The sequence below is a fragment of the Longimicrobiaceae bacterium genome, from assembly GCA_035936415.1.
Classification (GTDB): domain Bacteria; phylum Gemmatimonadota; class Gemmatimonadetes; order Longimicrobiales; family Longimicrobiaceae; genus JAFAYN01.
The window spans coordinates 1-46,514 of sequence record DASYWD010000419.1 but is presented as its reverse complement, the minus strand read 5'-3'; the positions used below and the strand labels follow the sequence as shown (position 1 = coordinate 46,514).

General features: G+C 71.7%; 44 protein-coding genes. 22 read left to right on the top strand and 22 right to left on the bottom strand.

The genetic code is table 11. The features are described 5' to 3' along the window. On the bottom strand, positions 1-196 hold a 196-nt coding region (locus VGR37_17095), incomplete at its 3' end, for a hypothetical protein (GenBank protein HEV2149127.1). Between the two features lie 293 nt (positions 197-489). On the opposite strand from VGR37_17095, the gene VGR37_17090 reads away from it, so the two are divergent. Both VGR37_17090 and VGR37_17085 read left to right on the top strand, forming a co-directional pair. Then, positions 490-3,186, top strand: a complete 2,697-nt coding sequence (locus VGR37_17090) for a DUF5916 domain-containing protein (GenBank protein ID HEV2149126.1) — start codon at positions 490-492, stop codon at positions 3,184-3,186. A 202-nt stretch (positions 3,187-3,388) separates the two neighbouring features. Further along, positions 3,389-4,477 carry a DUF2156 domain-containing protein gene (locus VGR37_17085; GenBank protein ID HEV2149125.1) on the top strand — a complete coding sequence of 363 codons (1,089 nt, stop codon included), beginning with the start codon at positions 3,389-3,391 and terminating at the stop codon, positions 4,475-4,477. Between the two features lie 73 nt (positions 4,478-4,550). On the opposite strand, the gene VGR37_17080 is transcribed toward VGR37_17085, so the two are convergent. Next, positions 4,551-5,423: a DUF1206 domain-containing protein gene (locus VGR37_17080; protein ID HEV2149124.1), complete on the bottom strand. Its 873-nt coding sequence runs from the start codon at positions 5,421-5,423 to the stop codon at positions 4,551-4,553. Positions 5,424-5,621: 198 nt separating this feature from the next. Between VGR37_17080 and lpdA the strand changes: the two genes are divergently transcribed. Continuing rightward, entirely contained in the window at positions 5,622-7,025 is a 1,404-nt protein-coding gene (gene lpdA / locus VGR37_17075; GenBank protein ID HEV2149123.1) for a dihydrolipoyl dehydrogenase, read from the top strand. Positions 7,026-7,158: 133 nt separating this feature from the next. Here the strand turns inward: lpdA and VGR37_17070 are convergent, their stop codons facing one another. Together VGR37_17070 and VGR37_17065 are read right to left on the bottom strand one after the other, a co-directional pair. Further along, positions 7,159-7,584, bottom strand: a complete 426-nt coding sequence (locus VGR37_17070) for a hypothetical protein (protein ID HEV2149122.1) — start codon at positions 7,582-7,584, stop codon at positions 7,159-7,161. 35 nt (positions 7,585-7,619) lie between these two features. Beyond that, a complete protein-coding gene (locus VGR37_17065; protein HEV2149121.1) occupies positions 7,620-9,323 on the bottom strand; it encodes a S8/S53 family peptidase in 1,704 nt (567 codons plus the stop codon). Between the two features lie 358 nt (positions 9,324-9,681). On the opposite strand from VGR37_17065, the gene VGR37_17060 reads away from it, so the two are divergent. The 3 genes from VGR37_17060 to VGR37_17050 all read left to right on the top strand — a co-directional run bounded on the left by VGR37_17060 (position 9,682) and on the right by VGR37_17050 (position 13,378). Further along, complete coding sequence (locus VGR37_17060) at positions 9,682-11,490, top strand: M1 family metallopeptidase (GenBank protein ID HEV2149120.1); 1,809 nt, start codon at positions 9,682-9,684, stop codon at positions 11,488-11,490. Between the two features lie 83 nt (positions 11,491-11,573). Continuing rightward, a complete protein-coding gene (locus VGR37_17055; protein ID HEV2149119.1) occupies positions 11,574-12,701 on the top strand; it encodes an aminotransferase class I/II-fold pyridoxal phosphate-dependent enzyme in 1,128 nt (375 codons plus the stop codon). A gap of 107 nt (positions 12,702-12,808) precedes the next feature. Then, the gene (locus VGR37_17050) at positions 12,809-13,378 is read left to right on the top strand and encodes a hypothetical protein (GenBank protein HEV2149118.1); all 570 of its coding nucleotides are present in this window, start codon (positions 12,809-12,811) and stop codon (positions 13,376-13,378) included. A gap of 138 nt (positions 13,379-13,516) precedes the next feature. Here VGR37_17050 and VGR37_17045 read toward each other — a convergent pair whose 3' ends face one another. Then, on the bottom strand, positions 13,517-13,774 hold the full coding sequence (locus tag VGR37_17045) for a hypothetical protein (GenBank protein HEV2149117.1): 258 nt from the start codon (positions 13,772-13,774) through the stop codon (positions 13,517-13,519). 436 nt (positions 13,775-14,210) lie between these two features. Here VGR37_17045 and VGR37_17040 point away from each other — a divergent pair, with 436 nt between their 5' ends. Both VGR37_17040 and VGR37_17035 read left to right on the top strand, forming a co-directional pair. After that, positions 14,211-15,545: a DUF2254 domain-containing protein gene (locus VGR37_17040; protein ID HEV2149116.1), complete on the top strand. Its 1,335-nt coding sequence runs from the start codon at positions 14,211-14,213 to the stop codon at positions 15,543-15,545. An 8-nt stretch (positions 15,546-15,553) separates the two neighbouring features. Then, positions 15,554-16,342, top strand: coding sequence for a formate/nitrite transporter family protein (locus VGR37_17035; GenBank protein ID HEV2149115.1), 789 nt, complete (start codon positions 15,554-15,556; stop codon positions 16,340-16,342). 76 nt (positions 16,343-16,418) lie between these two features. Here the strand turns inward: VGR37_17035 and VGR37_17030 are convergent, their stop codons facing one another. Continuing rightward, positions 16,419-16,823, bottom strand: coding sequence for a hypothetical protein (locus VGR37_17030; protein HEV2149114.1), 405 nt, complete (start codon positions 16,821-16,823; stop codon positions 16,419-16,421). A 478-nt stretch (positions 16,824-17,301) separates the two neighbouring features. Between VGR37_17030 and VGR37_17025 the strand changes: the two genes are divergently transcribed. From VGR37_17025 to VGR37_17015, 3 genes are read left to right on the top strand one after another with little or no spacing between them, the layout of a single operon-like run. Next, entirely contained in the window at positions 17,302-19,497 is a 2,196-nt protein-coding gene (locus VGR37_17025) for a molybdopterin oxidoreductase family protein (GenBank protein HEV2149113.1), read from the top strand. A 41-nt stretch (positions 19,498-19,538) separates the two neighbouring features. Continuing rightward, entirely contained in the window at positions 19,539-20,711 is a 1,173-nt protein-coding gene (locus VGR37_17020; GenBank protein ID HEV2149112.1) for a glycosyltransferase family 4 protein, read from the top strand. Positions 20,712-20,749: 38 nt separating this feature from the next. Further along, positions 20,750-21,010, top strand: coding sequence for a hypothetical protein (locus tag VGR37_17015; protein ID HEV2149111.1), 261 nt, complete (start codon positions 20,750-20,752; stop codon positions 21,008-21,010). Positions 21,011-21,101: 91 nt separating this feature from the next. On the opposite strand, the gene VGR37_17010 is transcribed toward VGR37_17015, so the two are convergent. From VGR37_17010 to VGR37_16985, 6 genes are all read right to left on the bottom strand, one after another. Continuing rightward, entirely contained in the window at positions 21,102-22,001 is a 900-nt protein-coding gene (locus VGR37_17010; protein HEV2149110.1) for an MBL fold metallo-hydrolase, read from the bottom strand. A gap of 4 nt (positions 22,002-22,005) precedes the next feature. Then, entirely contained in the window at positions 22,006-22,701 is a 696-nt protein-coding gene (locus VGR37_17005; GenBank protein HEV2149109.1) for an HD domain-containing protein, read from the bottom strand. Between the two features lie 163 nt (positions 22,702-22,864). Continuing rightward, positions 22,865-23,260, bottom strand: coding sequence for a hypothetical protein (locus VGR37_17000; GenBank protein HEV2149108.1), 396 nt, complete (start codon positions 23,258-23,260; stop codon positions 22,865-22,867). Between the two features lie 412 nt (positions 23,261-23,672). Continuing rightward, complete coding sequence (locus tag VGR37_16995; protein ID HEV2149107.1) at positions 23,673-24,098, bottom strand: RidA family protein; 426 nt, start codon at positions 24,096-24,098, stop codon at positions 23,673-23,675. Beyond that, positions 24,098-24,886: a PhzF family phenazine biosynthesis protein gene (locus VGR37_16990; protein HEV2149106.1), complete on the bottom strand. Its 789-nt coding sequence runs from the start codon at positions 24,884-24,886 to the stop codon at positions 24,098-24,100. Before VGR37_16990 ends, VGR37_16995 begins: the two co-directional genes overlap by 1 nt. A gap of 144 nt (positions 24,887-25,030) precedes the next feature. Continuing rightward, positions 25,031-25,426: a DUF4383 domain-containing protein gene (locus VGR37_16985; GenBank protein HEV2149105.1), complete on the bottom strand. Its 396-nt coding sequence runs from the start codon at positions 25,424-25,426 to the stop codon at positions 25,031-25,033. A 173-nt stretch (positions 25,427-25,599) separates the two neighbouring features. Between VGR37_16985 and VGR37_16980 the strand changes: the two genes are divergently transcribed. Next, complete coding sequence (locus tag VGR37_16980) at positions 25,600-26,235, top strand: hypothetical protein (protein HEV2149104.1); 636 nt, start codon at positions 25,600-25,602, stop codon at positions 26,233-26,235. A 278-nt stretch (positions 26,236-26,513) separates the two neighbouring features. Here VGR37_16980 and VGR37_16975 read toward each other — a convergent pair whose 3' ends face one another. From VGR37_16975 to VGR37_16935, 9 genes are all read right to left on the bottom strand, one after another. Further along, positions 26,514-26,705 carry a hypothetical protein gene (locus VGR37_16975; GenBank protein ID HEV2149103.1) on the bottom strand — a complete coding sequence of 64 codons (192 nt, stop codon included), beginning with the start codon at positions 26,703-26,705 and terminating at the stop codon, positions 26,514-26,516. 104 nt (positions 26,706-26,809) lie between these two features. Next, positions 26,810-27,886 carry a glycosyltransferase gene (locus VGR37_16970; GenBank protein HEV2149102.1) on the bottom strand — a complete coding sequence of 359 codons (1,077 nt, stop codon included), beginning with the start codon at positions 27,884-27,886 and terminating at the stop codon, positions 26,810-26,812. Beyond that, complete coding sequence (locus VGR37_16965) at positions 27,883-28,971, bottom strand: glycosyltransferase (GenBank protein ID HEV2149101.1); 1,089 nt, start codon at positions 28,969-28,971, stop codon at positions 27,883-27,885. The genes VGR37_16970 and VGR37_16965 overlap by 4 nt, the downstream gene beginning before the upstream one ends. After that, a complete protein-coding gene (locus tag VGR37_16960; protein ID HEV2149100.1) occupies positions 28,962-30,104 on the bottom strand; it encodes a glycosyltransferase in 1,143 nt (380 codons plus the stop codon). Before VGR37_16960 ends, VGR37_16965 begins: the two co-directional genes overlap by 10 nt. After that, the gene (locus tag VGR37_16955; protein ID HEV2149099.1) at positions 30,101-31,228 is read right to left on the bottom strand and encodes a glycosyltransferase family 4 protein; all 1,128 of its coding nucleotides are present in this window, start codon (positions 31,226-31,228) and stop codon (positions 30,101-30,103) included. The genes VGR37_16960 and VGR37_16955 overlap by 4 nt, the downstream gene beginning before the upstream one ends. Positions 31,229-31,364: 136 nt before the next feature. Further along, a complete protein-coding gene (locus VGR37_16950; protein HEV2149098.1) occupies positions 31,365-32,393 on the bottom strand; it encodes a Gfo/Idh/MocA family oxidoreductase in 1,029 nt (342 codons plus the stop codon). Beyond that, complete coding sequence (locus VGR37_16945; protein HEV2149097.1) at positions 32,393-33,373, bottom strand: zinc-binding dehydrogenase; 981 nt, start codon at positions 33,371-33,373, stop codon at positions 32,393-32,395. The genes VGR37_16950 and VGR37_16945 overlap by 1 nt, the downstream gene beginning before the upstream one ends. Then, positions 33,370-34,461 carry a GDP-mannose 4,6-dehydratase gene (locus tag VGR37_16940; protein HEV2149096.1) on the bottom strand — a complete coding sequence of 364 codons (1,092 nt, stop codon included), beginning with the start codon at positions 34,459-34,461 and terminating at the stop codon, positions 33,370-33,372. Before VGR37_16940 ends, VGR37_16945 begins: the two co-directional genes overlap by 4 nt. A 14-nt stretch (positions 34,462-34,475) precedes the next feature. Further along, entirely contained in the window at positions 34,476-35,603 is a 1,128-nt protein-coding gene (locus VGR37_16935) for an NAD-dependent epimerase/dehydratase family protein (GenBank protein HEV2149095.1), read from the bottom strand. Between the two features lie 17 nt (positions 35,604-35,620). Between VGR37_16935 and VGR37_16930 the strand changes: the two genes are divergently transcribed. Next, a complete protein-coding gene (locus VGR37_16930; protein ID HEV2149094.1) occupies positions 35,621-36,526 on the top strand; it encodes a hypothetical protein in 906 nt (301 codons plus the stop codon). Positions 36,527-36,554: 28 nt separating this feature from the next. On the opposite strand, the gene VGR37_16925 is transcribed toward VGR37_16930, so the two are convergent. Further along, a complete protein-coding gene (locus tag VGR37_16925) occupies positions 36,555-36,833 on the bottom strand; it encodes a hypothetical protein (GenBank protein HEV2149093.1) in 279 nt (92 codons plus the stop codon). 381 nt (positions 36,834-37,214) lie between these two features. On the opposite strand from VGR37_16925, the gene VGR37_16920 reads away from it, so the two are divergent. From VGR37_16920 to VGR37_16880, 9 genes are all read left to right on the top strand, one after another. Then, positions 37,215-37,733 carry a (2Fe-2S)-binding protein gene (locus tag VGR37_16920; GenBank protein HEV2149092.1) on the top strand — a complete coding sequence of 173 codons (519 nt, stop codon included), beginning with the start codon at positions 37,215-37,217 and terminating at the stop codon, positions 37,731-37,733. After that, positions 37,730-40,270 carry a xanthine dehydrogenase family protein molybdopterin-binding subunit gene (locus VGR37_16915; protein HEV2149091.1) on the top strand — a complete coding sequence of 847 codons (2,541 nt, stop codon included), beginning with the start codon at positions 37,730-37,732 and terminating at the stop codon, positions 40,268-40,270. Before VGR37_16920 ends, VGR37_16915 begins: the two co-directional genes overlap by 4 nt. Positions 40,271-40,345: 75 nt before the next feature. Beyond that, complete coding sequence (locus VGR37_16910; GenBank protein HEV2149090.1) at positions 40,346-41,083, top strand: PIG-L family deacetylase; 738 nt, start codon at positions 40,346-40,348, stop codon at positions 41,081-41,083. 19 nt (positions 41,084-41,102) lie between these two features. Next, entirely contained in the window at positions 41,103-42,032 is a 930-nt protein-coding gene (locus tag VGR37_16905) for a hypothetical protein (protein ID HEV2149089.1), read from the top strand. Positions 42,033-42,322: 290 nt separating this feature from the next. Then, the gene (locus tag VGR37_16900) at positions 42,323-42,601 is read left to right on the top strand and encodes a hypothetical protein (GenBank protein HEV2149088.1); all 279 of its coding nucleotides are present in this window, start codon (positions 42,323-42,325) and stop codon (positions 42,599-42,601) included. Between the two features lie 135 nt (positions 42,602-42,736). Beyond that, a complete protein-coding gene (locus VGR37_16895; GenBank protein HEV2149087.1) occupies positions 42,737-43,537 on the top strand; it encodes a hypothetical protein in 801 nt (266 codons plus the stop codon). Further along, entirely contained in the window at positions 43,534-44,667 is a 1,134-nt protein-coding gene (locus VGR37_16890; GenBank protein ID HEV2149086.1) for a Gfo/Idh/MocA family oxidoreductase, read from the top strand. The genes VGR37_16895 and VGR37_16890 overlap by 4 nt, the downstream gene beginning before the upstream one ends. Then, positions 44,664-45,680: a carbohydrate kinase family protein gene (locus VGR37_16885; protein HEV2149085.1), complete on the top strand. Its 1,017-nt coding sequence runs from the start codon at positions 44,664-44,666 to the stop codon at positions 45,678-45,680. The genes VGR37_16890 and VGR37_16885 overlap by 4 nt, the downstream gene beginning before the upstream one ends. A gap of 121 nt (positions 45,681-45,801) precedes the next feature. Then, positions 45,802-46,413: an LON peptidase substrate-binding domain-containing protein gene (locus VGR37_16880; protein ID HEV2149084.1), complete on the top strand. Its 612-nt coding sequence runs from the start codon at positions 45,802-45,804 to the stop codon at positions 46,411-46,413. Positions 46,414-46,514: the final 101 nt, after the last annotated feature.

Sequence of the window (46,514 nt, the reverse complement as noted above, 5' to 3'; positions counted from 1 at the left end):
CAGCCAGGTCGCGCAGCGCCGGCTCGCCCTCCTCCTCCACCCCGGCCACGCAGAGCACCACCGCCAGCGCGTCCGGCGCCGGGCCGGCGTCCTCCGCCGCGGCGACCACGCGCACCTCGGCGCCGCCCTCCGCGGCCAGCTCCGGCCAGAGGGTGGAGAACGAATCCGAGCGGGCGACCACGTGCAGGATGCTCAAGAGCGGCGGCGCGGGACCGGGTGGACGGCGGCGAGTGTACCGTTTCACTACACGATAGCCGCCCCCGCAGATCCACACCAGCGCGGGGAGCATCCGTACCGCGTTTCGCGCGGTTCGCCCCCGGCCCCTTGAAACCTCCGGCCGCAGGGCCCGTACTTGTGCAGGTACGCAGCCGCGCCGCCGGGCGATCCAACCTTTTCCGCACTCGCGCCATCCAAGTCGAGGTGGCCGGGGCGGGGATCCGCACCCGGAGCACCATCCGCCCCAACGCCCCTTTTCCAGAGGTGGTCGCCATGTCCCCCCGCCGTATCGCGGCCTTCGCCGCACTCCTCGCCCTCCCCTGCCCCGCCCTGGCGCAGCAGGCCGCCGACTCCGCGGAGCGCGCCGAGCCCGGGCCCGCCGGCGTCCGCGCCGTCACGGGGGTCCGCCTGGCCGGGGCGTCGCCGGTGATCGACGGGCGGCTGGACGACGAGGCCTGGGCCGCCGCCGAGCCCGCCACCGGCTTCGTGCAGATGCGCCCCGCCCCGGGCAAGGCCGCCACCGAGCGCACCGAGGCGCGGGTGGTGTACGGCGACGACGCGGTGTACGTCGCCATGCGGATGTACGACTCCGCCCCGGACTCGGTGGCCGCACAGCTCGCCCGCCGGGACGCCAGCGGGGTGTACTCCGACTGGGCGCACGTGCTGATCGACTCCTACAACGACCGGCGCACCGGCTTCCGCTTCTCCGTGAACCCGCGGGGGGTGAAGAAGGACGTGCTGCACTACGACGACACGTCGGAGGACGTCAACTGGGATGCGGTGTGGGAGGTGGGGACGCGCGTGGACTCGCTGGGGTGGACGGCGGAGTTCCGCATCCCGCTCTCGCAGCTCCGCTACAGCGGGAGCGCGGACGGCGAGCGGGTGTGGGGGGTGAACTTCGCCCGCGAGATCGCGAGGCGCGGCGAGTGGGCCTGGTGGTCGCCGGTGCTCCCCAGCGTCGCCGGGATGGTGTCGCAGGCCGGCGAGCTGCACGGCCTGCGCGGCATCCGCACGGTGCGGCGGCTGGAGGTGCTCCCCTACAGCGTCGCCAGCGTCACCCGCGCCCCCGGCGACGCGGCCAACCCCTTCTACAGCCGCAACGATCCGGGCGTGAACGCGGGGGTGGACGTGCGCTACGGCCTCACCTCCAACCTGACGCTCTCGGCCACGCTGAACCCGGACTTCGGGCAGGTGGAGGCCGATCCCGCGCAGTTCAACCTCTCCGCCTACGAGAGCTACTTCTCCGAGAAGCGCCCCTTCTTCATGGAGGGGTCCAACATCTTCTCCTTCGGCGTGGGCACGGACGACAACTCCGGCGAGGCGCTCTTCTACTCGCGCCGCATCGGCCGGGTCCCGCAGCGCCGCGTGAACCCGGGCGACGGCTGGCTGGTGGCGCCGGACGCCACCACCATCCTGGGCGCGGCCAAGGTGACCGGGAAGACCGCCGGGGGGTGGACGCTGGGGCTGCTGGACGCGGTCACCGGCGAGGAGAGCGCCCGCCTGGCCGCCCGGGGGGGCGCGACCACCGCCGAGGCGGTGGAGCCGCTCACGAACTACCTGGTGGGGAGCCTTTCGCGCGACTTCCGCCGGGGCGGCAGCGCCATCGGGATGATGGCGACGGCCACGAACCGGAACCTCGACGGCCGGGACGAGTTCGCCTTCCTGCGCTCCTCCGCCTACTCCGCGGGAGTCCGGGGCCGGCACCGCTTCGCCAGCAACACCTGGGAGGCCAACGGCTACCTGGCCGGCAGCCACATCCGCGGCAGCGAGGAGTCCATCCTCCGCGTACAGCAGTCCTCCGCCCACTACTTCCAGCGCCCCGACGCGGACCACCTGGAGGTGGACCCCACCCGGACCTCCCTCACCGGCGCGGTCGCGAGCGTCTGGGTCGGGAAGAACGGCGGGAGCAAGCTGCGCGGGGGCTTCGGCGGGCACCTGCGCACCCCGGGGCTGGAGCTCAACGACCTGGGCTTCATGGGCGAGGCGGACCAGGTGCAGGCATTCGCCAGCTGGCGCTACGAGCAGTTCGAGCCGCAGGGGATCTTCCGGAACTGGAGCCTGGGGCTGAACCCCTTCTCCATGTGGACCACGGGCGGCGAGCGCATCTACACGCAGCTAGGCCACTGGGCCAACTTCCAGCTCAAGAACTTCTGGGGCGGCGGGTGGTGGACGGGACGGCGCTTCGATGCGCTGAGCAACGGCTCGCTCCGCGGCGGCCCCGCCATCGTGCGCCCCGGCGGACAGCGCTTCAACGTCTGGGTGAACTCGGACAGCCGCAAGCCGGTCCGCGGGAGCGTGAGCTTCTGGAGCGGCTACGAGAACGACGGGGGCGGGTGGGACTACGGGGTCGGGCCGAGCGTCTCCTACCGTCCCTCGTCGCAGCTCAACGTGTCCGTGGGTCCGTCGTTCAACCGGAACCACAGCACCTGGCAGTACGTGGCGCAGCGAGGCCCGGCGGAAGACCGGCGGTACGTCCTTTCGCAGATGGACCAGACCACCGTGAGCCTGTCCACCCGGCTGAACTACACCATCAGCCCCACGCTCTCGCTGGAGCTCTACGCGCAGCCCTTCGTCAGCGCCGGGACGTACGAGCGCTTCATGGAGGTGCAGGATCCGCGGGCGTCGCGCTTCCGCGACCGCTTCCACGTCCTGGGTGCGGATGAGATCCGGTTCAACGAGGAGAAGGGCGTCTTCGAGGTGAACCGGACCGGCGGCGAGAAGCCGGACTACGCCTTCTCGAAGCCCGACTTCAACTTCAAGCAGCTGCGCTCCAACGCGGTGGTCCGCTGGGAGTACCGCCCGGGATCCACGCTCTTCGTGGTGTGGAGCCAGGGCCGCACGGACTACCTGCAGGACGGCTCCTTCGGCTTCGGCCGCGACTTCGGACGGCTGATGGGGCTGGACAACGACTACTCGGTCCCGTCCACCAACGTGCTGATGGTGAAGTTCAGCTACTGGCTGAACCTGTAGCCGCCCGCCCGGCCGCCGGCACAGGCCCCTCCTCCGATCCGGGGGAGGGGCCTTTTCTTGCGGTTCGGGTGAGGTCGGCGTTTCAACAGCATGGGCTCACGCAGAGGAAGCAGAGGAAGCAGAGGAAAAGCGAGAGCACTCCTCCGTTTCCTCTGCTTCCTCTGCGTGCGTCCCGCCGTTTCGTACTTCGCACTCCTCCCCGATGACCGTCACCGCACTTCCGGCCCCGCTCCCCGCCGACCTGGCCCGCGCGCGGGCGCTGGTGATGGAGCACGGGTGGAACGCCGCCGCGTACCAGATCCTCAACCCGGGGATCCGCCTCTGGTTCTCCGCGGCGGGGGACGCGGTCGCGGGGTACGTGCGGAGGGACGGCGTTCGCGTGGTGGCGGGGGCGCCCGTGTGCGCCGGGGGACGGCTGCCGGGCGTAGCGGCCGAGCTGGAGAGGGAGGCGGAGCGCGCCGGGGAGCGGGTGTGCTACTTCGGGGCGGGGGCGCGCCTGGAGACGATCTTCGGGGATTCGCCCACCCACTCGCTGGTGCGGCTGGGGGCGCAGCCGGTGTGGGACCCGGCGGCCTGGCCGGGGATCATCGCTGGGCACGCGTCGCTCCGCGCGCAGGTCAGCCGGGCGCGCAACAAGGGCGTCGAGGTGCGCGAGTGGGCCGCGGCGCGGGCCACGGGGAGCCCCGTACTGCACCGCCTGCTGGAGGAGTGGCTCGCCACGCGCGGCCTCCCGCCGCTGCACTTCCTGGTGGAGTCGGAAACGCTGGAAAGCCTCTGGGACCGGCGGGTGTTCGTGGCGGAGCGGGCGGGGGAGCCGGTCGGCTTCCTGGTGGCCTCGCCGGTGCCGGTGCGGCGAGGCTGGCTGGTGGAGCAGTTCGTCCGCGGCCAGGGCGCGCCCAACGGCACCACGGAGCGGATGATCGACGCCGCCATGCACGCCCTGGCGGCGGACGGCGCCCGCTACGTCACCCTGGGCCTCGCCCCGCTCTCCCGGCACGGCCCCCGCCCCACGCACCGCACTCCCCCCTGGCTTCGCCTTCTCCTGGGGTGGGTGCGCGCGCACGGCCGCCGCTTCTACAACTTCGAGGGGCTCGACGCCTTCAAGGCCAAGCTGGACCCGCAGCGGTGGGAGCCCATCTACGCCATCGCAAACGAGCCGCGCTTCTCCCCGCGGATCCTGTACGCCATCGCGGCGGCGTTCAGCGCCGGCCCGCCGGTGGCGATGGTGGGGCGGGCGCTCGCCAGGGCGGCGACGCAGGAGGCGCGGTGGGCGGTGGAGCGGTGGGGGTGAGGGAGTGCGAAAGTGCGGGAGTGCGGTGCACGCGTCGGGAGGTCCCGGCGCGTGCACCCCGCCGAACGCAGGGTCAGGTGTGCGCGTCGATGCGGCGGTAGCGCGCCTTGACCAGGTAGAAGAGCCCGTAGGCCACCAGCCCCAGCGCCACGGCGCCCAGGAGCCAGGGGCCGTACGGCTGGTTCTCCAGGGTGCGGAGCGCGCCGCCCAGCCCCATGGCCTCGGTGGGCTCGTAGTGCAGCGCCGCCATGATGAGGAACCAGCCCACGATGCCGAACACCACGCCGCGCGCCGCCATGCCGAAGCGCCCGGTCCAGATCACCCTCCGCCGGTTTTCCGGCTCCAGGTCGGACAGGTCCAGCTCCTCGCTCAGCTTGGCGGCGTAGCCCTTGTACAGGTTGTAGATCCCGTAGGCGATGATCCCCACCCCCACCGCGGCGATCGCCCAGCGCCCCAGCGGCTTGTCCATGACCATCGTGACCCAGCGGTCCGGGCCGCTCCCGTCGCCCTCCGCCCCGGCGCCCCCCCCGCCCGAGCTCCCGGACAGCGCCAGCCGGGCCGCCGCGAGCGCGAGCCCGGCGTAGATCACCGCCGTGAGCGCGAAGGCGGCGCGCTTGAACCACCCCTTGGCGTCCGTCCCCAGGTGCTCCGGGTCCATGATCGCCTGCACCGCCTTCCAGACCACGTACCCTGCGAGCCCCACCGCCACCAGCCCCAGCATCACGCGTCCCAGGGGCTGCCCCAGCATGCTCTCCAGCGCACCCCGCGAGCCGGTGGCCCGCCCCGCCCCGATCGCCGCGTCGAACGCGATCCCCCCGACCACGGCGTACACCACCCCTTTCGCCGCATAGCCGAAGCGCGCCAGCCGCTCGATCCAGGGCGCGGCCTCCCCGGCGGCCGTCCGCGACCGCCCGAAGATGGCCCGCTCCACTTCGATGTTCGCCATTTCGCCTCCCTCCGCAGTGGATCCGTTCCCCACAGTTGAGCCGCCTGCTCCGCGCCTGTAGCAACTTCCGTGACGCGGCGGGCCGGTGGAGCGTTGCCCCCCCGCCACGCGTCCCGTACTTTGTGCCGCATTCGGTCGCGAACGCCGGGGGAGCCGGTCTCCCCCGCTCGCATGGCAATCCGCAACCCGAGGTGAAGATTGGCGGATACGAACTTCGACGTGGTGGTCGTCGGCGCGGGTCCGGGGGGCTACGTCGCCGCGATCAAGGCCGCGCAGCTCGGATACAAGACGGCGTGCGTGGAGGAGCAGTTCCTCGGCGGCGTCTGCCTCAACATCGGCTGCATCCCCACCAAGGCGCTGCTGGAGAGCGCCGCCATGATCACCCACCTGGGCCACGCGAAGGAGTTCGGCGTGGAGGTGGGGGTGATCAGGACGAACATGGCGCAGGCGGTGAAGCGCTCCCGCCAGGTCTCCGAGCGGCTGGTGAAGGGGATCGGCTTCCTCTTCAAGAAGAACAAGGTCACCCACGTCCCCGGCCGCGGGCGCCTGGCCGGCGCGGGGAAGGTGGAGGTCACGGCCCAGGACGGAGGGAAGCAGACGCTGACGGCGAAGCACGTCATCCTCGCCACCGGCTCGCGCCCGCGCGACCTCCCCTTCCTGAAGATCGACCACGATCGGGTGTGGGACTCCACGGACGCCATGATGGCGCAGGAGGCCCCGAAGACGCTCGCCGTGGTCGGCGCCGGCGCCATCGGGATGGAGTTCGCGGACGTGTACGCCGCCTTCGGGACAAAGGTCACCATCATCGAGGCGCTGGACCGGGTCCTCCCGCTGGAGGACCGGGACTGCTCCGCCGTGGTGGAGAAGAGCTACCGCAAGCGGGGGATGGAGGTCTACACCGGCGCCCGGCTGGAAAAGGCCGAGGTCGGCAAGCAGGGCGTGAAGCTCACGGTGAAGACCGCCAAGGGCGAGACGAAGACGATCCAGGCCGAGCGGGTGCTCTCCGCCATCGGCCGCGCGCCGAACACCGAGGACGTCGGGCTGGAGAAGGCGGGGGTGAAGCTCACCGACCGCGGCTTCATCCAGGTGGACCGGCAGATGCGCACGAACGTGGACGGGGTCTACGCCATCGGCGACGTGGCGGGGCCGCCGCTCCTGGCGCACAAGGGCTCGCACGAGGGCGTGGCCTGCGTGGAGGCCATCCACGGCGACCCGCACGCCGGGATCGACTACGGCAACATCCCCAACTGCACCTACTGCCACCCCGAGGTGGCCTCGGTGGGGCTCACGGAGGAGCAGGCGCGGGAGAAGGGGCTGGAGATCGAGGTGGGCGTCTTTCCCTGGACCGCCAACGGGCGCGCCCTCACCTCCGGCGACACGGACGGCTTCGTGAAGGTGATCCGCGAGAAGAAGTACTCGGAGGTGGTGGGGGCGCACATCGTCGGCCCGCACGCCACGGAGCTGATCGCGGAGTTCGTGGTGGGGCGCCACCTGGAGACCACGGTGGAGGAGATGGACCGGGCGATGCACCCGCACCCCACCCTCTCGGAGGCGGTGGCGGAGGCGGCGCTGGCGGCGCTGGGGCACGCGCTGCACGTCTGAGCTCGAAGGGACGACGGGACGACCGTGATAGTGCGAGGCCGGCTCTGGACGGGTTCCAGAGCCGGCCTTCACTATAGATGCCGCAGGCGGCAGGGCCCGGGCATCCTGCCGCCTCAGGGCTGAAGCAGCGTAGCTACGAGCCCCCGATCAGCCCGCCGACCACCGTTCCGACGACACCGAAGGTGACGAGGTTCGCGAACCACTCCGGCACGTATCCATCCCCCGCCCCCGCCGCACCATCCGCGTAGGAGATCAGCACGCCGGTCGCTCCGCCGACCACCGCTCCGATCCCCGCCCCATACACCACTCCACGCAGCCAACGCGGCACCCCCTCGCTGGGAGCGACGTCCAGCGAATACCGGGAGTCGGCCGCCACGGACAGCCACTCGCCAGTCCGAGAGGAATCGGCCTTCAGCAACTCGGCCGAAAGCGGAGATCTGCGCGACAGCAGAGATTCCTGCGCCCGCTCCAGAGTTGGAGCTTGCTGCGCGACCAACGGCGCGGAGCAGGTCACCAACCCGGCGAGCAGCGATACGACGGCGTACTTCAGCATCTTCACCTGCGTCTTCCTTCAACCTCAGGATTTTCCCGGGCCTACTGGGCACATGACGGACAGCCAGACGGGTCCGACGGCCACAACGTCACAGTTCCATTGGCACCCAGGGTTGCTCCGTCGTACGTATCCTCTACCGTCACATGGATTGAGTAATGCGCAACGTCCCTGACGGGATGGTACCTGTACGTCGTGTAGGGCACGGACGTCACGCTGCCGTTGCTCCAGTAGTAGCGGAACGGACCTGTTCCCCCGCTGTGGCTCACCTGAACCGTGATCTCAACCGGCTCATCGCCGGTCGCCATGCCGTAGTCGGGCAGTCTGGCGTGGTGAAGAATGCCCATGGCCCGCGCGACGTCGATCACACCCGAGCCGATCCCGTACGTTCCCCACGGATTTCTTGCAGTCTGCTTCAAGCGCTGGACGACACCCTGGCGCGTGCCCCCGTAGTACGACCACACCAGCGCCGCCGCTCCCGCGATTACTGCAGTCGCATTGGAGCTGGCGCGGATGCTCACGACGTCGCTGTACCTTCCGGTGGTGGGCTGGTTGATGTAGGAAACCAGCTCGACCGAGGGCCCATAGTGCGAATCGCAGGACACCTTCCCGTTGTCGTCGATCGCAGTCACCGCCATGACTTCCCCCATCTCGGCCGGAAAGAATGCGTTGTGGCGCCAGATGGCATTGGCGCAACCGGTATCAGTTCCGGCTGCACCGATGAAGAGCTTGTCGTGGTTGTAGTACCAGTGCTTGATCTCGGCTTCTATGCTGTTGAACCAGTAGTCAGGCGACCCCCATGCCATGGCGATGATGTCGCTCCCGTTCTCCGCCGCAATCCGAATCGCCTGACCCGCATAGTACGTGTCGAACACCCCCACGTCGTCGTTGTGGCGCACACCGACGAAGTTGGCTCCCCATGCAACGCCGACGGGCCCGCTGTCGTCCTTCGGCGCCGTGATCACACCCGCCATACGAGTTCCATGCGAGCAGCCATCGTCGCCGATGTAGGGGTCTTGATAATTCGTGCTGTTGGTGTACGTCACTCGGCGGCTTCCGCTCTGGCCCGCCCTGACGTTGCGCACCATCTGCTCGCTGCTGAAGTAGATCCCCGTATCCGTCAGGCCCACCGTTTTACCACTGCCACTGCTCCTGCGCCACGCGTTCGTGATTCCCATCATACCGTAGGTGACGGGCACCACGTCGCCACCCGGGTAGTACATGGTACGACCCGAGGCCAGGGTGTACGAACACCCCCAGCCCCCTGTAGAGTAAGAAACGCCGCTGCGCAGCCTGGCAGGCTCGGCATAATCCACGAAGGGGAGGGCTCGGAGCAGTGAGAACGACGCCGCGTCGGTCACCTTGACCCGGATGATCGGCAGCTCGCCATGCTCCTGTTCCACGGTTACACCGGGTAGCGCGAGTAGCGCCTGAACGCCCTGCCGCCGCTCACTACGGGTGAGGAGTACACGCCCCTGGAACTCGCCCCGGTTCGCACCTGGCGCTTTCAGACCGACCACCGCTGTGCCGTCGCCCTGCGCAACAAGGGTCCACAGGCTGTCATCGGACATGTGGACGAAGGTGTATTTCGGATCCGACTTTCGGGACGGAACCTCTCCGGCAGACATAGAAGAGGTGGGGGAGACCCAGTCTACGGATACCGGATCTTTTGCTCCGGGCCCATCTGCGCAGGCGGCCAGAATTACGATCGGCAGCGCACAGACAGCCTGTGTTGTTCGGGACAGCATGATACCTCAGAGGTGAGAGCGGGAGGGGAATCTTGCGAGTGAAGGCGGTAACTATGTGGCAGACCGCCGGTCGTGTCAATCCCCGAACGTTCGGAGAATCGCTGTGCGAGATGGGTTTCCACCGGTCGTCCTGCTTCACCGCTACCCCCGCGTCCGGCTCCGGGTGCTCCGCCCAGAAGAGGTCCGCCTCGCGCCGTGGCTCCGCCCCCAGCACGAAGCAGGCGTTGCCGAGCATGGTGTAGTTGGCGCCGATGCGGTTGGCCTGGAAGAGGGTGCGCGCCCCACCCCACGGCCCGGCGCTTGCCGCCCATCGAGCGGCTCCCCATGTTGGCGGGAACACACCCGAACCGGAGGTTCCATGATCGCTGCGCTGTTCGCTCTCTTCGCAATCGCGCCGTCGCAGGCCGTCGCGGCCCAGGACACCGCCCGCTTCCAGCAGGGGGTGGACTACCGCGTGGAGGCGCGGCTGGACGAGACCACGAACGTGCTCACCGGGCGGGGGCGCCTCCGCTACACCAACAACTCGCCGAGCACGCTCGACACCCTCTACTTCCAGCAGTACCTGAACGCCTTCCGCCCCAACAGCGCCTGGGCGCGCCGGGAGCTGGAGTTCGGGGTCCGGCGCTTCCAGGACCTGGGTCCGAACGACCACGCCTTCGAGCGGCTGCGGAGGGTGGAGGTGGACGGGCGCGCGGTCACCCCGGTGTACCCCGGCGCGCCGGACTCCACGGTGGTGGCGGTGCCGCTCCCTGCGCCGCTCGCGCCGGGAGGCACGGTCACGGTGCGGATGGACTGGGACGCGCGGCTCTCCACCACGCCGCGGCGGCAGGGGCGCCGGGGACGGCACCACGACTTCGCGCACTGGTACCCCCGCATCGCCGTGTTCGACCGCGAGGGGTGGAAGCAGCAGCCGCTCCTCCCGCAGGGCGAGTTCTTCGGCGAGTTCGGCTCGTACGACGTGACGCTGGACGTGGCGCGGGACCAGGTGATCGGCTCAACCGGCGTCCCGGTGGAGGGCGACCCGGGGTGGCGCCTGAACGGGGAGCTCCCGCCGCCCGAGGCGCTCCGCCGCGACGCCTACCCCGCGCGCCCCGCGGAGGCCCTCGGCCTCCTGGCCGGCGAGCCGGCAGAGGGGCGCAAGCGCGTCCGCTGGCGCGCGGAGGACGTGCACCACTTCGCCTGGAGCGCGTCGCCCGACTTCCTCTACGACGGCGTGATCCGCACGTCGCTGGACGAGGCGGGGCAGAGCACGCCGCTCCCCAGCATCCACGTCCTGTACCAGCCGGCCGACACCGGGTGGAGCGGGACCGTCGCGCGCCGCACCTACGGCGCGGTGAGCTGGCTGCAGGAGCTCTTCGGGCCGTACGCGTGGCCGCAGCTTACCGTGCTGAGCCGCGTGGAGCGGCGCGGGGGGACCGAGTTCCCCATGCTGATCATGAACGCCACCCCCTCCGAGGGACTCATCGTACACGAGGTCGCCCACCAGTGGCTGCACGGGATCCTGGCCAACGACGAGCGGCGCGCGGGGTGGCTGGACGAGGGCTTCACCGACTTCGTGACCAACTGGTACTGGGAGCGGAACGGGCGGCCGGACGTCTGGGACGCGGGCATGCGGAGCGTCTCGGAGCTGGAGCGGCGCGGCCAGACGCAGCCCATCGCCCTGCCGGGGGAGGCGTTCCGCGACCCGGCCACCTACAGCGCGATGACCTACTCCAAGACGTCGCTGGTCTTCCGCATGCTCCGGGAGCTGCTGGGCGAGGACACCTTCCGCCGGGTCCTGCGCGCCTACCATGACCGGTACAGGCTGCAGCACGTGGACGAGGCGGCCTTCCGCGGCGTCGCCGAGGAGGTGAGCGGGCGCGACCTCGACTGGTTCTTCCAGCAGTGGCTCCACACCACGGACACGCTGGACTACGGGATCCGCCGCGCGGCCGCCACGCGCCGCCCGGACGGGCAGTGGACCACCCGGGTGGAGGTGGTGCGGCTGGGGAACGCCTGGATGCCGGTGGAGCTCCGCGTGGGCGACGTGAGCCGCACCCTGGAGTCGCGCGAGCGGAGCCAGACGGTGGAGGTGGTGACCCGCACCCGGCCGCGCGAGGCGGTGCTGGATCCGCGCCAGGTGCTCCTGGACCTGGACCGGACCAACGACCGGGCGCCGGTGCGGTAGGGGGGGCGAGGGCCATGCGGCAGATCCACGGGCGTGCACGGCTCGCCGTGCGCGCGTAGCCCGAAACCCACCGGGAGCCCCCGATGTCGATCCCCGACTTCAAGCTGGAGCGCTACTTCGCGCGCTGGGAGTTCGACGCGCCGCACCTGCTCTGCACCTCGGACGTGGAGGCGCTGCCGATGTCCGAGCTGCTGGCCCTGGCCGACCCGGATACGCGGGAGCTGTGGGAGGGCCTCCGGCTGGGATACACCGAGGCGGCGGGGCACCCCCTGCTCCGCAGCGAGATCGCCGGGCTCTACGAGGGCGTGGCCCCCGAGGAGGTCCTGGTGTTCGCGGGGGCGGAGGAGGCGATCTACGTCTGGATGCGAACCGCGCTCGGCCCCGGCGACCGGGTGGTGGTCACCTGGCCGGGATACCAGTCGCTCTACGAGGTGGCGAGGAGCACCGGCGCGGAGGTGGACCTCCTCCCGCTGGACCCGGAGAACGGCTGGGCGCTGGACTTCGACCTGCTGCGGGCGACGCTCGGCCCCGCCACCCGCGCCATCGTGGTCAACTTCCCGCACAACCCCACCGGCTCTCTACCCTCGCGCGACGACTGGGGGCGCCTGGTGGACCTCGCGCGCGAGGCCGGGGTGCTCCTCTTCTCGGACGAGGTGTACCGCTTCCTGGAGCACGACCCCGCCGACCGCCTCCCACCCGCGGTGGAGAGCTACGAGCGGGCGTTCAGCCTGGGGGTCATGTCCAAGTCCTTCGCGCTGGCGGGGCTGCGCATCGGCTGGCTGGTCTCGCACGACGCGGAGCTGCTGCGGCGTGCGGCCTCGTACAAGGACTACACCTCCATCTGCTGCTCGGCGCCCGCGGAGCTGCTGGCGCTCATGGCGCTGCGCGCCCGCGGCGCCGTGCTGGAGCGGAGCCGCCGCATCGTCCGCGACAACCTGGCGCTCCTGGACCCCTTCTTCCGCCGGTGGGAGGGCGTGCTGGAGTGGGTTCGTCCCCGCGCCGGGAGCACCGCCTTCCCGCGCTTCGTCGGCGACGAGGACGTGGAGACCCTCGCGGAGGACCTGCGCGCCGAGGAGGGGGTGCTGGTGCTCCCCGGCACCCTGATGGACTATCCCGGGAGCCACTTCCGCATCGGCTACGGGCGCACGGACCTCCCCGCGGCGCTGGAGCGGTTCGACCGCTTCCTGGTCCGCCGCTTCGGGCCGGAGTGAGCACGCAACCCCTCTCCCCGCGAACCATTCGGCGCCGGGGGGTGTCCAACTCCCCGGGGAGCCGCGCGGAGGCGCCGCGCGCACCCGGACCCGAGGAGGAGGATGCCATGAGACGAGTTCTGGTCTGCGTCGCCGCGCTGGCGGCCCTGGGGGTGGCCGAGCTGGATGCGCAGCAGTGCCGCTCCCGCCACGGCCGCACCGAGTGCCGGGACCGCTCCCGGAACTGGGTGGTGATGGTCCGGGAGGAATCGTCCCGCCCGGTCCCGCAGTTCGGGGTGCGCGGCGGGTACGACTTCGAGGGGGAGGTGGGGAGCGCCGGCGCGCAGCTCCGCGTTCCGGTGTTCCCCGAGCTGCTGGTGGTCCCCAGCGCCGACGTGTTCTTCGGCGGCGACCGGACGGACTGGCAGATCAATGGTGACCTGGTGGTCCGCCCCGCCGCCCTGGCCGGCCTGTACGGCGGCTTCGGCGTGGCGCTGACGAGCCGCGACACCGTCCCCTTCGAACTGGACGACGAGGGTGGCACCGAGCTGGGCGTCAACCTGCTCGTGGGGCTGGAGAGCGGGCGGATCCGGCGGACCACCCTCCGCCCCTTCGCGGAGGCGCGCTGGACCCGGATCGACGATGCCTTCCCTTTCCGCCTCGTGGCGGGCTTCAACGTCCCCATCGCCGGACGCTGACCCTCTCCGGGGGTGGAGACGAGACGAGGCATCCTGGAGTTCGCGGTCCGGGATGCCTCGTCTCCCCACCGAAGTGCGTGCTCGACGAAAACGCCCCGATCCGGGTCTGGTCCGGTCGGGGCGCTCCTGTCGTACCCGTCACGAAGCCGGCCGACTGAGCGCGTCCAGCTGGACGAGCAGCTCTTGCCGCTCCTCCACCACCGCCCGCGTATGCTGGGCGACCTCTCGCAGGTCCGCGAGTGCTCCGGGGGGGTAGCGCCCTGCGCCCCACCCGGCAGCGCCGAGCGCCTCCCCCGCGGCCATGACGGCGCTCCGTGCATCTTCGATGAGCCCGATGGCGCGCTGGTGATTCCGGGCGATCCGCGCCATCAGCTCCCGCATCCGGTCGTGCTGCATACGCTCCCCCGCGCAAAATGAGCCGGGCTCAGTGCCATGCAGGGAGCGCGCCAGGCGAGAGCCGGGACGACGAAGAGGCGCTTCGCTGCGCGGAGTGCAGCCGCACCTCGCGCACGGCATGATCCGGCAGATCGCCATACGGTGAGCGCTCGAAGGCCGCAGGTGCCAAGGGAAGATCGGAGGGGGTACCGGATCGATCCGGTACCCCCTCCGTTGCTGCTGCAGGTGCGAGAAGTGGCGCAACAGGTGGCCCAAACCTCCATGGTCCCGAGGAGATCGGATCACAGCCCGAGGCTGCTACCGTACCCCGGTGGTATCCGTCGTGCGACAGCGTGCCCGCGCACGAGCCGTACACGTGGGGCGGAGTGTACCGGCCTCGGCGAGATCGGCAGTCCGGGTGCCCGACCCGGACGCCGCACCGACCTCGAGGAGACCGATGAGAGCCTGGTTCAAGAATCTCTGGTCCGCCGTACGCGACAGCCTCTGGTTCCTTCCCGGTGTGTTCACGCTCGTGGCGGCCGCCCTGGCGGCGGCGCTGATGGCGCTGGAGCGGCAGGGGCGGCTCTGGTCGGGCGAGGAGCCGGGATGGCTGTACCAGGGCGGAGCCGAGGGCGCGCGCGCCGTCCTCAACGTGATCACCGGAAGCCTGATCACCGTCACGGGCGTGGTCTTCTCGGTGGTGATCGTGGCCGTCCAGCTCGCCAGCAGCCAGTACACGCCTCGCGTGCTCCGGAACTTCACCTCCGACCGCGGCAACCAGGTGGTGCTCGGCATCTTCATCGGCACCTTCACCTACGCGGTCCTGGTGCTGCGCACCGTCCGCTCGTCCGACGCCGACGCCGAGCCGTTCGTCCCACGCCTGGCCGTCACCGTCGCGGTCGCGCTCCTCCTCGTCAGCGTCGCCGCGCTGATCTACTTCATCAACCACGTGGCACGGGAGATCCACGTCACCGCGATCCTGGACCGCATCTCGAGGGAGACGATGGGGAACGTGCACCAGCTCTTCCCCGAGCACATCGGGCGCGCCGACGAGGCTCCGCCGCCCGACCCCCGGAAGCCGGAGCACGACTCCGTCCGGGTGTGCGCCCGCCAGGCGGGCTACCTCCAGGTGGTGGACCAGGACAGCCTCTTCGAGCTCGGGGAGAAGAAGCAGGTCGTGATCGGGATGGAGCCCAAGATCGGAGAGTACGTCCTCCAGGGCCGGCCGCTCGCTTCGGTGTGGACGGAGGGGCGGCTCGGCGAGGAGCTGGAGCAGGCGATCCGGAAGGCGTTCGTCCTCGGACCCGAGCGCACGCCGGAGCAGGACGTGGAGTTCGGGATGATCCAGATCTCGGACATCGCGATCAAGTCGCTCTCTCCCTCGGTCAACGATCCGACCACCGCGATCCGCTGCATCGACCGGCTCTCCGAGATCCTGGCCGAGTTCGGCACCCGCAATCCGCCGGAGCCCCGGCGGACGCGGGACGGGGTGGTCCGCTTCGTCGCCAGCTACACTACGTTCGACGCCGCGGTCAAGGTCGCCTACGACGACATCCGCCACTTCGGCGCGTCCATCCCGCTGGTCGCGGAGCACCTGCTGGAGGTGCTCTCTGAGCTCGTGACGCTGGTGCCTGCCGAGCGCAGGCAGCCGCTCGTGTCCCAGGCGCAGGCCGTCCTGTACACGGCGCGGCAGGAGATCGAGAATCCACGCGATCGCGAAGCCGTCGAGCAGAAGGCGGAGAGCCTCTCGCGTCGGGTCGGATTCGACGTCGGCACCGGAACCCTGACCTGATCCTCACCATGGCAGTCGCTCCCAACCCGTCCGAGATCTTCCAGCGCGCCGTCGGGGAGGGCGAGCGGCGCCTCGACCAGCCGCTGTTGGAGCTGACCGCGACCGGGTTCATCGCGGGCTCCACGATCGTCTTCGGGATCGTCGCGCTCGGCCTCGTCCGCGGCATCCTGGAGCCCGCGTCCCGCCCTCTCGCCGAGATCGGGGGGGCACTCGCCTTCGCGATCGGCTTCGTGTTCCTGTTCGTCGGCAGGGCGGAGCTGTTCAGCGAGAACTTCTTCGACCCGGTGGCGGCGGTCGTCCAGCGGAAGAGGACCGGGGACCTGGCGAAGCTCGGCAGGCTATGGGCGCTCACCTACGTCCTCAACCTCGTCGGCGGAGTCGTCCTGGCGCTGATCCTCTCGGTGGAGGGCGTGCTGAGGCCGGAGGCAGGGGACGTGCTGAGCCGGATGGCGGAGGAGATCGCGAGGCAGGGAGCGTGGGCGGGCTTCGTGTCGGCCGTCGCGGGCGGCGCGCTCGTGACGCTGATGTCCTACCTCACCGACGCGGTCAATAGCGTCGGCAGCCGCATGGCCGTGGCCTACCTCGGCGGGTTCCTGCTCGCGATCGGGCCCTTCGCCCACACCGTGGTGACGCTGCTGCACCTCTTCTTCGGGATCTTCTTCGGCGCGCACGTCGGCTGGGGGACCCTCGCGGTGATCGGGGCCGTCGTCACGGCCGGGAACCTCGTCGGGGGGCTCGGGCTGGTCACGCTCACCCACATCGCGCAGGCAAAGGGCGCGCGCGAATCCCGCGGCTGAGCCCCGGCGACCGCCCGAAGAAACGGCCCCTCCGCGAGCACGCGGGGAGGGGCCTGGGTGGGGATCGCGGGGCGGCTCACCCCTGCGGTTCGCCCTCGCCGTTGCCGGTGCGGAGCTTCTCGATCCAGTCCGGCACCGGGAGGCCGGCCCCCCGGTACCCGTCCTCGGCCATGGCGAGGAAGGCCTCCACCACGGCCCGCCGCTGCCCCGGGGGGAGCCCCGCGGTGAGCAGCTCCAGCGCCGCGGACGCCGTTTCCGGGTCCACCGCGCCCCACCCGCCCTGCTGCGCGACATGGCGCATGTACCAGCTCACCAGTTTGCGCTCGGTGGATGCGTGCAGCCGGGTTCCGTCGAGCACCTTCCGCAGCCCGGTGGGACTCATTCCGGTCTCGCGCGCCGCCTGCCGGAGCGAGGTCTGCTCCGCCCACCGCGCCACCGTCTCGCGGACGCGGGCGATGGGCACCGTCTTGCGGCTATACATGGCCGCCTCCCGCCCGCGAGCGGAGGGGGGCGCCGGTCCGTGCACTACGTACACTTTCCGCGCGAGGACAGGGAATGTACCCCCCGCCCCGGGACTCCACAAGGACGGATGGGATCCGCCTCCCCGCGGAGACTCCGTACCCGGCGAAGGCGCTCGCCCTTTCCTGTCCCTTTCGGTACCGCGATGTTTCGCTGCGCATACCTGCCGTCCCTGCTCGGTGTCGGTTGAGGCCACTGCGTCCTGCACCGAATGTAAACCGAACAAAAACCGAAAACAACCCTTCCGTTCACTCCCTGCGCGCGTAACAGAAAGTGGACGCGGCAGATGCGCGCCCGGACCCCGCGCCGCCGAAGGAGATGGCGCGCCTTCGATCCCGTGCGAAGTTGACGGCCGATTTTCTCCCCTCCCCCGCTGGTCCGCGCCCGGCCGGGCGCGTTAGCTTTCGGGGGCCGCTCCCGTCCACCCGCTGCCGGACCCCATGGCCGCACCGCTCCCCCTGATCCGCGACGGCGTCGTGCGCGGCGCCTGCCCGCACGACTGCCCGGACACCTGCGCCATGCTCGTGCACGTGCGCGACGGCCGCGCCGTGCGCGTGCAGGGCGACCCGGAGCACCCGGTGACGCAGGGCTTCCTGTGCACGAAGGTGAACCGCTACGTGGAGCGCACCTACCACGCGGACCGGCTCACCACGCCGCTCCGCCGGGTGGGGCCGAAGGGCACCGGGCGCTTCGAGCCGGCGACCTGGGACGAGGCCCTGGACGACGTCGCCCGGCGGCTGGCGGCGGTCCGCGACTCCGCGGACGGGCCGCAGGCCATCCTCCCCTACTCGTTCGCGGGGACGATGGGGCTGGTGCAGGGGGGGAGCATGGACCGGCGCTTCTTCCACCGGCTGGGGGCGAGCCTGCTGGCGCGCACCATCTGCTCGGCAGCGGGGACCGAGGGGTGGCGCCACACCTACGGCGACGGCATGGGCCCCTCGCCGGAGGAGGCGGAGCACGCGCGGCTGGTGCTCCTCTGGGGCACCAACACGCTGACCTCCAACCCGCACCTGTGGCCGGCGCTCCGCCGCGCCCGGGACCGGGGCGCGCGGCTGGTGGCGATCGACCCCATCCGCACCCGCACCGCCGCGCAGTGCGACCTGCACCTCCCCATCCGCCCCGGGACCGACGCGGCGCTGGCGCTGGGGATGATGCACGTCCTCTTCCGCGACGCCCTGGAGGACCGGGAGTACCTGGAGCGGCACACGGTTGGGTGCGAGGCGCTGCGCGAGCGCGCGCTGGCGGAGTGGCCGCCGGAGCGCACGGCGGAGACGACCGGGCTCGGCCCGGAGCAGGTGGAAGCGCTGGCGCGCGAGTACGCCACCGTCCGGCCGTCGTTCATCCGGCTCAACTACGGGATGCAGCGCCACGCGGGGGGCGGGATGGCGGTGCGCGCCGTCTCGCTCCTCCCGGCGGTGACCGGCGCCTGGCGCGACGTGGGCGGGGGCGCGACGCTCTCCACCTCCGGCGCCTTCCGCGTGAACGGCGCCGCGCTGCAGCGGCCGGACTGGATCCCGCCCGGGACCCGCACGGTCAACATGGTGCGCCTGGGCGACGCGCTCACCCTCCCCGACGCCGGGGTGGGCGGCCCGCCGGTGCGCGCGCTGGTGGTCTACAACTCCAACCCCGCCGCCGTCGCGCCCGACCTGGGGAAGGTGCGCGCAGGGCTCCTCCGCGAGGACCTGTTCACGGTGGTGCTGGAGCACTTCCGCACCGACACCGCCGACTTCGCCGACTGGATCCTCCCCGCCACGACCCAGCTGGAGCACTGGGACGTGCACACCTCGTACGGGCACCTCTACGTCACCCTGAACCGCCCCTCCATCCCGCCCGTGGGCGAGAGCCTCCCCAACTCCGAGGTCTTCCGGCGGCTGGCCGCGCGCATGGGCTACGACGAGCCGGAGCTCCGCGACGACGACCTGGAGCTCATCCGCCAGGCGCTCGACACCTCCGACCCGCGGATGCGGGGGATCACCCTGGAGCGGCTGCTGGAGGAGGGGTACGCCCGCCTGGAGGTGCCGCGCCCCTTCGCCCCGTACGCGGACCCGGAGCGCTTCAACACCCCGTCGGGGAAGATCCAGGTGGTGGCGCCGGAGCTGGAGCGCCTGGGGCTGGACCCGCTCCCCACGTACCTCCCCCCCGCGGAGGACGCGCGGGCGAACCCCCGCCTGGCGCGGCGCTTCCCGCTCACGCTGCTTTCCCCGCCGGAGCACGGGTTCATGAACTCCACCTTCGCCAACGTCCCCGCGCTGGCGAAGGCCGCGGGCGAGGCGAAGCTCCTCCTCCACCCGGACGAGGCAGGGGTGCGGGGGATCCGCGACGGCGACCGGGTGCGCACCTGGAACGACCGGGGCGCCTTCACCGCCCGCGCGACCGTCACCGAAGACGTGCGGACCGGCGTGGCGGTGTCGTACGGCGTCCGCTGGGCCAGGCTCTCGGAGGACGGGAGGACGGTGAACGACACCACCTCGCAGCGGGAGACCGACCTGGGCGGCGGCGCCGTGTTCTACGACAACGCGGTGGAGGTGGAGGCGGTGCGGGGTCCCGAGCACGCGCAGCGCGCGAAGAGCGCGGTGGAGGTGGAGGTGGCGCACTCCGACTGGCAGGACGGCGGCGAACCGGCCATATTGCGCTGAACCAACGGCTTCGCGCCGCACCGCCTCCACGCCGGACCGCCGTGCCCTTGCGCCTGCTCTACGTCTCGCACTCGTTCCCCCTCCCCGGCGACCCGCTCTCCAACGTGGGGGGGATGCAGCGCGTGGCGACCGGCCTGCACGACGCGCTCGCCGCGAGGCCGGACGTCGAGCTGCACCGGCTGGTGCTGGAAACCGCGTGGAAGGACACCACCTGGCGGATGCCCCCCTTCATGGCGGGGCTGCTGCGCGGGATCCCCCGGACCGTGGAGCGGGAGGGGATCGACGTGGTGCTCTTCTCTTCCCTGGTGACGGCCACGCTGGCGCTCCCCCTGCGCCGGCGGGTGTCCGCGGCGGGCGCGCGCCTGGCCGCCATCCCGGTGGGGCGCGACGTGACGCTCCCGGTCGCCCCGTACCAGTGGCTCGTGCCGCGGGTGATGCGCTCGCTGGACCTGGTCTTCCCCATCAGCCGGGCCACCGCGCGCGAGTGCCTGGCCCGCGGCGCGGCGCCGGACCGGGTGCACGTGGTCCCCTGCGGGATCGACACCGCCGCCTTCGGCCCGCCGCGCGACCGCGCCGCCGCCCGCGCGGAGCTGCTGCGCTCGGTCGGCGCAGAGGACCTCCCGGCTGACGCGCTCCTCCTCGCCAGCGTGGGGCGCCACCAGGAGCGGAAGGGCTTCCACTGGTTCGTGGCCGAGGTGATGCCGCGCCTCCCGGACGACGTGGTGTACCTGCTGGGCGGCGAGGGCCCCATGACCCCCGCCGTCCGCGCGGAAGTGGAGCGGCGCGGGCTGGGCGGACGGGTGCGGATGCTCGGCCAGCTGTCGGAGGACGTCCTGGGGAAGCTGTACCGCGGCGCCGACCTGTTCGTGATGCCCAACGTCCCCGTCGCGGGCGACATCGAGGGGTTCGGGGTGGTGATGCTGGAGGCCGGCCTCTGCGGCCTTCCCGTGGTCGCCGCCGACCTGGAGGGGATCCGCGACGTGGTGCGCGAGGGGCACGGCGGACACCTGGTCCCCAGCCGTGACGCCGACGCCTTCGTCCGGACGATCCTCCGCTACCACGCCGACCGGGGCGCCCTCGCCCGCGCGTCCGCGACCGCCGCCCGCCACGTGGCCGGGACCTTCTCCTGGGCCGCGGTGGCCGACGAGTACCTGCGCATCCTGCGCGGCGGGAGCGGAGCCGGGGCCGTCCCCGCGCGCCGCGCCGCCCGCTGAGTGCGGCACCACCTCTACCCCCCACCCGAGAGGTCCCGATGGACGAGGACATCATCGCAATCCTGGTCGGCGGCCTGATCGTGCTCGTCCCCATCGCCGGCATCACCGCCCGCCTCGCGCTGAAGCCGCTGCTGGAGTCGGTCATCCGCATCGCCGAGATGCGCCGCTCCACCGAGGAGGTGCGCATCCTGGAGCGCCGCGTCACCCTCCTGGAGCAGGAGCTGAACGGCGTGCGGGGCGAGATGCACGCGCTCACGGAGCAGAAGGAGTTCGACCGCAAGCTCTCCGAGCCCCGGTGAACGGCAGTGCGGGAGTGCGAAGTGCGAAAGTGCGCCCCCACCGGGAGATCCCGGTGGGGGCGCCGTGGTGTGGCCCCTGTTCCATCCCGCTCTACGCCCGCCCGGCCCAGAGCCAGCGCCCCTCCTCCAGCACCACAGCCAGCTCCCCCGCGCGCTCCATGGACGAGAGGAAGCCCAGGAGCGCGGTGCGGTTCAGCACCCATGACGAAGGGTCGGTGAGGCGCAGGCCGAAGCGCTCCCCGAAGAGCGGCAGCAGATCCTCCGTGGAGGCGGGGCCCAGCCGGAGGCGGTCCGCCAGCCAGGCGAAGCCCGCGTCCAGCGCGGCCGCGTTGGATTCGAGCGTGGTGCGCGGGTCGTCCAGCGCCTCCCCGTGGCCGGGGACGAGCCACTCGGCCTCGCGCTCCGCGGCGAGCACGTCCAGCGAGCGGCGCATGCGCCCGGCGTCCACCAGGAAGGGGATGCCGTGCTTCGCCAGCGGCTCCGTGCCGAAGAAGGCGTCCGCCGCGAAGAGCACCGCGCCCGCGCGGACCCCCACCTGCGCGATGCTGTGGCCGGCGAGGTCCACGATCTCCAGGGGGCGGCCGTCGACGACGACCGTCTCCCCCGGGCGGACCACGTGGTCCACCGGCGAGGGCTCCGCCTGCAGGAACTTGTTGACCAGCGCCCCCACCGGCTCCGCCCCGCCGAACAGGTAGACCGGCTCGTAGCGGGGCTCGCGGATCACCGCCTCCTCCACCGCCGGGGCGTACACCGGGATCCCCAGCCGGCGGACCAGCTGCGCGTTGCCCCCGTGGTGGTCGGCGTGGGCGTGCGTGTTGAGGATGGCGACCAGGGGCCGCCCCAGCTCCTCCGCCGCCCGGACGATCCGGTTCGCGGCGCCCCGGTCGATCCCGGTGTCCACGGCCAGCAGTCCGGACTCCGTCTCCACCAGGCCGGCGTTGACCGCGCCGCGCAGGTAGTGGACCCCGCCGGTGAGCCGAACGAGCTCCATGGGGCTACGCCTCCTCCGGACCGAAGTCCTCCGCATCCCACTCGCGGTGGAAGCGCTCCAGGAACGCCTCCATGAAGCGGTGGCGCTCCTCCGCCACGCGGCGCGCGGCGCGGGTGTTCATGCGGTCCCTGAGCAGGAGGAGCTTCTCGTGGAAGTGGTTCACCGTGGGGCCGCGGCTCGCCTTGTACGCCTCGAACGACCCGTGTGCCTCCGGCACCGCCTCGGGGTCGTGCAGGGGGCGGCCGCGGCTCCCGCCGAAGGCGAAGGTGCGCGCCACGCCGATGGCCCCGATGGCGTCCAGCCGGTCCGCGTCCTGCACCACCTCGCCCTCCCGCGTGCTCATGGGCGTGGGGACGCCCGCGCCCCTGAAGGAGAGCTCCGCGACGATGGCGGAGACGTGCGCCACGGCGGGCTCGTCCACTCCCAGCCCCTCCAGCCACTCGCGCGCGGCGCGCGGACCCGCGGTCTCGTCGCCGCCGTGGAACTTGTGGTCGGCCACGTCGTGCAGGAGCGCGGCCAGCTCCACCACGAAGGGATCCGCCCCCTCCTCCTCCGCCAGCCGGAGCGCCACGTTCCGCACCCGGTGCACGTGCCACCAGTCGTGCCCGGACCCTTCGCCCTCCATGCGCGCCCGCACGTGCGCCTCCGTCCTCGCCAGGACCTCACGCCGCGCGGCGGTCCCGCCTCCCTCTCCGGTCACGTCTCGCCCGGGTTCGCGTGCACTCCGCGGCTCCGCCCCGCGCGAAGCCCTTCGTCCGCAATCTATCCCAACCCGTCCCGGGGGCAACGTGCGGAAAGGGAGAAAACAACACAGGCCCGGACCATGGGTCCGGGCCCGCCTCGTTTTTCGGTCCCGCGCCGGCTCAGCTCTCCGGCACCGGATCCCCCCCCGCCATCTGCCCGGCGAACCGGCGCAGCCCCTCCAGCAGCTCCTCCCCGGTCGCGTCCAGGTCGCCGACCCGCATGGCGTACTCGCCGGGAATCGCCAGCTCCAGGATCTCGATGGCCCGGCGCACGGCGTCCGCCCGGGCCGTGCGCGGGTCCTGCTCGGCGGCGAGGGTGCGCCCCCGTCGGCGGCGGCGGACGTGCGACTGGAAGTGGTCGCGCCCCGCATCGGTGAGGACCACCCGCCCGTCCTGCCGCTCCACGAACCGGCGCGACTCCAGCGCGCGGACGACGCGGCCATCCAGGTGGTCTTCGGGAACGGGCTCCGTGCGGCGGGAGAGGTCGCGGAGGAGGTCGGACTGTTTGTCGCTCAAAACCGTGCTCATGGATTCCATTCTATCCTGACTCTCCAGAACGGCTGGCTCCCCGGGGCCGCGAGGCCGCAGACGATCCGTCACGGATTCGCGCGGCGCCGTCGAGCCGATTCAGATTCGTCGATGCAGTACCTAACACGCTACAGTGCGCGAAAGGCTTTGGCAAGGCTCGAATGGCGACGGAGCCGACTGGTAGGCGTACCGCGCGGAAAAGTTCCCTGTCTGCACGAATGGAGCCACGCGCGGCTTCTCCGCGACTCCTGCCGACCACACATTGCACCACGCCCGTCGGAGCCGCTCCTGGAAGATACAGGATTTCTCGGTCTCTCAGTCCCCTTGTGCGCGCAATGTAGCGGAAAGATACGGTCATCTGCAGGTCAAAGCTTCCCGCCGGCCCTCTCCTGCTCTCGGTTCAGCGGTCCTCCGCCGGGAGCGCGCCGCTCTCGTCCGTGACGATCGCCTCCGCCTCGACCTCCACCAGCATCTCCGGGTCGATGAGCCGGCTAACCTCCACCATGGTTGCGGCGGGGCGGACGTCACGGAAGAACTCGCCGTGGGCGCGCCCCACCTCCTCCCACCGGCCGATGTCCGTGACGTACATGCGCGTGCGCACCACGTCTTCCAGCCGCGCCCCGGCCCGCCGGAGCGCCGCCTCCACGTTGCGGAGCGCCTGTACCGTCTGCGCGTAGGCGTCGCCACGGCCGACCACCGCGCCATCCGGCCCGGTCGCGGTGGTCCCCGCCACGTGCACGAACGGCCCCACCCGCACCGCGCGCGAGTACCCCACCACCGGCTCCCACGGCGCCCCGCCCGCGTAGAGCGTCCGCGGCGGCCTCATTAAACCAGCTCCCCGCGCAGGACGGTGACCGCCTGCCCGCCCAGGTGCACCCGGTCGCCGTCCGTCCGCGCCCGCACGGTGCCGCCGCGCTCCGACGCCTGGAACCCCACCAGCTCGCTCCGCCCCAGGCGCCGGGCCCAGAACGGCGCCAGGCAGCAGTGCGCGGAGCCGGTGACCGGGTCCTCGTCCACCCCCACGCGCGGAGCGAAGAAGCGCGACACGAAGTCGATCCCCGGCATCTCCGAGCGGCTGGTGACGATGATCCCCCGCGCCGGCACCTGCCGCAGCAGCCCCAGGTCCGGGCGGAGCTCCCGCACCTCCTCCTCGGACGCAAGCTCCACCAGGCAGTCGAACCGGCCCTGCCCCACGTAGGCCGGGGTCGCTCCCAAGGCGCGGACCAGCTCCGGCGAGGGCGCCGTCTCCTCTTCCGGCATGGCGGGGAAGTCCATGGCGATCCACTCCCCGTCGCGCCGGGCGGTCAGCAGCCCGCTGCGGGTGTGGAAGCGCGCCTCCGCCCCCGCGGCGAGCCACCCGTCCTCCCAGAGCACGTGCGCGCTCGCCAGCGTCGCGTGTCCGCAGAGGTCCACCTCCACCGTCGGCGTGAACCAGCGCAGCTCCCAGTCGCCGCCCCGCCGCTGGAGGAAGGCCGTCTCGGAAAGGTTCATCTCCCGCGCGACCGCCTGCATCCACGCCTCGTCGCGCGCGGCGGGGAGCACGCAGACCGCCGCCGGGTTCCCGGCGAAGGGGCGGTCGGTGAACGCATCCACCTGTACGATCGTCTGACCCATGCGTCCCGTGGGAAGAGGGGGAGCGCCGGGAGAGCGGCGGCCCCGGCGCGGCGGGAAGAAGGTAGGGTCTCCCGGGGCGGGGCCGCAACGCGGCGGGGCCCGGAACGGATCCCGGGCCCCGCGTGGAAACCGGCGGCAGCGACGCTACACCCGCGCGGTCGCGGTGCTGCGCGCCGTGAACCCGAAGTACGCGAGCACGACGCCCAGGAGCGCGTGCAGCCAGATGTCGTTCCCGCCGATAGGCATGAGCCCGAGCGTCTCCGGGATGACAAAGCCCAGCACCGCCAGCACCAGGTAGATGGCCCCGGAGGCCTGGCAGTAGGTCTTCGCGGCGCCCCAGCTCCGCGACGCGGCGAGCCCCCACACCCCGAACGCAAGGTGCACCAGGTTGTGGAGCAGGTTCACGGGGAAGAGGCCGAGGGCGTGCGGCGCCTGCTCCACGTCCGACTCCATGGAGCCGCCCGAGGCGACGAACCCCACGAGGGCGACCAGGATGAAGACGATGCCGAAGACCTGCGCGACGCGCTGGACGGTGGTCATGGAACCTCCCTCGTGCGGGTGGACCCTGCGCTCCGCGGGAGCGCGGAGGTGGAATCAGCGGAGCAACGCACGTGCCGCGGCGCCGCGCCGGGACAGGATTTTGCATGGAACGGTGCCGGATGGACCCCGTCCCGCGGCGTCCCGCGGGCGACCGACGAGCGAAGGAGGAGGCAATGGCACGATACGAGGACGACTACCACCGGCGGAGCTACCGCGGCTTCTCCATGCGCCCGGAACCCATCCGCGGCCGGTCCCTGGACCCCAACTACAGCGGGGGCGAGTACCGGGGGATGCGGATGGGGAACGGGTACGGAGCGCACGAGGCGTACGGCGGCCAGGCGGAGTACGGCCGCTACCGGCTCGACAACGCCGACGACCTGGGCGGGTTCGGCGGGTACGACGGGATCGAGGACCGCAACTGGAGGCTCCGGCGGGACACCGGCACCTACGAGCCGGTCCGGGGCGCCGGACGCGGGTACGACCGCCAGTACTCCGGGCCCGACGAGTTCAACTGGAGGGGGCACGACGTGCAGCTCCGCGGCCGGGGGGCGGGCGGGCGGCAGCGGGTGGAGGACGGCGGCGTCCGCGCCGACAACCGCTACCTGCACCAGTTCAACGAGAACAGCCCGGCCTTCCGCCACGGCGGCGCGTACGACCGCAACTTCGGCCACGCAGAGGGCGCGCCCCGGCGCAGCCCCGGCGACGGTCCGTACGACCGCGACCACTTCCGGCGCGACGCCAACCGCTACGGCGGCAAGAGCAGCGGCGGCTTCGCCGAGCAATGGCTCCCCAAGCACCACGACTACTAGGTATCGGGAGCGTCGGCAGCGGACCCCCTCCCCCGGCCCCTCCCCGCAAGGGGGAGGGGAGAACGACAGAGGGGCCTCAACCCTCTCCCCCTTGCGGGGAGAGGGTGGCGCGCAGCGCTGGGTGAGGGGGTCTCTCCACCCGAGCGCAAACCGCCGCTGCGCTCGCGAGGGAGACCATCCCCGCCCCCGACCCACGCGAGAGAACGGCCCCGCACCCTGAAGATGCGGGGCCGTTCTCCCCTGATGAAGGACGGGCCGACGGTCGGATCGTCCCGCCGCTAGTGCTGGTGCTGAGGCTCTGCCGCGCCCTCCCGTCGGGCGCGCTCCGCGAGCGCCTCCCGCTCGGCCGCCTCGCGCGACTTGCGGGTCTCCACGTCCTCGAAGGGGGAGAGGATCGTCTCCCACAGCGTTCGCGACGACTTCCCTTCGAGCACGCGCTTGTACACGTCGTTGTAGACCTGCCTGTTCATTGCCGCCTCCGGTCCGGGGGAAGGAGGGATCGCGGATCAGGGAACGCATGCCGCAAGTCCTGCGCCCATCCAGCGGCAGATCTCCGCGCCCGGCTCCCGCCCTGCTACGCCACCCGGACCGGGGTGCGGAGGAGCGCCTCCAGCTCGCCCGCGCGGTGCTCCGCGGTGTGCTCCGCGAGGATGCGCGCCCGCGCCGCCTCGCCGATGGCGCGCCGGTCGTCCGGGTGCGTGCCGCGCACCACCTCCACCACCTCGTCGGTGCTCTCCGGCAGGAGGATCTCCCGCCCCGGGGTGAAGAATCGCTCGATCCCGGGCCAGCGGTCGGAGATCATGGCCGCGCCGCACGCCGCCGCCTCGAAGAGCCGCACCGAGGGCGACCACCCCGCAGCCACCATGTCCGCGCGGGTGGCGTTGAGCTGCCATGCCGCGCTGGAGTAGAAGGCCGGGTGGAGCGAGGGGGGGAGGTGCGGGTTGTGCCGCACGTTCGCGGGCCAGCGGATCTCCTCCGGGTACTGCGGCCCCGCCACCATGAAGCGCCGCTCCGGGAGCCGCCGCGCCACGTCCACCAGGAAGCGCTCCACCACCGGCTGGCGGTCCGGCGCGTAGGTCCCCATGTACCCCAGCTCGCAAGCCAGCTCCGGGTCGGCCGCCACCGGGTGGTAGCGCTCCGGATCCACGGAGCAGTAGAGCGGCACCGCCTCGCGTGCGCCCAGCTCCCCCTCCAGCACCTCGTGCAGGAAGGGACCGCCGGTGAAGGAGAAGTAGCGGGTGAAGAGCGGGACCTGGTCCGCCCGGAGGTACTCGGCGCCGCCGCCGCGGAGCGCGGCCACCGTCACCGGCGTGTCGATGTCGTAGAAGAAGAGCGGGTCGACCGCCGCCGCGGCCAGGTCGTCCACCACCCGCCGCCCGTCCTTGACGTACGACCCCACCAGCGTGGCGTCCGCCTCCCGCGCTTCGGCAATCGCCTCCGCCGCGACCTCGTCCCAGTCGCGGTAGAGGACCAGGCGGCAGAACTCCGGCCGGGGGAAGTCGCGGTTGTCCGCGTACCAGGAGGCGTCCCACTCGTAGAACGTCACCTCGTGCCCCCGCGCCGCGAAAGCCCGCAGCAGCGCGCGGTAGGTGGTGGCGTGCCCGTTCCCCCAGCTCGACGAGATCGACAGGCCGAAGACGACCAGCTTCATGCGACGCTCTCCATCTCCACGGGGGCGCGCAGGATAGCGTCCAGGAGCCGCGCCCGCTGCCCGTAGGTGTGGTCGCGGAGCGCCCTCCGCCGCCCCGCCTCCCCGATGCGGCGCGCCGCCGCGTCGTCCGTCTCGCGCACCCGGCGCGCCACCTCCTCCGCGTCGCGTGCCACCAGGATCTCCTCCCCCGGCGCGAAGAACTCCTCGATCCCCTCCCAGGCGTCCGTCACCTGGCACGCCGCCGCCCCCGCCGCCTCGAACATCCGCGTGGCCGGCGACCAGCCGTTCTCCACCATGGACTCGCGGTGCACGTTGAGAACGAGGCGGGCCGCCGCGTTGACCTCGTTGTGGCGCGCCGTGGGGACGTGCCCCAGGTACTCCACGTTGGCGGGCATCGGCCGGTCGCCCCACCCCTCGCCACCCAGGGCGAAGCGCGCCTCCGGGCAGAGCGCCGCCGCGCGGAAGAAGAACTCGTCCACCCGCGCCTCGCGGTCCGGGAGCCGGTTCCCCATGAAGAGGATGTCCCAGCGCGGCGCGCCGGAGCGCTCCAGCGGGCGGTGCTCCTCCGGGTCCAGCGCGTTGTAGACCGGGGTGCACGCCTTCGCCCCCCGCCGCTCGTAGGCCGCCACCACCGGCGGCCCGCCGCCGTAGGTGAGGACGTGGTCGTAGCGCGGGATGCAGGCGACGAACGGGTCCGCCGCGTCCGCGGCGATGCGCCCCAGCGTGGCCGGGGCGTCCACGTCCAGGAAGGCGGTCCGCACGGCGCCCCCGCTCCGTTCCGCGACGGCCGCCTCCAGCTCCGCGTCCCACACCCCCACGCCGCTGCACTTGACCACCCAGTCGCTCGCGGCGAAGGCCTCCTCCATGCGTGCGTCCCGCTCCGCCTCGCTCCGGTAGACGACCACGCGCGCGTACTCCGGGTCCTCCGCCAGGTCGCGGTTCTGCTGGCGCCCGTAGGCGTCCGGCTCGCAGAAGGTGACCTGGTGCCCCAGGGCGTGCAGGGCGCGGATGAGCCCGCGGTAGTAGGTGGCGGCGCCGTTCCAGTACGACGAGACGAGCGACGAGCCGAAGAAGGTCAGGTGCATGCAGCCTCCGCAGAAGTCGTGGTGCCCGCGCTCCCCGCCGCCCCCAGCTCCTCCACGATCTCCAGGAGCTGCGCTGCGCGGTGGTCGCAGGTGTGTCGCGCGAGGATCGTCTCCAGGCCGCGCGCCGCCTGCTCGGCCCGCGCGTCGTCGTCGGTGCAGAAGCGGTGCAGCCGCTCGGCCATCTCCGTCGGCGTCGCGGCCACCGCATAGTCGCCGGGGCGGAACAGCCCTTCCGCGTCCAGCCAGGGCGCGGAGACCAGCGGGATCCCGCAGGCCAGCGCCTCGAAGACGCGGATGGTGGGGATCCCCGCCAGCGCCTGCACGTACGCGCGCCGGGGGACGTGCAGCGTCGCCCGCGAGGCCGCGAAGACCTCCGGCACGCAGAGCGAGGGCGCCCAGCCGCGGAACTCCACCCCCGCGTCCTGCAGCTCCGCCAGCGCGTACTCAGGGTAGCGGACGCCGTGGGCCACCCAGCGCAGCTCCGGGAAGCGCCGCGCCGAGTCCAGCCAGAAGGAGCGCAGCTCCTCGGTGCGCTCCTCGTCGCCCCAGTTGCCGATCCAGACCACGTCCTGCGTCTTCGGGCGGTCCAGCGGGCGGAAGCGGAGGTGGTCCGCGGCCTCGTGGAAGGTCCAGGCCCGCTCCACGGCGAAGCGCTCGCGGTACACGTCGCGGAGCACGTCGCCGAAGGCCAGGACGCCGTCGTAGGCGCCCAGGTGGAAGCGGGCGATCGTCTCCGGCTGGCTCCAGGGGCGGTGGTGCGTGTCGTGGAAGATGCGCAGCGCGCTCCCCGGGACCACGTCCGCCAGGGTGTTGACCACGTGCGGCTCGTTCCACTCGTGGACCAGCACCACGTCCGCGTCGGCGGTGGCCGCGCGCAGCGTCTCCGCGAGCGCGGGGCCCTCCTGCGCGTCGTAGGAGCGGACCTCGATCTCGGGGTACCCCCGCGCGAACTCCACCACCGGGCCGATCCCGTGGTCGGCGAGGAGGTTTTCCAGCGACCAGGCGCGGCGCGGCTCCCAGCTGGTGACCGCGTGCCCCATCCGCGTGAGCGAGCTCATCAGCCCGCGGAGGAAGTGCGCGTTGCCGTGGTTCCAGTCGGAGACGGCGCTGTGTACGAAGAAGACGAACCTCATGCGACGGACACCACCTTCTGCGGGGACACCCGGGAGGCGGCGTGCGCCGCGATCACGTCCTGGTAGAGCGCCGCGTACTCCGCGGCCATGCGCTTCGCGGTGTAGCGGCGGAGCGCCCGGGTGCGGGCCCCTGCGGCGAGCTTCGCGCACCGCTCCGGGTCGTGGCGGAGCTGGAGGATGGCGTTGGCGAGCGCCTCCGCGTCGCCCGCGGGGAAGAACACGGCGCACCCCTTCCACAGCTCGCGGAAGGAGCCGATGTCGCTGAGCACCAGCGCGCACCCGTGCAGCGCCGCCTCCAGCGGCGCCAGCCCGAAGGGCTCGTACAGCGAGGCGCCCACGTACACGGTCGCGCGGCCCAGCCACGCGTCCACCTCCGCCCGCTCCACCCGCCCGTGCGTCACCAGGTGCTCCGCGGTGAAGCGCTCCCCCTGCGGCGAGACCGTCTCCCCCAGGAGGTGCACCGGGGGCGCGGCGGCGCCCATCACGTCCCCCAGGATCCCCGCCGCCCGGTCCAGCACCCGCCCGCCCTTGGCGGGGTCCCACGCCCGCCCCGCCGAGACCACCAGCGCCCCGGCGCGCAGCGGGGGCTCCCCCACCGGGGCCTGCACGCCGTTGTGGACCACCCGGTCCGCCGCGCGCCCGAAGTGCCGCCGCACCAGCTCCGACTGGTAGGCGGTGGGCGTGACGACCGCGTCCGCGGCGGCGATCCCCGCGCGCACCCACCGCTCGTATGGCGCGAACTCCGCGGGCGCCGCCTGGCCCAGCGTCTCCCCGAACCAGGAGAGCACGTCGCTGTGCACCGCCAGCAGCACCGGCGCGGCGAACTTCTCCGCCGCATACGCCATCTGGTTGAGGTGGACCACGTCCGCCTCCCAGAGCTCCGCGGTGCGCCGCAGCCACGCCCCCGCCGCGGCCACGTCCTCCGCCGCGTCCGGCATCCACTCCAGCCGGTAGCGGCGCCAGGTCACCTCCACGCCCACGGGGAGGTGCGCCAGCCGCTCGTCGCGCGGCTCGCCCAGCACGGCCACCAGCACCTGGTGCCCGGCGTGGTGCAGCTCGCGCGCGAGGGTCACGGTGTGGTCCCACACCCCGCCCACCGTGTCGGTGGAAAGGAAGATCCTCATGTGGGCACCCAATGCCGAAGAGAAAGGGCGCAGATCAAGGCGCGCGAGGAGGGGCGACCGAGGCGTACGTCGTTGTACGCCGCAGGGAGCCCCGACGAGCAGCAACGCAGAGATGCGCCCTTTATCGATGGCATTCTCACCTTCGGTAGATGCGGTCCAGGACCTCCGCCACCTCCACCAGCCGCTCGGCGGCGGGGTCGAAGCGCTCGCCGGCGGCCAGCCGCTCCGCCCAGTCCGCCGCGGCGCGTCCGCCCCACTCGTCCGGCGGCGTGGCGAGCGTCTCGCGGGCGGTGCCGCGGAAGCGCTCGGCGGTGAAGTCGTAGAAGGAGCCGTTCACGTTGCTCAAGCGCGCACCGCCCCCGGTGCCGTAGAAGTCGGCCGAGATCACCGCGTCGCACCCCGCCTGCAGGCGCCAGGAGCAGGCGAGCCGCACCGCCGCACCTGTTCCCAGCTCCAGGGTGGCCACCGCGTAGTCCTCGCACCGGTCCGGATCGGCGCCCAGCGGCTCGCCCCCCGAGAACAGCTTCCCGGAGACCTCCTCCACCGCGGGGAAGCCCAGGGTCCAGAGCGCCAGGTCCACCAGGTGGACGCCCAGGTCCATGACGCACCCGCCGCCGGAGAGCGCCGGGTCGTAGAACCAGGGCTTGTCCGGCCCGTAGGCGTTGTGGAAGACGAGGTCCACCGCGTAGATCCGCCCCAGCTCGCCGGAGTCCACCACCTCGCGGATGCGCCGCATCCCCTTGGTGAAGCGGTAGGAGAGGTCCACGGCCAGCAGCCGGTCCGCGGCGCGCGCGGCGTCCACCACCCGCCGCACCTCCTCCGCGGTGCGCCCCAGCGGCTTCTGGCAGAACACCGCCACCCCGCGCTCCAGCGCCCGGATGGACTGCTCCGCGTGCAGCGCGCTGGGCGTGGCGATCACCACCCCGTCGACGCCCGCGTCCAGCAGGTCGTCCAGCGACCCCACCCGCTCCGCGCCGGGCGCGAGCTTCCCCGCCTCCGCGGCCATCTCCGGCGACGGGTCGGCGATGGCGGCCACCTCCGCCGCGCCGGTGCGGACGATGGCCTCCATCCGGTGCCGCCCGATCCAGCCCACGCCGAGGAAGCCGAGGCGCGGACGGTCGGTCAAGGGCACCACGGCGGATTCGTCGAGCAGGACCTGTGTCATCAGGGGATCACGAGCGCTTTGAGAAACCCGTCGGGCCGGTCGCGGGTGGCGTTGAGCGCGTCGTCCAGCCGGTCGAGCGGGAAGGTGTGCGTGTAGAGGGGGGTCGGGTCCAGGCGGCCGCTGGCGACGGCGTCCACGGCCTCGCGGATCCCCTGGACGTAGACCTTCGGGTCGCGCTCGTGGGCGTTGATCACGTCCAGGCCGCGCCAGTTCCAGAGCCACATGTTCACCTGCCGCGGCCCGTCCTGGTGGTAGCCGGCCACGATCAGCCGACCGCGCTCCCGGGTCAGCTCCGCGGAGAGGTCGAGCGGCCACTGCTTGCCCACGGCCTCGATCACGCGGTCGCAGAAGACGCCGCCAGTGAGATCCTTCACCCTTTCGATGATCCGATTGTGGTCGTCCATCGGGATCGTCTCGGCGGCGCCCATCCCGCGGGCCACCTCCAGCGAGAAGGGGCGCCGGGAGACGGCGATCACACGCGCGCCGGCGTCGGTGGCGAGCCGGGTGAGGATGGCGCCCAGGAAGCCGATCCCCACGATGGCGACCGTCTGCCCGGCCCGGATCTCGCTGCGGCGGAAGATGTTCATGGCGCACCCCAGCGGCTCGCCCGGGAAGGGCTGCCCCGCCAGGGAGTCCGGGAGCGGCACCACGGCGTCCGCGTCCGCCAGGTCGTACTCCGCGTACGACCGGTAGGAGAGCGCCGCCACGCGCTGGCCCACGGAGACGGTGTCCACGCCGTCGCCGACGGCGTCCACCACGCCCCACCCCTCGTGCCCCAGGTCGCCGGGCTGGGTGGGGAACTGCATCCACTCCGGCCCGGCCCACGGCGTCAGGTTGGAGGCGCAGACGCCGCACCCCTCCAGCCGCACCCGCACCTGCCCCGGCCCGGGCTCGGGGACCTCCACCTCTTCCATCCGCACCTGCCCCGGCGCGGCGACCACGGCAGCCCGCATCGTCCCCGTCGCGGCGAGCACGCTCACGGCGCCACCTTCGCCATCGCGGGACGCGCCCCCACCCGGGCCCCGGCGCTCAGCGGGAGCACCGGCGTGGTCAGGTCCGCGTCGTGCAGCCACGCCACGAGCCGCTCCAGCCCCTCCTCCCACCCCACCGTCTGGTTCCACCCCAGCGCCCTTTCCGCCTTGGCCGTGTCGGACACGTACACCCGCTGGTCTCCCGGCCGCCAGTCCGACATGAGGACGGGGACGTCCGAGTCGGCGATCTCCCGCAGCCGGTCGATGACGCCGCGCACGGACACGGCGTTCTCCGCCCCGCCGCCCAGGTTGAACACCTCGCCGGAGACGGTGTCGATGCGGGCCATGGCCTCGCGCATGGCGCGCACCAGGTCCTCCACCCAGAGGATGTCGCGCACCTGGCAGCCGTCGCCGTACACCGTGATGGGCTCCCCGCCCAGGATGGAGCGGGCGAAGTGCGCCACCCACCCCTGGTCCTCCGTCCCGAACTGGCGGGTCCCGTAGATGCAGCTCATCCGGAACACCACCGTGGGGAGCCCGAAGATGCGGGCGTAGTCGCGGACGTACTGGTCCGCGGCTCCCTTGGAGCAGCCGTACGGAGAGTGGAAGTCGAGCGGCGCCGCCTCGCTCACCCCCCGGCGGCCGTCGGCGTAGCGGTAGGCCTCGCCGTGCAGCTCCGTCCGCACCTCCTCCATCCCCCCGTACACCTTGTTGGTGGAGGTGAAGAGCACCGGCGGCGGAACGTGCATGGAGCGCGCCGCCTCCAGCACGTTGAAGGTGCCGATGACGTTGGTCTCCAGGTCCAGCGCCGGATCCTCGAGCGAGGTGGTCACCGCCACCTGCGCCGCGAGGTGGTAGACCTGCTTCGCCCCCTGCACCAGGGCCCGGATCCGGTCCGCGTCGCGGACGTCGGCCTTCTCCACCCGCACCCGGTCGCCGTGCGTCTCCCGCAGCCAGCGCGCGTTGTGCTGCACCCCCGCGCGGGAGAGGTTGTCCGCGATCACCACCGGCTCACCGTCCGCCAGGAGCGCGTCGGCCAGGTTGCAGCCGACGAACCCCGCGCCGCCCGTGATCAGAGTGTACTCCCGCTTCCTCATCGTCTCCCCCTTCCTCACAGCGTGAGCCCACGCGCGGCGAGCTCCGCCGCATGGCGTTCGACCCCATCCTCGGGCCTCTCCTGCTCCTGGAGCCAGGCCACCAGGTCCCTCATCCCCTCTTCGAACGACACCTGCGGCTCGTATCCCATCGCCTCCCTCGCCCGGGAGATGTCCGCGAAACAGTTGCGTATGTCGCCCACACGGTAGCGGCCGGTCACCTGGGGTGCAACGTCCACGCCAAGCACCTGCGCGAGCGTGGACGCCACCTCGCGCACCGTGACCGGGTGCCCGGAGCCCACGTTGAGCGCCTGGCCCACCGCGCCCGGCTCCTCCGCGGCCAGGAGCAGCGCGCGGACGATGTCGTAGACGGAAACGAAGTCGCGCTTCTGCTCGCCGTCCTCGAAGATGAGCGGCGGCTCCCCGTTGAGCAGGCGCGAGCTGAAGATGGCCGCCACCCCCGTGTACGGGTTCGAGAGCGACTGGCGCGGCCCGTAGATGTTGAAGAAGCGCAGCGCCACGCTGGGAATCCCGTACGCCTCGCCGATCTGCAGGACCATCTTCTCCTGGTCCGCCTTGGTCAGCGCGTAGATGGAGGTGGGGTCCAGCGGCTTGTCCTCGTCGGTGGGGACGGGGCGCAGCGGGGCGCCGTCCGGGTCGCGCATCTCCCAGTCGTGCGCGCGCAGCCGGTCCGCGGAGCGCCGCGCGGCGGTGGGCTCGCGCCCGTCCTCGCGAATGTAGCGCCCCTCGCCGTAGATGGACATGGAGCTGGCGACCACCAGCCGCTGCAGCTCCATCTCCCGGTCCACCAGGGCCTGGAGGAGGTGCGCGGTGCCCATGGTGTTCGTTGCCGTGTAGTCGGCGATCTGGTACATTGACTGCCCCACGCCGACCGCCGCGGCCAGGTGGTAGACCACCTCCACGCCGCGCAGCGAGCGGTCCCAGGCGTCGCGGTCGCGCACGTCGCCCACCACCAGCTCGGCCTCCTCCGACAGCCAGGCCGGACGGCGCCGCTCGGGGCCGTGCACCTGGGGGTCCAGGTTGTCCAGGACCCGCACCCGGTCGCCCCGCGCGACCAGCGCATCCACCAGGTGGCTCCCGACGAACCCTGCCCCGCCGGTCACCAGGACGTTTCGTTCCGCCACTCCACACCTCCCTTCCGTTGATAACGTCGATCAAGCTCTGGAACGAGCCCAACAACCTCTCGCACTGGGACTTCCTGCTCGATCCGGGCTGGACGGTCTACGCCTCCATGGTCCGCGAGGCCGCCGCGGCCATCCGCGCGGCGGGCACCGCGGAACGCCTCCCCCTCGTGCTGGGGGGGATCTCCCCCATCGACCCCGGCTTCCTGCGCCGCATGCGCGAGCTGGGCGCGCTGAACGCGGTGGACGTGCTGGCCGTGCACGGCTTCCCGCTGGACTGGAACCTCTGGCCCGCGGAGGAGTGGCCGGCGAAGCTGGACGCCCTCCGGGCCGAGTTCGGCAAGCCGGTGTGGGTGACGGAGACCGGCGTCTCCTCGTTCGCGGCGGAGGAGACCGGCGCCTGGGGCCTGCGCCGCACGCGCGAGCTGCTCCGCGGGGAAAAGGTGTACTGGTACACCCTGCTCGACCTGGCCCCGGAGTACGAGGCCACCACCCGGCACAAGCAGGCGGAGGGGAGCTCGTACTTCCGGCACTTCCACTTCGGGCTGCTCCGCTGGAACGGCGTTCCCAAGCAGGCGCTGGAAGCGTACTCGCCGGAGTTCGGGATCTGCCAGTGGTTCCAGTACGGAGACGAGCGGTCCCTGGAGCTGGCGGTGCGCTGGTTCGAGCGCCTGGGCGTCCGCGAGGTCCGCACCGGCCTGAGCTGGGCCGAGAGCCACATCCCGGGCTCGGACGCGTGGTTCGACACGGTGATGTCGGCGCTGGAGCCGTACGACGTCTGCGTCACCCTCTGCTTCACCCCGCCCAGCCGCGGCGTGCGCGCCCACCACACCGCGCCCCCGCGCCGCCCGGAGGAGTTCGCGGAGTTCGCCGCGCGCATGGCCGCGCGCTACGCGGTCCCTCAGCTCGCCGGCGAGCAGAGGTAGACCTCCTCCGGTGAGGGGATCGCCGCGTTCATTGCTGCGTGGGGGAGAGGCGGGCGTCGTACTCGGCGGACCAGCGCTCCAGGCGCCGGTCCACCTCGTCGGCCCAGACGCCGGCGACCAGCCGCTGCGCCAGGCGGACGCCGAGCCGGATCGCGTGGGTCCGTGCCGCCTCCTCCTCGCACCCTTCGCGGAGGTGGCCGGCGGCTTCCATCTCGACCGCGAAGGCGAGGCGGTCGAGGTCCGTGAAAATCCTGCCGCGGAGCGATGCTGCTTCAGGTGCTTCGTCTGGCGACGGATGGCTCAGCATGACGACTCCGGCAACGGACGGTCGGTTGTGAAAAACGGTCGTATTGTGCGTACCGTACATAGTTGCACAACAACCCGCCAAGCAACTCCCGTGCCGGCCGCACCCGCGACTTCTCCAGGCATTGCCTGAGTTTTTGCGCAGATCCCATGTAGAACCCGCTGGATCGGCGCCGGAGCGCCGCCTCCGCGGCCGCCGAAGGGGCGCTTCCGCCCGCTGGACGCACAAGATGGGCGCTTCCGCCATGCTCCGCCAGACGCGCGGCGGGATGGCGGGAAGCATGGCCTCCGACCACGACTTCCGCGCGTTGACACCCCCGGACCGGGTGGGTAGTGTTGAGGGCCGGAACCCGCCGGCACGCACGTCCCACCCGCATCCGCCACGATGAAGGATCTGGTCACGCTCCGCGTCAACGGCGACACGCACGAATCCGCGGTCCCCACGCACTGGACGCTGCTGGAGACGCTCCGCTACGCGCTGGGGCTCACCGGTTCCAAGCAGGGGTGCGACAAGGGGGACTGCGGCGCCTGCACCGTGTGGCTGGACGGCGTCCCCACGCTGTCGTGCATCACCCCCGTCTGGGAAGCGGCCGGGCGCGACGTGACCACGGTGGAGGGGCTGGTGGGGCTCCGCACCGCCCCCGGCGTCCCGCACCCGCTGCAGGACGCCTTCGACGTGTGCGGCGCGGCGCAGTGCGGCTTCTGCACCCCCGGGATCCTGATGAGCGCGGCCGCCCTGCTGGAGGAGAACCGGGCCCCTACCCGCGACGAGGTGAAGGAGGCGCTCGCGGGGAACCTGTGCCGCTGCACCGGCTACACCAAGATCCTGGACGCGGTGGAGCTTGCGGCGGCGCGGTTCCGGGGCGAAGCGATGCAGCCGGCCGAACAGGAGGCAGCCCGATGAGCAACGAGCCACGCGACCCGCTCGCCCCCGGCGATGACGTCGAGCTGGAGAGCGCCCGCGGCGGCGTCCCCGCCGACCAGCCCGAGGTGGCCGAGCGCGGCACGCCGGTGGAGGACCACGCCCCCTCGCACGCGGGGGAGCGGGTGCCGGTGTACGGCGATCGCGAGGAGAAGGCGCGGCCGCTGCGCTTCCTCGGCCAGCGGCGGCGCAAGGCCGACGGGCTGGAGAAGTCGGTGGGGCGCGCGCGCTACACCGACGACATCTCGCTCCCGGGGATGCTGCACGGGAAGATCCTCCGCTCGCCGCACCCGCACGCGCGCATCCTCGCCATCGACGCGTCGGAGGCGCTCGCGCTCCCCGGCGTGCGCGCGGTGGTCACGGGCGAGGAGATGCCCATCCCCTTCGGGATCATCGTCTGGACCCCGGACGAGCAGGCGCTCGCCACCGACCGGGTGCGCTACATCGGCGACGCGGTGGCGGCGGTCGCCGCCGTGGACGAGGACACCGCCAACCGCGCCCTGGAGCGGATCCGGGTGGCGTACGAGGTGCTGGAGCCGATCCTGGACCCGGAGGAGGCCGCGCGCCGGACCGACGTGCAGATCCACGAGGCGAAGAAGCCCGGCCACAACGGCAACATCTCCAAGATCGTGAAGCTGGAGTTCGGGGAGGTGGACGAGGGGCTCCGCGCCTCCGACGTGGTGGTGGAGGGGGAGTACTTCTTCGAGGGGACCACCCACGCGCCCATCGAGCCGCACTGCGCCATCGGGCAGTGGGAGGAGGGGGGCGCGCCGGGGGGCCGGCTCACCGTCTGGTCGTCCACCCAGGTCCCGCACTACCTGCACCGCGAGCTGTCCAAGGTGCTGGAGCTGGACCCGGCCAAGGTGCGGGTGATCCAGCCGCACGTGGGCGGCGGCTTCGGGGGGAAGAGCGAGCCCTTCGACCTGGAGTTCTGCGTCGCCAAGCTGGCGATGAAGACGGGGCGCCCGGTGAAGATCCTCTACACCCGCGAGGAGGTCTTCTACGCCCACCGGGGGCGGCACCCGTTCCTGATGAAGTACCGCGTGGGCGCCACCGCGGACGGGAAGCTCAAGGCGGTGGACGCGCGGACGCTCCTGGACGGCGGCGCGTACTCGTCGTTCGGGCTGGTGACCACGTACTACTCCGGGCAGCTCCTCGCCGCCCCGTACGAGATCCCGGCGTACCGCTTCGACTCCACGCGCGTCTTCACCAACAAGCCGGCGTGCGGACCCAAGCGCGGACACGGGAGCGTGCAGCCGCGGTTCGCCTTCGAGGTGTCGCTGGACAAGCTGGCCGAGCGGCTGGGCCTGGACCCCATCGAGCTGCGCCGCCGCAACTTCATGGGGAGCTTCCGCCGCACCGTGAACGAGCTGCGGGTGACCTCCAACGGCTTCATGGAGTGCCTGGACCGGGTGGAGCGCGCCAGCGGCTGGAAGGACAAGTTCCGTAAGATGGGACCCGGACGCGGCGTGGGCGTGGCGGGGTCGTGCTACATCTCGGGGACCAACTACCCCATCTACCCCAACCGGATGCCCCAGTCCGCGGTGCAGCTCCAGGTGGACCGCTCCGGGCGGATCGCGGTGTTCTCCGGCGCCTCGGACATCGGGCAGGGCTCCACCTCGCTGGTGGCGTACATCGTCTGCGAGGAGCTGGGAGTGCCGCTGGACTACGTCCGCGTCCTCCCCTCCGACACCGACTTCACCCCGGTGGACCTGGGGAGCTACTCGTCGCGCGTCACCTTCATGCTGGGGAACGCCTGCGTGGACGCGGCGCGGAAGCTGAAGGCGCTGGTGCAGGACGCGGTGGGCGAAGCGTGGGAGATCCCGGCGAAGCGCGTCCTCCTGGCCGGCGGGCTCGCCATGGACGGCCAGGACACCGGGCGGAGCATGCCGATCGTCGAGGCGTTCAACCTGGCCGAGGCAAAGCACGGGACGCTCGGCTCGGTAGGGTCGTACAACACCCCGCGCGACGTGCACGGCGAGTACCGCGGCGGCACCATCGGCGCGAGCCCGGCCTACTCCTTCACCGCGCACGTCGCCGAGGTGGAGGTGGACCCGGAGAGCGGCTTCGTGGAGGTGAAGACGATCTGGGTGGCGCACGACTGCGGGCGCGCCCTGAACCCCACCATCGTCGAGGGGCAGATGGAGGGCTCCGCCTACATGGGCTTCGCCGAGGCGCTGATGGAGCAGCACGTCTTCAAGGACGCCGAACACGGCCGCGCCGGGCTGCACAACGCCCCGTCGCTCCTGGACTACCGGATCCCCACCTCGCTGGACACGCCGGAGCTCCACTCGCTGATCGTGGAGTCCATCGACCCCGAGGGCCCGTACGGCGCCAAGGAGGCGGGGGAGGGGCCGCTGCACCCCTCCATCCCCGCCATCGCCAACGCCATCTACGACGCCGTGGGGGTGCGGATCGACGCGCTCCCCTTCTCCCCGCCGCGCGTCTGGCGCGCGCTGCAGGGGATGGGCGTGCGCCGGGACGAGGAGGGGGGGCGGGAGCTGGTCGCGGCGGATTGAGACAGCGCGCGTCCTTCCGGAGAACGCCCGAGCAGTCGCCTTTCTGTGGAAAGAAAACCGAAAGTTCTGGCCGCCATGGCGCATCCGGACGACGCAGAGTTCCTCTGCGCGGGCACCCTGCGCCTGCTGGTGAACCAGGGATGGGAGCTGCGGTGCGTCACCCTGAGCGGCGGCGACCTGGGAGCGCCGGCAGGCACCCGGGAGGCGATCCGGGAAACCCGCCTCGTCGAGGCGGACAGCGCCGCCCGGGTGCTGGGCGGCACCTATGCCTGGGCCGGGTTGGACGACCTCTCCATCCACTACTGCCCGGAGCAGCTGGAGAGTGTGACGGAGGCACTACGCCGATTCACCCCGGACCTTGTGATCACGCACTCGCCGGACTGCTACATGCTGGACCACGAGGAGACCTCGAAGCTCGTGCGCATGGCCTGCTTCGCCGCCGGGGTCCCTCTCTTCGCGAGCCGGACCGGCGCGACCGGCAAGGGGGTGCCGGCCCTCTACTACGCCGATGCTCTCGAAGGGAAGGACAAGTTCGGCGATCCGGTCATGGGTGACTTCTGGATCGACGTCGGTTCGGTCTTCGAGGTCCGGCAGGAGGCTCTGGCCTGCCACGCCAGCCAGCGGGAGTGGCTCCGCTCCCATCATGGGGCGGACGACTACCTGGAGGCCAACCAGCGGTTCGCCCGCGAGCAGGGTGATCGCTGCGGCGTGAGGTACGCCGAAGGCTTTCGCCAGCACCTGGGGCACGGCTATCCGCAGAGGAACGTGCTGGGCGAGGCGCTCGCAGGGTTCCTGAGGCGCAACTCGACGTAGGCCGCGGAGAGCCGAACCCATGCCACGCAAGCTCAGCAAGATCGCTCCGGGGTGGTGGGATTACACCACCCTCGACTCGGACATCATCAACGACGCGGCCAGGCTCTCGGCCAGGGACCTGGAACAGCTCGGACGTCCCGGCTTCCGTGTCGTGATGTACGACACGCTGGAGCAGTTCTTCCTTGCCGAAGCACTGGAATACGTCACCGCCTGGCGGCAGTCGACCGCGAGTGATCCCGTCGGGATCTGCGGTCCCATCGGGCCGACCGAGCAGCTCCCGCTCGTCGCGCAGCTGGTGAACGACCTGGGCATCTCGCTCAGGGACGCGCACTTCTGGGGGATGGACGAGTGGTTCCTGGAAGGGACGGAGGCGCCGGAGGATCACCCGCTCTCCTTCGCCCGCGCCGACCGGGAGCTCTGCTTCGACCGCATCCGCCCGGAGCTGGCCATGCCGCGGGAGAACCTCCACTTTCCCAAGGCGGCGCCCGGCGAGTACGAGGCCGCCTGGGGCTTCGTGCGGTGCGCCGTGATGCAGGGCGGGCAGGGGGAGGTGAAGCACTGGGCGTTCAACGACCCGGTGAAGCGGGAGGGCGAGTACCAGGAGCGCCCGCCCACGCCCGAGGAGTACCGCCAGCTCGGCACCCGGGTGGTCGAGCTGCATCCGCTCACCCTGATCCAGAACGCCCGTACCTCGGGGGGCGGCAACATCCCGCTGGTCCCCTCGCACGCGGTCACGGTGGGTCCCCGGGAGACCTGGAAGGCGGAGAAGGTGTCGATCTGGCACCCCGGCCACCACGACAACCCGCTCGGCATCCGGCTCACGGCGCTGATGATCTCCAAGGGAGTCCCGGATTCCTCGGTCCCCATGTCGCTGCTGGCCGACCACCCGAACGTGCAGTTCAACTACTATCGCGGGGGCATCGGCACCTGCGAGACGGAGATGCATTGAGGGGAGGGCGGAGGTCAAGGGCCCGGGACATCCACCGCATCCGCTACGGCGTCATCCATGAGCGGGTGCTCCATACGCCGGAGCCGCGTATCGGCGCCCTACTCGAGGATTCACTGGACCGGGCTGCGCGAAGTCTCGGAATCGAGTCGGAGCGCAGCCGTTGGTCTGCGTGGGTCCGTGCGCTGCGCCGACTCTTCGGGCGTGCTCCCCGGATGCCAGCGAGCACGTGACGGCCCGCCGCCGAACGGAAGGAAGCGCTGCAGGCGGCCTGGACGCGTTCAGGAGGAGTCATGGACGAGGACCTCGATCGGATGTCACGCGAGGAGCTCATCGCGGAGGCAAAGAGGCTGCGGCAGGGGATTCGTGCACACCGCGACAGCACCGGCCACGAGCTCTGCTGGCACCACCCGGCGCTCTGGGGTTTGTTGCCGGAGCAGCAGGACCCGCAGCCGACTGTTCCCGATTGGCCGGAGTTTCTTCGGGGCTGCATCCGCTACCGCCAGTCGCTCGATGAACAATTGCCCGACATACCTCGCTCACACGAGGAACACCGGGAGCAGCAATCTTAGGCTGGGGCCGGGTGAAACCCGCCGGTTCCGGCTGGAGATCGGCGTAGAGGCGGCGCAGGGATAGGAAGTCCGTTCCTTCGAACCCGGGAACAGAAAGGTCTATGAGCGTGAGCGCGCGCCTGAACCGCCTCTTCGATGGGAAGTCCGGACGGTGCTTCGACGTGGCTATCGACCACGGCTTCTTCAACGAGCTCTCCTTACCTCAAGGGAATCGAGGACATCGCTCGAGCCATCCGGGTCGTCGTGGAAGCGGCTCCCGACGCCATCCAGCTGACGGTGGGGCAGGCCCGGCACCTGCAGGGCATCCCCGGCAGGGAGAAACCCTCCCTCGTGCTTCGCACCGACGTGGCCAACGTATACGGGACCGACCTACCCTGCACCCTCTTCAGCCGGATGATCGAGGCCCCGGTGGAGCAGGCCCTCCGCCTGGACGCCGCCTGTGTCGTCGTCAACCTCTTTCGCATCCCCGACCAGCCGGAAGTCACCGACCAGTGCATCCAGAACATCCTGCGGATCAGGCCGGAGTGCGACCGCTACGGCATGCCGCTGATGATCGAGCCACTGGTGTTCCAGCCCAATGAGAAGGCCGGGGGCTACATGGTGGACGGGGACGAGGACAAGATCATCCCCCTGGTACGCCAGGCGGTGGAGCTGGGCGCCGACATCGTCAAGGCGGATCCGACGAGCGATCCCTCTCTTTATCACCAGGTGGTCCAGATCGCCGGCGACGTGCCCGTCCTGGTCCGCGGGGGCAGCCGGGCGACGGACGAGGAGATCCTGCAGCGCACGGAGGAGCTGATCCGGCAGGGCGCCGCCGGAATCGTGTACGGGCGCAACATCATCCAGCACCCGAACCCGGCCGGCATGACACGCGCCCTCATGGCGATCGTCCATGAAGGCATGAGCGCCGGCGATGCTGCCCGGTTCCTGCCATGAGGACGGTCAGGGTGGGGATCGTCGGCGGCGGGCTGATGGGCAGGGAGGTGGCCAGCGCCATCGGGCGCTGGTTCGCTCTGGAGGACTACCCCGTCCACCTGGAGCTGGTGGCCGTCTGCGACCTGCAGGAGAAGCTCCTCGACTGGTTCAGGAAGGTCCCGACGGTCCGGCAGCTGACCCGCGACCATGCCGAGCTGCTGGCCAACCCGGAGGTGGACGTCGTTTACGTCGCCGTGCCTCACGATCTGCACGAGAGTCTCTACCTCGACGTGCTGCGGGCGGGGAAGGACCTCTTCGCGGAGAAGCCCTTCGGGATCGACCTCGGCGCCGCCGAACGCATCCGGGACGAGGCCGAAGAGCGGGGCCGGTTCGTGCGCTGCAGCTCGGAGTTCCCTTTCCTGCCGGGCGCACAGCGGGTCGTCGAGGCGGTACGGTCGGAGAGCCTGGGCAAGCTCCTGGAGATCCGCGCCGGGTTCCTCCATTCCAGCGATCTGGACCCGCAGAAGCCGATCAACTGGAAGCGACAGGTACGGAGCTGCGGAGAGATCGGGGTGATGGGCGACCTGGGGATGCACGTCGTCCACCTGCCGTTCCGGCTCGGGTGGAGACCGCAGTCGGTGTACGCGCAGCTGGTCAACATCGTCCAGGAGCGCCCCGACGGGAGGGGCGGGGTGGCGTCCTGCGACACCTGGGACAACGCCATCCTGCACACGACGGTGGACGCCGACGGCCTGCGGGTGCCGATGACGCTGGAGATGAAGCGCATCGCCCCGGGAGAGACCAACACCTGGTACGTCGAGGTGGCCGGAATGGAGGGCGGCGTCCGCTACGGCACCAAGGAACCGAAGACCCTTTGGACCTTTCGCCGGGACCGGGAGCAGTGGTGGCAGAAGACGGACCTGGGCTTTCAGACTCCGTTCAAGACCATCACCGGCGGCATCTTCGAGCCCGGCTTCCCCGACCTGATCCTGCAGATGTGGGCCGCGTTCATCGCCGAACGCGAGGGATTCCTCGGGGACCGGTTCGGCTGCGTCACGCCGGAGGAGGCCGTGGCCAGCCATGCGCTGTTCGCCGCGGCGCTGGAATCGCAGAGCGGGAACCAGGTGGTGAGCCTGGCGCATCCGTCATGACGGAGCAGAGGAGCGGAATCCTGGCCGGGGGCAACTGGATCGTCGACCGGGTCAAGATCATCGACCGATACCCGCAGCAGGACGGGCTGGCCCACATTCTGGAGCAGTCCAGCGGCAACGGAGGGTCTCCCTACAACCTGCTGAAGGACCTTTCCAGGCTGGGCGCCCCCTTCCCTCTCGCGGGGTTCGGCCGGGTGGGGGAGGACGAGGACGGGAGCTCCATCCTGGAGGACTGCCGGGCCAATGGAATCGATACCGCCCAGTTGCGGCGAACCGCGCAGGCCGCCACCTCGTACACCGAGGTGATGACGGTGAAGTCGACCGGCAGGAGAACGTTCTTTCACCAGCCGGGAGCCAACCGCCTGCTGGACGTCGGCGACGTCACCCTCGGCGCCTCCCGGGCCAGGATCTTCCACCTGGGTTACCTGCTCCTGCTGGAGGGACTGGATGAGGTGGGGACGGATGGGCGGACCGGGGCGGCCCGGTTGTTCCGGGAGGCGCAGTCCCTCGGGTTCAAGACCTCGGCCGACGTGGTGAGCGAGGACAGCGATCGCGTTCCCGCGGTCGTGAATCCCTCCCTCCCCGCGATCGACTACTTCTTTCTGAACGAGCTCGAAGCGGAACGGATCACCGCCGTCCCGACCCGCCGCGGACAGAGCGTCAGCTGGCGGGGGCTTTCCCGCGCCGCCGGGGTGCTGATCGACCGGGGCGTCCGCGAGCTCGTGTGCATCCACTCCCTGGAAGGTGTGCTGGCCCGGAGCGCCTCCGGCCGCGAGTACCGCCAGGCGAGCGTCGCCCTTCCGGGGGAGAGGGTGATCGGGGCGGTGGGAGCAGGCGACGCCTTCGCTGCCGGCGTGCTCTTCTGCCTCCACGAAGGCTCGGAGATCGAGGCTTGCCTCCGGCTGGGCGTTTGCGCTGCCGCTGCTTGCCTGTTCCATCCTGCCAGCTCGGAAGGTGTTCTGCCGTGGAACCAGTGCTTGCAGCTCGGCGAGACGTTTGGATTCCGGAGGTGACTCCCCCCGTGAATGACAGCGCGGCTTCGCAGGACCACGCCGGAGCCGCCCCACCTGAGGGGAACGGCGGCACGCCCGCGGGGTTGTAGACGGTGTCCCCGGTCGCGGATCCCGAACTCCCATGCGAAGACTCCCCCTCTTCCCGCTCCCTGTGGTGCTCTTCCCGGGCGCGCTCCTCCCGCTGCACGTCTTCGAACCGCGTTACCGGCAGATGATGGCCTACTGCCTGGAGAGGGACCGGCGCTTCGGGCTGGTCTACCACGACCCGGACCGCTTCGGACCGTTCGACACGGAGCCGGGGCGGGTGGGGTGCGTGGCCCGGATCGTCGAGTTCCAGCCCCTCCCGGACGGGCGCTCCCTGGTGCTCACGGAGGGGCTGGAGCGCTTCCGCATCGAGGACGGGATCGAGTCCGGCGCGCCGTACTTCGAGGCGCTGGTGGAGGAGTACCCGGACCTGGACGGGGCGCGGCGGGGGATCGTGCGGCGGCGGGAGGCCTCGGTGGAGCTCTTCCACCGGGTGCTGCAGGAGGCGCTCCACCACCCCGGCCCGCTCCCCCCCGTCAGCACCCGCCACGAGACCGCCTTCCGGCTCGCGCAGGCCGTCCGCATCGACCCGGCGTGGCAACAGGAGCTGCTGGAGACGCGGGGCGAGCGGGCGCGCCTGGACCGGCTGGACTTCCTCTTCCGGGCCATCCTGGACGGGGACGACCCACACGAAACCGACGACGAATGACCCGCTTCTTCCCGGACACCCGCACCCCGCTCTCGCGGCGGGAGCTGCTCCGCGGCGCGGCGGCGGCCGCCGCCGCGCTCGCCCTCCCCGCGCCCCTGGCC

Excerpts from the sequence above, each read along its gene's own strand:
- VGR37_17090 (HEV2149126.1), top strand. The coding sequence starts at position 490 with ATGTCCCCCCGCCGTATCGCGGCCTTCGCCGCACTCCTCGCCCTCCCC.
- VGR37_17085 (HEV2149125.1), top strand. The coding sequence starts at position 3,389 with ATGACCGTCACCGCACTTCCGGCCCCGCTCCCCGCCGACCTGGCCCGC.
- VGR37_17080 (HEV2149124.1), bottom strand. The coding sequence starts at position 5,423 with ATGGCGAACATCGAAGTGGAGCGGGCCATCTTCGGGCGGTCGCGGACG.
- VGR37_17065 (HEV2149121.1), bottom strand. The coding sequence starts at position 9,323 with ATGCTGTCCCGAACAACACAGGCTGTCTGTGCGCTGCCGATCGTAATT.
- VGR37_17060 (HEV2149120.1), top strand. The coding sequence starts at position 9,682 with ATGATCGCTGCGCTGTTCGCTCTCTTCGCAATCGCGCCGTCGCAGGCC.
- VGR37_17055 (HEV2149119.1), top strand. The coding sequence starts at position 11,574 with ATGTCGATCCCCGACTTCAAGCTGGAGCGCTACTTCGCGCGCTGGGAG.
- VGR37_17050 (HEV2149118.1), top strand. The coding sequence starts at position 12,809 with ATGAGACGAGTTCTGGTCTGCGTCGCCGCGCTGGCGGCCCTGGGGGTG.
- VGR37_17045 (HEV2149117.1), bottom strand. The coding sequence starts at position 13,774 with ATGCAGCACGACCGGATGCGGGAGCTGATGGCGCGGATCGCCCGGAAT.
- VGR37_17040 (HEV2149116.1), top strand. The coding sequence starts at position 14,211 with ATGAGAGCCTGGTTCAAGAATCTCTGGTCCGCCGTACGCGACAGCCTC.
- VGR37_17035 (HEV2149115.1), top strand. The coding sequence starts at position 15,554 with ATGGCAGTCGCTCCCAACCCGTCCGAGATCTTCCAGCGCGCCGTCGGG.
- VGR37_17030 (HEV2149114.1), bottom strand. The coding sequence starts at position 16,823 with ATGTATAGCCGCAAGACGGTGCCCATCGCCCGCGTCCGCGAGACGGTG.
- VGR37_17025 (HEV2149113.1), top strand. The coding sequence starts at position 17,302 with ATGGCCGCACCGCTCCCCCTGATCCGCGACGGCGTCGTGCGCGGCGCC.
- VGR37_17015 (HEV2149111.1), top strand. The coding sequence starts at position 20,750 with ATGGACGAGGACATCATCGCAATCCTGGTCGGCGGCCTGATCGTGCTC.
- VGR37_17010 (HEV2149110.1), bottom strand. The coding sequence starts at position 22,001 with ATGGAGCTCGTTCGGCTCACCGGCGGGGTCCACTACCTGCGCGGCGCG.
- VGR37_16995 (HEV2149107.1), bottom strand. The coding sequence starts at position 24,098 with ATGAGGCCGCCGCGGACGCTCTACGCGGGCGGGGCGCCGTGGGAGCCG.
- VGR37_16990 (HEV2149106.1), bottom strand. The coding sequence starts at position 24,886 with ATGGGTCAGACGATCGTACAGGTGGATGCGTTCACCGACCGCCCCTTC.
- VGR37_16985 (HEV2149105.1), bottom strand. The coding sequence starts at position 25,426 with ATGACCACCGTCCAGCGCGTCGCGCAGGTCTTCGGCATCGTCTTCATC.
- VGR37_16980 (HEV2149104.1), top strand. The coding sequence starts at position 25,600 with ATGGCACGATACGAGGACGACTACCACCGGCGGAGCTACCGCGGCTTC.
- VGR37_16975 (HEV2149103.1), bottom strand. The coding sequence starts at position 26,705 with ATGAACAGGCAGGTCTACAACGACGTGTACAAGCGCGTGCTCGAAGGG.
- VGR37_16970 (HEV2149102.1), bottom strand. The coding sequence starts at position 27,886 with ATGAAGCTGGTCGTCTTCGGCCTGTCGATCTCGTCGAGCTGGGGGAAC.
- VGR37_16965 (HEV2149101.1), bottom strand. The coding sequence starts at position 28,971 with ATGCACCTGACCTTCTTCGGCTCGTCGCTCGTCTCGTCGTACTGGAAC.
- VGR37_16960 (HEV2149100.1), bottom strand. The coding sequence starts at position 30,104 with ATGAGGTTCGTCTTCTTCGTACACAGCGCCGTCTCCGACTGGAACCAC.
- VGR37_16955 (HEV2149099.1), bottom strand. The coding sequence starts at position 31,228 with ATGAGGATCTTCCTTTCCACCGACACGGTGGGCGGGGTGTGGGACCAC.
- VGR37_16950 (HEV2149098.1), bottom strand. The coding sequence starts at position 32,393 with ATGACACAGGTCCTGCTCGACGAATCCGCCGTGGTGCCCTTGACCGAC.
- VGR37_16940 (HEV2149096.1), bottom strand. The coding sequence starts at position 34,461 with ATGAGGAAGCGGGAGTACACTCTGATCACGGGCGGCGCGGGGTTCGTC.
- VGR37_16925 (HEV2149093.1), bottom strand. The coding sequence starts at position 36,833 with ATGCTGAGCCATCCGTCGCCAGACGAAGCACCTGAAGCAGCATCGCTC.
- VGR37_16920 (HEV2149092.1), top strand. The coding sequence starts at position 37,215 with ATGAAGGATCTGGTCACGCTCCGCGTCAACGGCGACACGCACGAATCC.
- VGR37_16915 (HEV2149091.1), top strand. The coding sequence starts at position 37,730 with ATGAGCAACGAGCCACGCGACCCGCTCGCCCCCGGCGATGACGTCGAG.
- VGR37_16910 (HEV2149090.1), top strand. The coding sequence starts at position 40,346 with ATGGCGCATCCGGACGACGCAGAGTTCCTCTGCGCGGGCACCCTGCGC.
- VGR37_16905 (HEV2149089.1), top strand. The coding sequence starts at position 41,103 with ATGCCACGCAAGCTCAGCAAGATCGCTCCGGGGTGGTGGGATTACACC.
- VGR37_16900 (HEV2149088.1), top strand. The coding sequence starts at position 42,323 with ATGGACGAGGACCTCGATCGGATGTCACGCGAGGAGCTCATCGCGGAG.
- VGR37_16895 (HEV2149087.1), top strand. The coding sequence starts at position 42,737 with ATGGGAAGTCCGGACGGTGCTTCGACGTGGCTATCGACCACGGCTTCT.
- VGR37_16890 (HEV2149086.1), top strand. The coding sequence starts at position 43,534 with ATGAGGACGGTCAGGGTGGGGATCGTCGGCGGCGGGCTGATGGGCAGG.
- VGR37_16885 (HEV2149085.1), top strand. The coding sequence starts at position 44,664 with ATGACGGAGCAGAGGAGCGGAATCCTGGCCGGGGGCAACTGGATCGTC.
- VGR37_16880 (HEV2149084.1), top strand. The coding sequence starts at position 45,802 with ATGCGAAGACTCCCCCTCTTCCCGCTCCCTGTGGTGCTCTTCCCGGGC.